This is a genomic window from Symbiobacterium terraclitae (assembly GCF_017874315.1).
GTDB lineage: Bacteria > Bacillota > Sulfobacillia > Symbiobacteriales > Symbiobacteriaceae > Symbiobacterium > Symbiobacterium terraclitae.
The window spans coordinates 1-57,671 of sequence record NZ_JAGGLG010000022.1 but is presented as its reverse complement, the minus strand read 5'-3'; the positions used below and the strand labels follow the sequence as shown (position 1 = coordinate 57,671).

Genomic DNA, 57,671 nt, shown 5'->3' with positions numbered 1-57,671 from the left:
CGTGGGCTACTACGACCACTCCGTCAACCAGAGCCGGGAGCCCTGGGCCCTGACGAACATCCAGCGGTTCTACGCCGCCATGCCCCGGATCTACCCGCGGGTGAAGGCCCTGGTCTGGTTCAGCAGCGACACCAAGAACTCGGTCCAGGACAAGGGCATCATGAAGCAGAACTACCTGCTCTCGGGCAACGAGCGGGTGCTGAAGACCTACCAGGCGGCCATCGCCGACACGTACTACCTCTCCGAGCTGGGGGCCGCCGCGGACCGGGTCTACCTGGACGCCGTGGAGTCGGGGGTGCCGGCGGCGAAGGTGGAGCTGAGCAGCTACGTGCGGGCGTATGATCCCTTCATCAGCCGGGTCGAGTACGCGATCAACGGACAGCCCGCCGGCAGCAGCACCACGGGCGATCCCTGGGCCGTGACCGCAGACTTCAGCCCCTACGCCGGCGAGACCGTGCAGGTCACCGTGCGGGCCTACGACAGCCTGGGGCGGAAGTCGGTGGAGCGGACCCTGCCGGTGCGGGTGGCCGCCGCCACGGTCACCGTGGACGGCATGCCCGTGGCCTTCGACTACCAGCCCGCCCTGTTGGAAGGGACGCTGACCGTCCCCCTCGAGCAGGTGGCCGCGGCGACCGGCACCGAGGTCGTCCAGGCCGGCGACCGGGTCGCCCTCAGGCGGGGGGACCGCCAGGTCTCCCTCACCATCGGGTCGCGCACCGCCACGGCCGGCTGGCAGAGCGTGGAGCTGCCTGCTGCGCCGACGAAGGTCGACGACCGGGTGCTGGTGCCCCTTCGGGTCTTCGAGAGCCTGGGCCTGAGGGTGGAGTGGAACGGTGCGACCCGCACGGCCAGTGTGAAGTAGGGACGAGCACATGCGAAAGGGGCTGACCCCAGGTCATCTGGGACGTCAGCCCCTCTTGTTGACGTGGACGTCGGGAAGGAGCAGTCCCTGCTCATGGCCCGCAGTGGCCTCCCTCAGGCCCAAGGGTGGCACCTCAGCCCCTCCCCTGCCACCGTCCAGGTGGCCGGAAGATGCCCAGAGAAGTGCTCGGCATGCTCCTCGGGGTAGTCGCTGCCGTCGATGCTCACGTCCACGAGGTCATCGACATACCCCCCGGAGTAGCCGTCACTGCCAGCACCCGCCCCCAACGGTAAGGAAATGAGCCACCCGCTTCGGCTGCGTGGCTCATTTCCTTGCCGTTCATGTTTGAACGACTGTCCGCCAGGCACCTCGGCCCCTCCCCTGCCACCGTCCAGGTGGTCAGAAGGTGCCCAGAGAAGTGCTCGGCATGCCCCTCGGGGTAGTCGCTGCCGGCGATGCTCACGTCCACAGGGTGATCGACATACCCCCCGGAGTAGCCGTCACTGCCGTCACCCGCCCCCAACGGTAAGGAAATGAGCCACCCCCTTCGGCTGCGTGGCTCATTTCCTTGCCGTTTGCGTTTGAAGGACTGTGCGCCTGGCTGCATCAGCCCCGCTCCGGCCACCGTCCGGTGGCCGGAGCGAACCACCACGTTCTCGCCTCGATCATCCACGTCCGATGCACATAGTCTAGATTCCTGCCGAGAATGAATAGAATTCCCTCCAGGCACAGGGTGCCCACACACAGGAGGGAGGGGTGGGTCATGCGTCAGCAACAGCGGCCGCCGCGGATCGCCAGGCGCACGCTCCTGAAGGCGGTCGGCACGGCGGCGGCGGCGTCCGGCCTGCTGGGCGGGGTGCGGATCCGGCGCCGGGGCCGGCTGTCGGGGCAGGCGCTGGCGGCGGAGCTGCCGCCTGCGGCCCGAGGGTACCGCCCGGCGGTGATGCAGGCCGTCACGCTCACCGTCAACGGGCAGCAGTACACGGTGGAGGTCGACACCCGCGATACCCTCGCCAACCTGCTCCGGGAGCGGCTTCACCTCACCGGCACGCACGTGACGTGCGACCGGGGCGAGTGCGGCGCCTGCACCGTGGTGGTGGACGGCCGGGCCGTCTACAGCTGCTCCGTGCTGGCGGTGCAGATGCAGGGCAAGGAGGTCCTCACCGTCGAGGGGCTGGCGAAGGGGGATCAGCTGGACCCGATCCAGCAGGCGTTCATCGAGTGCGACGGCTTCCAGTGCGGCTACTGCACGGCCGGCCAGATCATGTCCATCAAGGCGTGTCTGATGCGGCAGCCCGACCCCACGGAGGCGGACATCCGGAACGCGGTGGCGGGCAACATCTGCCGCTGCGGCGCCTACCCGGGCATCATCGCGGCCGGACTGCAGGCGGCGAAGGCGCAGCGCCAGGGGGGGTGAGCCGATGCCGTTCGTCAAGACCCGCGTGGAGATCGAGGGGCACGTCAGCGAGATCATCGTCGAGGTGCCCGAGAACGAAGTAGAGCCATGGCGGCCTGACGAGAAGCTGCGCATCGTCGGCCAGCGCATCCCCCGCATCGAGGGAGTCGCCAGGGTGACGGGCAAGGCCGTCTACACCACCGACGTGCAGCTGCCCGGCATGCTCTGGTGCAAGATCCTCCGCTCCCCCTACCCCCACGCCGAGATCGTGGAGATCGACACCACGGAGGCCGAGAAGATCCCCGGCGTGGTGGCCGTCATCCACCACGGCAACACCGACCCGATCACCGTGTCCGGCCAGGGGCTGGTCTTCAACCCGGTCCTGCGGTACGTGGGTGCCGAGGTGGCGGCCGTGGCGGCGGTCAGCGAGCACGTGGCCCGCGACGCCGTCGCTGCGATCCGGGTGACCTACAAGCCGCTCCCCTTCGTCCTGGACCCCGAGAAGGCCCTGGAGCCCGACGCCCCGCAGGTCCACCCCGACGGCAAGGTGCTGGGCGGCGGGCCGCGCATCATCGAGCGGGGCGACGTCGCCCAGGGGGAGCGGGAGGCCGACGTCGTCGTCGAGGAGACCTTCCGCATGCCGGCCGTCCACCACTGCTGCATGGAGCCCCACGGCTGCGTGGCCGTGTGGGATACCGACGACACGCTCACGATGTACGACTCCACCCAGTCGGTGACCAACGTCCAGTCCGGCCTCGCCGGCGCCTTCGGCCTGCCCCGCTCCAAGGTGCGGGTGCTCCGGGAGTACATGGGCGGCGGCTTCGGCTCCAAGACCGGTCTGGAGAAGTACCACGTGATCACCGCGCTGCTGGCCCGCAAGACCCGCCAGCCGGTGAAGCTCACCCTCGAGCGGTGGGAGGAGATCGTCACCACCGGGCACCGGCCTTACACCGTGCAGAAGATCCGGGCGGGCTGCAAGCGGGACGGCACGCTGACCTTCATCGACCTGAAGGCCTACGTCAGCGCCGGCGCAGAGGGCGGCCGCTTCGCCCTGAACTCGGGCATCCCCGCCCGCGAGATGTACCTCTGCCCCAACGTGCGCACCGAGGAGTACGCCGTCTACACCAACCACATGACCAACACCGCCATGCGCGGCCCGGGCAACAAGGAGGGCATGGCGCCGCTGGAGGCGGTGATGGACCGGCTGGCCTACGCCATCGGCATGGACCCCATCGAGTTCCGCAAGAAGAACGACACGCCCTGGGGCGACCAGGTGGCGAAGGTCCCGTACTCCAGCAAGGGGCTGAGCCAGGCCTACGACCTGGGCGCCAAGGCCATCGGCTGGGCCGAGAAGCGGCGGAAGGTCCCCGGTTCGGACCCCGGACCCGTCAAGCGGGGCATCGGCGTGGGCTCGCTCATCTGGGGCGCCGGCGGCGGGCCGCCCTCGGCGGCCAACGTGATCATCAACACCGACGGCTCCATCATCCTGCAGTCGGCCTTCAACGACATCGGCGAGGGCGCCACCACCGCCATGGCGATGGTCTGCGCCGAGGAGCTGCACGTACCGCTCTCGCTCATCCAGGTACGCAACGGCGACACCGCCCTGGGCGTGTTCGACAACGGCACCTTCGGCAGCCGGCTCACCCCCTCCCTCACCCCCGCCATCCGCAACGCCGCGGCCGACGCCCGCCGGCAGGTACTCCAGGCGGTCAGCGAGCTGATGGACCGCGACGTGAACGACCTCTACATGGAGGAGGGCGTGATCCGGTCCCGCACCGACCCCAGCTTCGCCGAGCCGCTGGCCAACGTCGCCAGACGGTTCACCCACGCCGTGGTCGGCGGGGGCTTCCGCGGCCCCAACCCCAGCGACTACCGGGTGACGGCCTTCGGGGCCCAGTTCGCCGAGGTGGAGGTGGACACCCGCACCGGGCAGGTTCGCGTACTGAAGCTGGTGGCGGCCCACGACTGCGGCCGGGCGATCAACCCGTTCCTGGTGGAGGGGCAGATCCACGGCGGCCTGGCCCTGGGCCGGGGCTACGCCATGAGCGAGGAGCGGGTGATCGACCCCAACACCGGTGTGGTGGTCACCTGCAACTACACCGATTACAAGCTGCCCACGGCCATTGACATGCCCGAGCAGGTGCCCATCATCGTGCCGCAGATCGACGAGCACTCCAACAACACCAACACCAAGGGCATGGCGGAGCCGCCGGGCATCCCCACCGCCGCCGCGATCGTCAACGCCATCTACAACGCCACGGGCGTGGTGGTGACCGAGCTGCCGCTCACCGCAGCGCGCGTGCTTCGTGCCCTGCGGGCGGCCGGAAAGTGAGGTGGCGCAGGTGAAGAGCTTCAGCTATGTGGCCGCCGGGTCGGTCGGCCAGGCCGTGGGGGCGCTCCAGCGGGCAGGCGACCAGGGGGTACCCGTCGGCGGCGGCACCGACCTGGTCGGGCTGATGAAGAACCGGGTGGTCACGCCGGAGCTGGTCGTGGACCTGAAGACGGTGGACCGCCTGGCCTACATCGAGGAGACGCCCGAGGGCGGGCTGCGCATCGGCGCCGCCACCACCGTCGCAGACGTCCAGTACCACGCCGGGATCCGGGAGCGCTACCCGCTGCTCCACGAGGCGGCCAGCCGGGTGGCCTCCCAGCAGATCCGGAACCAGGGCACCGTGGGCGGCAACCTCTGCCAGCGCCCCCGCTGCTGGTACTACCGCAACACCCTCACCCCGTGCCTGCGCCGGGACGGCACCTACTGCTCGGCGGTGCTGGGCGACAACCGCTACCACGCCATCCTCGGCGGGGCGGGCTGCTTCATCGTCCACCCCTCCGACCTGGCGCCGGCGCTCATCGCCCTGGACGCCGAGGTCATCATCGAGGGCCCGGAGGGCACGAAGCGGATGCCGCTGGAGAAGTTCTTCGTGCTGCCCCGGCAGGATCTGCACCGCGAGAACGTGCTGAAGCCGGGCGAGATCCTGACCGAGGTCCGGGTCCCGCCGCCGATGGCCGGCGGACGGCAGGCCTGGCTGAAGTTCCGCACCCGCGAGGTCTGGGACTTCGCCATCCTGTCGGTGGCCTGCCAGCTGCAGGTGGTGGGCACGGCCATACGGGACATCCGGCTGGTGCTGGGGGCGGTCGCCCCCGCCCCGTGGCGCTGCCACACGGCGGAGGGCCTCCTGCGCGGCGCGCAGCTCACGCCGGACGCGGTGGACGCCGCCATCCGCGCCGAGCTGGCCAGGGCGCGGCCCATGACCCACAACGCCTACAAGGTCGATCTGGCGGCCGAGCTGATGCGCCGGGCGATCCTCGGCGACTGACGGAAAGGAGGAGCCGACATGACCGTGCAGCAGGAGGGCCGGCGCGCGTTCCTGACCGCGGCGGCGGCCACCGCCGGCTCCCTCTTCGCGCTCCTGGGCGCCGCGAAGGTGGCGGCGGTAGCCGAGACCGAACTGCCGCCCCTGTCCGAGGGGGTCATCTTCCCCGATCCCTCCCTGTGCGTGGGCTGCGGCGCCTGCGAGGTCGCCTGCGGCCAGGTGCACCGGGAGGCGGGCCTCTCGGGGGTTCCGCGCATCCACGTCTTCGCCCCGCCCGGGGCACCGGTGGGCATCGTCATCGCCACCGGCGCGCAGATGGGGAACGCCGGCTACCTGCCCTCGCCCTGCAAGCAGTGCCCCGACCCCGAGTGCTTCGTGGTCTGCCCGGCCGACGCCCTCCGCATCGACGGCAGGGTCGGGGCCCGGTTCATCGACGAGTCGGTCTGCGTCGCCTGCGGCAAGTGCGAAGCCTCCTGCCCCTTCCCGGCGGAGGGGGTGCTGGCCGTCTCCGGCGAGGCCCACGCCGGCACCCGGATCTTCTACGACCCCGACCTGCACGTCTACACCAAGTGCGACATGTGCCACTGGCGCCCCGAGGGCCCGGCCTGCGTCGGCGCCTGCCCGGTCAACCACGCCATCCAGCTGGGGATCATCGAGAGCGACCACCTCTGCCTGGACATCCGGCGCTCCGACGAGGTCACCTACCGGCAGATCCTCTAGGGGAGGTGTGCGGGATGAGAAGACTGACAGGCCGACTGCACGGGGCGGGCGGGACCAGCCGGGACGCCGTCCGGGCCATCGTGCCAGCCGCCACCCTGTTCCTGTTGCTGGTCGCCGGGCGATCGGGCGCCGCCGCGGCCGAGCCGTGGGCACCGCAGAGCACCCTGTTCCAGCTCAACTTCCGCTGGGCGTCCATCACGCTCCTGGTCACGGCGGCCGGCATCGCCCTGGGGCTCTTCGGCGGCGCCTTCTACCGCCGCCGGCAGCGCGGCATCCGGCCGGGCAGCGCAGAGGTGGAGCGCCACTCCCCGGGCCACCGGCTCAGCCACTGGCTGAACGCCCTGGGCTTCCTGCTGGCGATGGGCTCCGGCGCCCTGCTCATCGTCTCGTGGCTGCCCAACCCCTTCGCCCTTCCCCTCCTCTACACGCTGCACTACGTCGGCGCCGCCTTCATCCTGCTGGGCCTGGGCGGCACGGCCGTGCACGCCCTGACCACCGGCGTCTCCAGCCGCCACCGTCTGCTGCCCGACCGCGAGACCCTGCGCGACGCGGGCATCGAGCTGCTGGCCTACGCCGGGCTGGTGGGCGACCGCGGGATCCTCGGGTTCCCGGGCCTGCAGTGGCCTGCCGGATGGCGGCGGGGCATGGAGCGGGCGGTGGGCTTCCAGGGCTTCCCGGCCGAAGGCAAGTACCTGGCCACGCAGCGGCTCCTCTCCTACCCCCTCTGGGTCCTGGTGTCCCTGGCGGTGGTGGCCACCGGCCTGCTGAAGGCCGTGCGCTACGCCTACCCGCTCCCGGGGGGCGTGATCCTCTGGGCCACGCGCATCCACGACTGGGCCTTCGTGGGCACCATCGTCATGCTCTTCGTTCACGTGGCCGCGGTGGTGCTGGTGCGCACCAACTGGCCGCTGCTGCGCTCGATGTTCACGGGAAGGGTGAGCCTCGCCTACGTGCAGGCGGTCCACGGGCGGTGGTACCAGGAGCTCCTGCGGGAGTCGGCCGGCAGCTGGGCCGGCCCCACGGCCGAGCCCCACCCGTCGCCCGAGCCCAGCCCCGGCGGCGGGGGGACGCCGCAGTGAGCGAGCGCGACCGGCTCCGGGCCCTGTCGGAAGCCGGGCGGACGGCCGCCGCCGGGGTCCGGGCCCTCCTGACCGGGTTCGACGTGGTGATCGATCCGAACGGAGGGGACAGCGGCCCCGAGCGGGCCGCGGCGCGACCGCCGGCGACCGGGCCAGCCGCCGCCGGGCTCCCGGGCGTCGGCTCTGCCATCGGGCGGCGGGCCCTGGCGGCTGCGGCGCACCGCCCGGGGCTGGCCGAGCGACTGTCCCCGGGGGCAGCGCTACCCACACGCATGGCTCAGGAACGGCCGGAGACGGATCCGGCCCTGGCAGAGCGGGGCGCGGCCGCTGAGCTACCCGCCCGTCCGCCCCCCTCCGTCGCATGCTACCCCTGCGAGGGAACCGCCGCGCTGTGCCGGGCACTCGGGCTGACCGGCGAGATGCTGCCCGCCCACGGGGACCTGGAGGGCCCGGCCACCTCCCGCGATCTCGCCTGGCTCCCCATCCTGGCGGGCTGGTCGCACTACCGCAGCCTGCCCGGCGGGCGCCTGCTGGCGGTGGGCGGCTACCGCCGGGCGGCCCTGGTGCGCTTTGACCACAGCGATGGCGGGGACGGGCATGACGCTCACCCCGCCGACCTGCACCCGCAGCCCGTCTGGGCGGCGCTGGGCAACGACGCCCTCGCCGCGCTCGCGCCCGTCTGCGGCAGGTTCCCCCTGTACCTGGAGGAGCCGGAACGCCTGCGGGCAGCCATCGCGGCCGGGCAGGTGAGGCAGGCCCTGCTGGGCGGCGCGGACCTGGCCTGGGCGGAGGGGCTGCCGGCCGCCCGTGTCGTCCGCACGCTCTCCGGCTCGGACGCCGGGCTGGACTGGGTGCCCGTCTGGGGGCTCTTCAGCCGCGGGGCGACGGTGACCTGGCCGGAGGGGGATGTGGAGGCCGACCCGCGGGTCGTGCTCGTGCCCCTCGAGACTGCGCCGGGCCTCATGGCCTGGCTGAACCGGGCGGTGACCGTCTGATGCACGAGCTGCCGGTCATGCACGAGCTGTCTTCGATGCCCGTGGCCGGGGCCGCGCCCATGGCGACCGCCGTGGTGCTGGCGGCCGGGGAGTCGCGCCGGATGGGCCAACCCAAGATGCTCCTGCCCTGGGGTGGGGCGACGGTGCTGGAGGCGGTGATCCGCACGCTCCTGGCCGCCCCGGTGAGCAAGGTCGCCGTCGTGCTGGGGCACAGGGCGGACGCGCACCGGGCTGCCCTTGGTTCGCTGGCTGATGCACCCCGGGTGATCGTGGTCGACAACCCCCGCTACCGGGAGGGAATGCTCACCTCGGTGCAGGCCGGGGTGGCGGCCCTGCTGCAGGCCGAGCGGGGCGCGGCACACGTCGGGGCATCAACCCCGGAGCAGCCCGCGGCTGCCCTCGGGCAGCCGGGGGAAACCCTGCCGCAGGCCGGGACGTCGTCACCGAACGCCGGGAAGGCGCCGCCGGAGCAGACCGGGACAGCCCTGCAGCAGGCCGGGACTTCCTCGCCGCCCTCCGGCGGGGTGCTCATCGCCCTTGGCGACCAGCCGCTGATCACCCCCGGGACGGTGGCCGGAATCCTGGCGGGGCACGGCGGGGGCATCACGGTGCCGACCTTCGCCGGGCGCCGGGGCCACCCGATCTGCGTGGACCGCAGCCTCCTGGGGCCGCTGCTGGCACTCCCAGCCGACGAGGGGCTGCGGGGCCTCTTCACCCGGTACCCCGAGGCGGTGGCCGAGGTGCCCGTGCCCACCGACGAGGTCCTGCTGGATGTGGACACGCCCGACGCCTACCGGCGGGCGCTGGCCTTCCTGTCGCATCGGAAGAGGGGAGCGTGAGCGCCATGACCTACCTGGATCACCTGGCCCGAGAGGTAGCCGCCGGGCGGCCGGCCGCCGTCGCGAAGGTGGTGGGCTGGTCGCCGGCTCGCCAGCGGCGGCCGGACGCCGCGTCGCCGGCTCTCCTGGGCGCGGCCGTGCTGGTGGGAGACGGTGAGATCCTGCATGCTGACGCCGTGCTGCACTCCCCCCTCCCGGGCGGCGGGCCCGCCCTGGCGGCCCAGATGGCCCGACTGGCCGCCGAGATGCTCGAGCAGGGTGAGACGGGCTGCCGATGGCTCCGGCTGCCCGAGGGCGACGTGCGGGTGTACGTGGAGGCGCACCTGCCGCCGCCGGTGCTGCTGGTGGTGGGCGGCGGCCACGTGGGGCAGCAGGTGGCGGCGGCCGGCGCCCTGGCCGGCTTCGAGGTCTGGGTGCTGGACGACCGCCCGTCCTTCGCCTCCCCCTCCCGCTTCCCCATGGCCCGCAGGGTGATCTGCGGACCCCTCGTGGCCGAGCTGACCGCCCTGGCGCCGGGCCCCCGCCACCACGTGGTGCTCGTGACCCGCGGCCACGCCCACGACCGCGCCTGCCTCTCCGCCCTGGCCGGCGCCCCCGTGGCCTACATCGGGATGATCGGCAGCCGCACCCGGGTCCGGGCCGTGCGCGACGCCCTGCTGGCGGAAGGCGTGCCGGAGGCGTGGCTCGACAGGGTGCGGGCGCCCATCGGGCTGGACATCGGTGCGCGGACGCCCGGCGAGATCGCCATCGCCGTGATCGCGGAGGTGATCGCCTCCCGGAGGGGCGGCACGGGCGCCCCGCTCTCGACACTGGACAGGCCCCTGGTACACCTGAGCCGGAGGTGATGCCCGTGGAGGATCCGATCCTGCAGCTCCACGAGGCCCTGCAGGCGGGCGAGCGCGTGGCGCTGGCCACGGTGGTGCACACCCGCGGCCACTGCCCCCGGGAGGTGGGGGCGAAGATGCTCATCTGGCGGGACGGCCGCATCGCCGGCTCGGTCGGGGGAGGCTGCGGCGAGAACCGCATCCGCCTGGCGGCCCTCACCGCCCTGGACGAGGGGCGCCCCGTAGTCGAGCAGGTGGACCTGCTGGACGACCCCGCGCTGGACGAAGGGGCCGTCTGCGGCGGGGTGATGGAGGTGCTGATCGAGCCGTTCGGATCGTGACCGGCCACGCCGGGAGGCGGGTGAAGGATGGGAAAGTTCAGCAGCGAAGAATGTACCAGACGATACTTTCGGGAGGCTCGCCATGGTTCCAACCGTCCGGAAGCCCTGGTACCGTCGCCGCTGGGTGCTGGTCCTGCTCGCCGTCCCTGTCGTGTTCCTGGTCGTGCTGGGGGTTCTCGGCTTCTCCCTGTACCGGGTCGCCGTCAACTCCGCACAGCCCCAGCCCGTCTGGGAAGGCCCGCTCACGCCTGAGCAGCGCAGGGAGATCTTCGACGCGCTCTGGACGACTGTTCAGCGCAACTATTCCTACCTCGAGCTGAAGGGCATCGACTGGAGAGCCCGCCGGGCGACCTACTGGCCCGAGGCGAAGGCGGCGCCCGACGACGCCGCCTTCTACCGCGTGCTGGAGCGGATGGTGGCCTCGCTCGACGACGGCCACTCCCGCCTCGTCTCCTACCCCGGACAGCAGCCGGTGACCACCCCGCCCCTCACTCTTGGCTGGGTGGAGGAGCAGTACGTGGTGCTGGAGGTCGGCGAGGCCCTGGCGGACCGGGTCACGCCCGGCGACCGGCTGACCGCCATCGACGGCCGCCCCGTGGCCGAGGTGGCAGCGGAGCTGCGCCCGTACATCGGCGAGGCGACCGAGGCCCGGCGCCAGCGCCGCATCGCCCGGAGCCTGCTCACCGGTCCGCCCGGCAGCGCCGTGGCGGCGACCTTCCTCCGGCCTGACGGGGGCGAGTACACCGTGGTACTGGAGCGGCCCGAGCCCGAGCCGGACAGCCCCACGGTCGGACCGCAGCCCACGCAGGTCACCGCCCGGGAGATCGAGGGATTCGGGTACATCCGCATCCACATGTGGACAGGCGACGCCGCCTACGCCTTCGACGCCGCCCTGGAGCGGTTCAGGGGCGCGCCCGGACTCATCCTCGACGTGCGGGGGAACGGCGGCGGGGACGACAGGCTGGCCAGCCAGGTCGCCGGCCGCCTGTTCGCCGAGAGGCAGCTCTTCAGCCGCTTCCGGTTCCGCATGTACCCGTTCTGGACCCCCCTGATGCCCCACTACGTGGAGCCCCGGGGACCCTGGACCTACACCGGCCCGGTGGTGCTGCTGATCGACGAGGGCGTCTACAGCTCCAACGACTTCTTCGTCGGCGGGCTGGCCCGCACCGGCCGGGTGACGACCGTCGGCCGCCCCACGGGTGCGGGTTCTGCCAACCCGGAGATCTTCACGCTGCCCGGCGGGGCGAGGGTGCGGCTCTCCCGCTGGATCGAGTACTTCCCCGACGGGACCCCGGTGGAGGGGAACGGCACCCGGCCGGACATCGAGGTCCAGCTGACCATCGCCGACATCGCGGCCGGCCGTGACCCGGACGTGGAAGCGGCTCTCGCCATCCTGCGGGGACAACGGTAGGTGGAAGGCGGGTCACTGCCTGCAGCGGGCGGCTCAACACCGAACTATGGCGAACTCCTGACGGATGACGTATTATCACATCGTAAAACATTACGAAAGAAGGCCCGCCCAGTGACCCGCATCCAGCAAGGTACCCCGGAGTACAGACGGGTGACCCTGGCCCTGTTCCTCGGTGCGCTGGCGGTGTACGCCAGCCTGTACGTCACCCAGCCGATCCTGCCCCTCCTGTCCGACCACTTCGGCATCTCGCCCGCACACGCCAGCCTCTCCGTGTCGGTGGCGACGATGAGCCTCGCCCTCTCCCAGGTGCTGGTCGGACCCCTGGCCGACTCCCTGGGGCGCAAGCCGATCATGACCTTCGCCATGCTGGGCGCCGGCGTCATCGGCGTGGCGGCGGCGTTCGCGCCGACCTTCGGCCCGTTCCTGGCCCTGCGCTTCCTGCACGGCCTGGTGATGGCCGGACTTCCCGCCACCGCCATGGCCTACCTGGCCGAGGAGATCGACGTCCGCCACCTGGGGGCGGCGATGGGGCTCTACATCGCGGGCAACTCCGTGGGCGGCCTGAGCGGGCGCATCATCGCCGGCACCGTCGCCGACTTCTGGGGCTGGCGGGCCGCGGTGGGCAGCATCGGCGTGCTGAGCCTCGCCTGCGCCCTCTGGTTCACCCGCACCCTCCCCCCGTCCCGCCACTTCAGGGCCCAGCCGCTGCAGCCGCGGCGCCTGGTCGGGTCGCTCCTGCACGCACTCTCCGACCCCTTGCTGCGCAGCCTCTACCTGATCGCCTTCCTGACGATGGGCTCCTTCGTCGCCCTGTACAACTACGTCAGCTACCACCTGATGGCGCCGCCCTACGGGCTCAGCGCCGCCCTGGTGGGCTGGATCTTCGTCCTCTACCTGGCCGGCACGTTTAGCTCGGCCTGGATGGGCCGCCTCTCGGACCGGTACGGCCGGGCGCCGATGCTCGCCCTGAGCCTCGCGATCCAGCTGGCCGGCGCCGCCGTGTCGCTCGCCGGCGGGCTTCTGGTGAAGATCGCCGGCATCGCCGTCTTCACCTTCGGCTTCTTCGGGGCGCACTCCATCGCCAGCGGCTGGGTGGGGCAGCGGGCCGTGCAGGACAAGGGCGCCGCCTCCGCCCTCTACCTCTTCACCTACTACCTGGGCTCCAGCATCGCGGGGACCACCGCCGGCCTCTGCTGGATGCGCTTCGGCTGGCCCGGCGTGGTGGGCTTCATCGGCTGCCTGCTCACCGCCGCCCTGGGCATGGCCGCCCTGGCCCGGCGGCAGGGCAGCCGGTGAGACGCGAGATCCGGGCGCCCCTCGTGGGCGCCCGGATTGGTCTGTTCCGTACCGGCCCTGCAAGCTGGCGGCACCTGGATGCGGCGCCGCGCCCGGGGTCGCGACGCCCATCCGTGCACGGGTATCGTGGATCCGGGGGCCTGATGCCCGACTGCCCGGCGCCCGGATGTAACGCGTCCAGGCGACGGCGCGACCGCCGGTGGCGGGTCACGCCCCGTCAGCCGCCTTCCCCGGCGCGGCCACGTTGGACGCGTCTCGCCTGCGGTACCAGTCTAAGGTCTCCCGGATCGCCACCGGGTGCGGCGTCGAGTGGTCGCCGAACGCCCGGGCGTACCGGCTGTGGTCCACCACGTAGGGGCGCTCGAAGGTGTACAGCATCTCCTTCAGCTCCCGAATGGTCGGGTTGAAGAGCCCCATGAGCGCCACGAACGCCCTGGGTGCCACCCGGAAGCGCGGCTTCTCCCCGGCCTCGGCAAAGACCATCTCGAGGAACTGCCGGGTGGTGATGGTCGGGGCGCTGGGCGCATGCCACACCTGGCCCAGCGCCTCGTCCCGCTCGCCGAGGGTCACCAGGGCCCTGGCGAAGTCGCGGATGTACGTGTAGGTGTGCGGGACGTCCAGGGAGCCCAGCAGCTCCGCCGGCCTGCCGGCCAGCGCGGCGCCGAAGACCCTCTCCCCCATCGCCGAGTGGAGCACGCCGGGGCCGAAGAAGTCGGAGGCGCGGCAGATGGCGGCGCGCACCCGGCCGGCGCGGTGCGCTTCCATCAGCGCGTCGGCCATCTGCGCCCGGGTCCGTCCCTTGCGCCCCGTGGCCCGGTAGGGCAGCGCTTCGGTGATGGGCCCGTCCACCGGCCCGTACATGTACAGGTTGTCCGCGTAGATCAGCCTGGCCCCCGCGTCCGCGGCTGCCCTGATGATGCCGTCCATGATCGGCGGGAACTTCTCGGGCCACTCGGTGTAGGGGGCCTTGGCGCAGTGGTAGATCACCTCGGCGCCGCGGCAGGCCAGACCCGCAGTCACCGGATCGGTCGCGTCCGCCCGGACCACCTCAACCGGCGGGGGCACGTCGGCGCGGCCGGAGCGGTTCACCATCCGCACGCGCTTTCCCCGGGCGAGCAGCTCCTGCATCACGGCCATGCCGACCGGCCCCGAGCCAAACACCACGTGGATTCCGGTCTCCGTTCCCAGGTTCATCCCCCCCGTTCTGCCTTGCCCCGGACATTTACTGTACTATATGCAATCTTCGTGCATCAAGAGCGGGCGGGCACATGGGGCTGGCCCGCCTGGGCCGGCGGGGCAAAAGGGCGCCCGGGGTTCCCGCAGCAGCGGAAACCCCGGGCGCACCGGCACGTTCCCCTCACTCGGCGGCCATCACGCACGGATCTCCCGCCGCATGAAGAGGATGTAGGAAATGGCGAAGCAGACCGCGGTCAGGGCCACGAGCCCCACCGTCTGCGGCCAGACCAGCACCAGCGACTGGCCCACCGGCAGCACGCCCTCCAGGGCGCCGAGCACCTGCTCCAGCGTCACCGGGCCCAGCGTCCGTACCAGCGGGTTGAGCAGGGTGACAATCGCCTCGCTGTAGAGGTAGCTGGGGGAGATGCGGCTGAGCCAGAGCCCCAGGCCCACCGGGTCGTCGCCTGCGGCGAGGTTCACGAGCATGTCCCAGAAGGCGCTGAAGAACAGCCAGACCGAGATCGAGGCCAGAGCCGAGGTGGCCGCCTGGCGGAAGACCACGGAGAAGAGGATGGCCAAGGCGAGCCAGAAGGCCACGTAGATCGTGGTCAGCACGCCGTAGGCCACGAGGCGCAGCGCCTCGTCGCCCGTGGGCGGGACGCCCAGCATCAGGAGCCCCAGGGCGCCCACCCCGGCCAGCAGGGCCGTCAAGGTGATCACGATGGCCAGCACGCCGGCCAGGAACTTGCCGTTGATCACGGCGTCCCGGTGGATGGGCTGCGCCAGGATCCGGCTCAGGGTGCGCCGGTTCTGCTCCCCGCAGACGGCGTCGAACCCGAGGGCGATGCCCAGCAGCGGCGCCAGGAAGGTGACGAAGGCGGTCAGCGGCGGGAGCTGGGGCGAGCCGCCCGTGAAGAGCCGCAGGAAGACGAACTCGGGGATGGCGGCGGTCAGCCCCACCGCGTCCCGGATGGTCTGGGCGGCGGTGTAGAGCGAACCCAGCCCTGTCACGACCAGGAGCGCCACCAGGATCAGCATGCGCCAGCCGGAGACGTGGTCGGCGAACTCCTTGCGCACCACGGCGGCGAGCCCGCTCCCGCCGGTCCCCCGGCCACTGCCCGCCTCGGCCCGGGAGCGCAGCCGCTCCAGCCAGGCCCTAGGCTGCACCCTTGGAAGAACCGCCATCGCCCTCACCTCCCTCGGCGAAGTAGCGCCGGTAGATGTCGTCGAGGCTGCGGCCCACCTGGCTCAGGTGCATCACCGCTGCGCCGTGGGCGGCCGCGAGCCGGCTCACCTCGGGCCGCAGCTCCTTCCGGCAGACGAGCTCCAGCCGCACGACCCCTCCGGCTGGCGCAGGGCCGCCTGGGTGCTCGCCCTCCTCGAGCCGCCGGACCGACTCCACACCGTCCAGCCGCTCCAGTTCGGCGAGCAGCTCCGGCGGACAGGGCGAGAACTCCACCTCCAGCCGCAGGGGCTCACCGGACAGGGCCTGCTCGGCCAGCTCCTCCACGGGGCCGCAGGCGATCATCTGCCCCTTCACGAAGATGGCCACCCGGTCGCAGACCGCCTGCACCTGGTGGAGCAGGTGCGAGGAGAGCAGGACGGTCATGCCCTCGTCGGCCAGCTCCCGGATCAGCTGCAGGAACGCCCGGGCACCCTCGGGGTCCAGCCCCAGGGTCGGTTCGTCCATGATCACGACGCGGGGCTTCTTCAGGAGCACGTCGGCCACGCCCAGCCGCTGCCGCATGCCCCGGGAGTAGGCCCCCACCCGGGTGTCGGCGGCGTGGGCCAGCCCCACCCGCCCGAGCAGCCGGTCGATCTCCGGCGCGGCCTCGCGCCGGGCGATCCCGTTCAGCTCGGCGGTGTAGAAGAGGTTCTGCCGGCCGGTCAGCTCGTCGTAGAAGCCGACGTTGTCGGGCAGGTAGCCCGTGATGCGCTTGACGGCGATGGGCTCGCGCACGGGGTCGTGGCCCAGCACCCGGATCGAGCCCTCGGTGGGCTCGGTCAGCCCCAGCAGCATCAGGATCGTCGTGGTCTTGCCGGCCCCGTTGGGACCCAGCAGGCCGAAGACCTCCCCGGCCCGGACCTCCAGGTCCAGGCCGTCCACGGCGGTGAAGTCGCCGTAGCGCTTCACCAGGCCGCGGGTCTGGATCACGGTCTCAGCCACCGGCCTCACCTCCGGCCGAAGGTCCGGAAGACCCAGTAGAGCCCGCCGCCCACCGCGGCCAGCACGCCGATGCCCGCCAGGCCCCAGAGGGTGGGCGTCTGCACGGCCACCCGGAAGTCCGCGCTGTCCACAGCCCGGGAGTCGCCGCTGCGGGCGCGCAGGGTCAGCAGGTAGTCGCCCGCCAGCGCCTTGCTGTTGGGGGTGACCTCCACCGTCACCTGCCGGCTCTCGCCGGGCGCCAGGCTGTCAATGGACTCCGGCGAGAAGGTGGCCGACCAGTTGGGCGGCAGCGTGGAGGAGAAGTTGATGTTGGTCACGGGCGAGGTGCCGGTGTTCTTGACCTCGAGGGTGACGCCGTTCTTGCGCCCGGCCACCGCATCGAAGGAGAGCCGTCCGTCGGGGGTGGTCACCTGCAGGCCGTACTTGCCCAGCACCTCCAGTTCGAGGTCGAGGCTGGCCTCAGCCGAGCCCGACCGGGCGTAGACGGGCACGGTGTAGGTGCCGGCTTCCAGCTCCTCCGGGACCTTCACCGACACGGAGATGGACTGGCTGCTGTTGGCCTCCACCGGGATGGTGCCCACCTGCTTGCCGGACACGTTGAATGTGACCTCCCACCCCTGGGGCGGCGTGGCCGTGAGGGCGAACATCTCGTCCATATCGCCCTCGTTGCGGAGATTCACCGTGAAGGTGTAGGTCGTGCCGGCCTGGGCCTGGATGGACGGGAAGTCGGTCTTCATGCTGGCCCGCCCGGTCGCGGTGGCCGCGACGGTGATGGACAGCGGCAGCCGTGCGACCTCGCCGCCGCTGGACGCAGCCAGGACCACCCGGTATGTGCCCTCCGCTGCCCGCTCGGGCACCGGCAGGTTCAGCGTCACGGTCTCGCTGCTGTCCGGGGCGACGTAGACCTGGTTCACGGGGTAGCCCGAGCCCCGGAAGGTGGGCTGCTCCCAGCCCTCGGGCAGCTCGACCACCGCCAGGTCGGCCACGCCCGCGCCGCCGGACAGGTTGAGGGTCAGGGTGAGCTGCTCGCCCGGCTTGACGACGATGCCGGGATAGCGGGTCGAGAGCGTCAGGGCAGCTGCTGCGGCGGGCGGGGCAACGTAAAGGAGGACCAATGCGGCCGTGGCCAGCATGATCCCCCAGCGTGGAATGCGGAACGACATCGAGTCCTCACCTCACAACGATGTGGGGCATCGCTGCGGGGAGCGTCGGGCGGGCGATCGGGCGCTCCCGCGCGACGATGCCGGCAGTGTTGGAAATCCCGACAGAAATGGTGGCAAAGGAAGATGAAAATAGGCTTACAGGAACCTTAGAACTGCCTAAGAAACGTCTCCGAACGCCGCCCAGGCCGCGTCCCACTGCCCCAGGAGCCCGACCGATGGCACGATTGGGAGGTCGGTGGTCTAGTTGGTCCCCCGGGGTGCAGCTCCCAGGGGGGCTTGGTTTGGCCTGGGCAGGGGCAGAGGAGCGCGCTGCCGGTAGGAACGGCAGAGCGATTCCACGTAGGCGACCAGCATCTCCTGGCCATCCAGGCAACGGCGGGGGAGGCGGTCCGGTATCAGCCTCAGGATGCCGCTCAGCGAAAGGTCCTCGCTGTGAACCAGGACCAGCTGGATTCCCCGTTGCTGGCAGATGGCCTGCTTCATCAGATCCCTGGCCCGCTGGTACCGCACCTGCTCCAAACTGGGGAAAAGCTCCGTGGGGACGTAGTGCTGGGGACCGTTGAACTCAAACCCCGCGTCCGGCCAGTAGATTCGGTCGATCCGCATTCGTTCCATGGTATAGGGGTTTATGAGGAAACCCGGCGAGGCGTCGTCCTCGTAATCGTCGCGATCCACCGCAATCGTGAGCAGTTCTCGCATCAAGGCCTCTCCCCGGTACTTGGCCCTGTCCAGTCGACGGGTTACCTGAGCAACGGCTCTCGCCTGTGACTCCGCGTGGGGATTGATCACGGTGATGAAGAAGGAGCCGTACCGTCCGGGACGCGTTATCCCGATCCAGCCGTGCGAGCGCAACACGTCCAGCGCGCGCTTGACCGTATTGAGGCAGCAACCCGTGACAGTGCAGAGCTGATCGTAGGTGACTGCCACCGTGGACTCCTGGAAACCGGGCAGTAGTTGGACGGTCGCGTACATGACCTTCGCCTGTGCGGGGAGGTGACTCCTGAGCAGGTCCACGGGGATGGCTGCCCAGCTACCCGGTCGCTGAGGCACCGGCAGAGTCCGACAGAGATTGAGCCTCCGCAGCACGGCCAGACCGCTCTGCGCACCTGTCCGGGAAAGCCCCGATAGCTCTGCCAGTTCCCGGACTCCGCGGGGCCGCAACTGGTATCCCGCCCACGTCACCTTGGCGGTGGGGGTGAGGCCGGGGTTAAGGATAATTGTCCTGGGAACTTTGACCTGTCCCGGCCGGATCTGGATTTCCATGAGGCATCACCAGAATATATGTTCGGCAAGGGGAAGGCATCTCCTGCTAGGGATATCAGATTTTTCCTGTGGCAGTGTCGACATTGCCAGTGGGGGCCCAGGCATAGGAGGGTAAGTGTCAAGGAAAAGTCGCAGGCGCGGCGGGAGTGTGCTGTTTCGTGACAGTCCCGACCGGCTCGGCAGGCTACCGCTACACCGGGAGGTATTTCCCAGCACAGTTGCGCCCCGGCGGGCGTCGGAATGCGCCCAGGCGGGGCGGGTACAGGCGGCGGTCGGCGATGTGGTTGGGCGACCGAGCCGGGGCGCGAGGCTGCGAGTGTCAGGAAAAGACTCAGGCGCAGCCGGGGTGTGCTTTTTCTTGACAGTCCCGACTGAGTCGACAGGCGCCCACCACCCCGGGAGGATTCCCCAGCACAGTTGCGCCCGGCTCGGCGCCGGAATGCGCCCGGGCGGGGCGGTGCACTCGGAGGTCGGCGATGTGGTTCGTCGACCGATACGGAGGCGCAAAGCTGCGAGTGTCAGGAAAAAGCCGCAGGCGGGGCGTGGGGTGCTTTTTCTTGACAGTCCGACTGAGTCGGCAGGCGCCCGCTACCCCGGGAGGTATTCCTCAGCACAGTTGCGCCCCGCCCGGCGCTGGCATGCGCCCGGGCGGGGCGGGTACAGGCGGCGGTCGGCGATGTGGTTGGGCGACCGAGCCGGGGCGCGAGGCTGCGAGTGGGCGATGTGGTTGGGGACCGATCCGGGGCGCGGGAGGGCGAGTGTCAGGAAAAAGCCGCAGGCGGGGCGTGGGGTGCTGTTTCCTGACAGTCCCGACTGAGTCGGCAGGCATCAACTACCCCGGGAGGTATTCCTCAGCACAGTTGCGCCCCGCCCGGCGCTGGCATGCGCCCGGGCGGGGCGAAATAGTCGGAGGTCGGCGATGTGGTTCGTCGATCGATACGGTGAGTGTCAGGAACAAGTCGCCGGCGCGGCGGGAGTGTGCTTTTTCCTGACAGTCTCGACTGAGTCGCCAGGCGTCCGCTACCTCGGGAGGTATTCCTCAGCACAGTTGCGCCCCGCCAAGCCCATCCGCACAGAGCAACCGCCCCGGTGACAGCGAGCGGTCACCGGGGCGGACGTCTATTCAGAAGTACTCGGCGACCCGCACGATCTCGGCCGAGGGCACCAGCGTCGCCTCCGCCGCCGATTTGCCGGTCCGGCGCAGGTAGGCCTGCACCAGGTGGTAGCCGACGGCGTACCCGGCGTGGGTGGGCACGCCCTTGGGCTTGCCGCCGAACGCAGCCGCCACCTCGTCGCCGAAGATGTAGCTGCTCACCTCGCCGAACCCCCGGACATCCAGGGCCCGGGCGATCAGCTGCCGGCCGGTCTCCAGGTTGCCGCCCCGGACCTCCGTCACCCACGGGCCGATGGCGTCGGGTCCGTAGAGCTCGGCCGCGAATGACTCGGCCAGGCCCTCCATCACGATGTACTCGGCCACCGAGATGTCCATGCGCCAGGGCTCCACCAAGAGGCGCACCTGGTGGTTGAACTCGTGGGCGACGCAGGCGCCGAGCCGGGGCAGGTTCCGGTCATCGGGCCAGATGTTGACCATCACGTAGCCGGGAATGCCCCCGAAGCCTGTGTAACCCTGGTTCAGGGCCGCCTTGGCCGGGTCGGCGTCCCAGAGGAAGAGGCCGAAGTGCAGCGTGTCGATGGGGATCTGATAGCCCGTTGCGGCGATGGCCGCCGCCGCCCGCTCCAGGGCCAACCGGCAGACCTCCTCCGCGCCCGCGGCCTCGAGGCGGTCCAGCGCCTGCCGGTAGGCCTGCTCGGGCCCGTCCGGGCGCATGAGGCCGAACATGTGGATGGGGTCGACGCCGGGGGGCAACATGATCCGGACCATGGGCTCGAAGGGCTCCAGCAGACGGAGGATGGCCTCCCGGCGCTCGGCCTGCGGCAGGTCGAGCACCGCACGCTGGGCGGCGATCATGGGATGGACCGTAATGTGCATCGTCTGTACTCCTTTCACTCGGCTGGACCTAGTCTACACCCTGCCGCGACGTGAGGGTCAACGGGTACCGCGTCGCAATTCTGCAGGCGCGGCGCCGTCTGACCCGCGCGGCCGCCGGGCCGCCACGTCCAATCCGCCGCTGTCCAATAAGCTACCCCGCAACCACCGCGGGGCGCTTTGCCGGACCCGGCCGAGCGAGTACAGAAGGGGTTGGTCCTGCGACCAACCCCCCGTTGCTAGTACCGCTGCTCTGCCGACACCGCATAGAGGATCTGCGCTGCGGCGCCCCGTGTGATCTCCGCCTGCGGGTGATACCGGTTCTCCGCATCGCCGGAGATGATCCCGAAGCCGGCCAGCAGGGCGACGGCGTTGTGGTACTTCGCGCCCACCTGCTCGGCGTCGGCGAAGGGCAGCGCGATGCGTGCCTCCATCTCGGCGACCCGCGTGTACGCCATGGCCCGGACAGCCCAGAGGGCGAAGAGCTCACGGGAGACCGGCCCGTTCAGGTCAACCCCCTCGGTGAAGTCCTCCGGCCGCATGATGCCGGCCCGGAAGGCGGCGCCGAAGTAGGGCGAATCCTTCGAGGCCTCCAGCTGCAGGGCGAGCGCCGAACCTGCGCCCATGCCCCGGAAGTCGGCGGCCGGATAGGGCTGGATGCCCTTCGCCAGCACGATCCAGCGGGCCAGCTCCGCGGCGGTGGCCAGCTCGTCCGGGCGGAACCTGCCGTCCTCCAGCTCGAGGACCCCGCGGCTCCAGAGCAGCTCGATCTCCCGCTCGGCGAAGTGGCCGGCGATGTCGGTGGGCCGGCGGGCCGCCGCGATCAGGTCGCGCCCCTCCCAGTCCAGCGGAGCGCCGGTGCGGGCGTCGATGGCGGAGAGCGGGAGCACGTCGTCCGAGGCCCAGAGAAGCTGCGGCTGCCGCCGCTCCTCCCTGTCGGGATCCCAGAGGGTCACCCAGGCCAGGCGGATCCCCTTAGCCTCCAGGTAGGCATCCAGGGCCTTGTCCGCGCGGATCGCGCCTTCGGCGGCGGGGAAGTCATCCTTCCCCGGAACCTCGGTGTAGGCGGAGTACCAGCGCACGGCGCCGGTGCGGGCGTCGATCTCCACCGACAGATCCCGGCCGTCCACCGGCAGCCCGTTCTGCAGCTGCACGAAGTGGAAGTCGTAGCTGACGGGCTTCCGGTACATGTCACCCCGTTCGGGCTGCGGCAGGTAGAGGATACGGCCGGCGAGGTCGGGCCGGTTGTTCTGCACGAACGCGATGGCCCTCGCCTCGGCCTCCGCCCGGCTGACCGGCGGCTCCTCACCCTCCCGCAGCGACTCGTCGTCGCGGGACCAGGTGTACAGGGACGTCAGGACGCCGGCCCGGGCGTCGACGGTCGCATAGGTCTCGACGCCGTCCGTCCGCCACGAGAAGGACCATTCGTGCCGCTTGACGTCCGTCCCGGTCTCGTCGTAGGAGCTGGAGGCCGGGGGCGCGGTGATGCCGGTCGCCGCTGCGGCGATGGCCAGGGCCGCCTCCCGGTCCAGCGGGCTGGTGGGCGTCCGGTAGGGCTTCTGGGGCGAATCCAGCAGCCTGGGCTCGGGGTTGGGCTGAGCGACGCGACCGTTGTAGTCCAGCAGCCGGCCCTCCTGGTCGACGTAGGGCAGGCCGGTGCGCGGCGCGTAGACCAGGCGCCACTCGCCCTCATCGGTACCTCGCTTGGTGTAGTAGCGGTACTGGAGGGTCATGCCCAAGTGCGGCCGCAGTGCGGCCTCGGCCTTCTCCCGGGAGAGGACCGACCCGGGCGCGGCGAAGGAGCGGCCCTCGCTCCAGGTCAGGCTGTAGTCGGTCAGGCTGCCGTTGCGGGCGTCGACGGCGATGGAGACGCCCTCGTCCATCACCGGGTAGCCCTGCTCCACCCGCTCCCAGTGGAACTGGTACGTGGCGCCGCCGTAGTACCGGGCAGCCATCCCCGTGTCGACGAAGCGCAGGGCGGGCCGCAGCTCCTCCGGCACCAGCTTCTGGAACCAGTCCCGGGCGATGGCCAGGGCCTCGTCCCGGGTGTAGCTGAGGGCCTGGGACTCAGGGCCGGTCGACCAGGTGCTGTACCCGACCACCCGGCCGTTTACGGCGTCGATGTAGACATTGATGTAGATCTGGTCGGGTTTCTTCTCGTCGCTCTGCCAGCGGAGCGACCACACGGCTCTGTCCGCGTCCTGGCTGATCCCGGCGTTGGGCTCACCCAGCTCGGCAGGGATGGCGAAGGTCCGGTGGGCGATGGCGACGGCCTGCTCCCGGCTCACCTTCACCTCGGCCAGCTGGGGCTGCGCAGCGGGCAGGGCCGGGTCCTCGGGTACCGTCCCGTCGGCCGCCCAGGCCCCGGTGGGCAGGGCCAGCAGTGCGGCGGCCAGCAGGGCAGCCAGGAGACGGTTCTGCTTCCGGATCATGGTGATACCCCCTTCCAGTCGTTGGACGGGGGTATCGTCGTGATGGGTTTCCGTTGTGTGAAGAACGGTACGACCGGGCGGCGTGCGACTCGGCACGGGCACCGCCGCCATGTGCCCCGGCGGGGGTTTTCGTCTCCGGCCTGGTCAGGGGCATCAACCCGCGGTCTCGTCGGTGCCGCCCTCCGGGACTCCGGCGTCTTGATCTATGTTGTCATCGGGCTCACCATCGTCGCCGTCATCGCCGTCGTCTTCGTCTTCGTCTTCGTCTTCGTCTTCGTCTTCGTCCTCGTCCTCGTCTTCGTTTGCGTCCTCGTCTTCGTCTTCGTCTTCGTCTTCGTCTTCGTCCTCGTCTTCGTCCTCGTCTTCGTCTTCGTCCTCGTCTTCGTCTACGTCCTCGTCCTCGTCTTCGTTTACGTCCTCGTCCTCGTCCTCGTCTTCGTCTTCGTACCCCTCTACGTCCTCGTCATCGTCGTCATCGTCGTCATCGTCGTCATCGTCGTCATCATCGTCATCATCATCGTCATCATCGTCATCATCGTCATCATCGTCATCATCGTCGTCATCATCGTCATCGTCTTCGTCTTCATCTTCGTCATCTTCTTCTTCGTCGTCCAGATCCTCGTCCGACCACTCCGAGTCGACGGCGGCCATGGCCCAGGGCCAGGGCTCCCACTCCAGCTCCTCGTCCAGGCTCGCCTCGGCCCGCTGCAGCTCCCACCAGCCGTCCTCGTTCCGGGTGATCCGCCAGTGGTACGCCGGGTCGTTCTCGTCCAGGAGGTTGGCCATGTAGCGCGCCTGGACGAGGTACTTCCCGTCCTCGCCGTCGATGGGGTCCAGGTTCGCGATCCGGAGCGACTGCGTGGTCCTGAGCGCCAGGGTGGTCAGAAGGGCCTCCTCCAGCGCCTCCTGTTCGTCCAGCTCTTCCGCATAGGCCAGGAACCTGAGCACCGCCCTGCTGGGGCCTGTCAACTTCGGGCCTCTAAAGGGCTTCACGGCGTACCCCTCCTCGGATGGTCTCATCGTCAGAATTCGGCAGGATAACACGGGTTCCTCTCGCATGGCCACCCGTGTGCCGGCTGCCCGTGTCGCAGACCGGCAGACCAGGTCCGGTGGCACGCACTGGCAGCCCGTGGCGGGACAAGGTATAATGGGCACGGCGTCTCGGATGCCCGCGGTAGCAGACACACCCGCGTCACCAAAACTGCGTTCACCCTGGTGTGCGTAGTTCTGAGGCCGGGCGCAGCGCCCGGCCTTCCCTGTTTGCGAGCCTTCCGGGAAAGACTGTGAAGGGGTGCATGCCATGACTGCGACCTGGTCCGACCCTCTGGCTGCCCAACTGCTATCCATCTTCAGCGGCGCCCCGTTCGCCTTCAGCGAGCTCGCGCTCACCCTCTTCACCCGGCAGTACGAGCGGTGCGCCCCGTACCGGCGCTACTGCGACGCCCGGGGAAAGACGCCGGAGACCGTGACGGACTGGCGGGAGATCCCCCACCTGCCCGTCACCGCTTTCAAGCACGCCCGCATCTACAGCGGCGAGGGCGAGCCGGCGCATTACTTCGAGACCAGCGGCACCACCCAGGGGGCCGAGCGGCGGGGCCGGCACTACTTCGAGCGCCTGGACCTCTACCGGGCGTGCTCCCGCCCCGTCTTCCGGCGCTTCGTCCTGCCCGACCTGCCCGACGGCGCCCGCATGCCCATGCTGATGCTGGCCCAGTCGCCCGCGGAGAACCCCCGCTCCTCCCTCTCCTGGTACCTGTCGCAGCAGGCCGAAGCGTTTGCGGCAGAGTTCGACTGGTACATCGACAGCCACGGGCTGCGCCTGTCGGCGCTGGAAGCCGCCCTGCGGCAGGCGGAGGGCCCCGTCGCCCTGCTGGGGACCGCCTTCGCCTTCGTCCACCTGGTGGACAGCGGCCTGCGCGTCCAGCTGCCCCCCGGCTCCCGGGTGATGGAGACCGGCGGGTTCAAGGGGAAGTCGCGGGAGGTCTCCCGCGACGAACTCTACCGCCTCATCCGGCAGGCGCTGGGCCCCGACGTGATCTGCATCAACCAGTACGGCATGTGCGAGATGTCCTCCAACGGCTACGACCAGACCCTGGTGAGCGGCTCGCCCCGCAAGGCGGTTCCCGAGTGGGTCCGAATCCGCATGCTCGACCCCGAGGCCCTCGCGGAGGTGCCGCCCGGCCAGCCGGGCATGGTGGCCGTGACCGACCTGGCCAACCTCTACTCCTGCGCCTTCCTGCTGACCCAGGACATTGGCGTACAGTACCCCGACGGATTCGAGATCCTCGGCCGGGCGCCGGGGGCGGAGGCCCGGGGCTGCTCCATCGCGATGGACGAGTTCCTGCGGGCCAACCAGCAGTCTTCCGGAGGGGACGGGGCGTGACGACGGAGGCGGTGTACGAGAGGCTGGCCGCCGCCCAGCGGGCCCTGGCGCAGCGGCCGGTGGATGCGATCCTCGCCGCCCTGGACCGGGTCTGCCGCCGCTGGCTGGACCGGTCGGACCCGGTCCGCCGCGAGGCGGAGGCGCGCATCGCGGCGGGGACGGGCCTCGCCCCGGCGATGGTCGCGGAGGGGCTGGACCAGATGATCCGGCGGGCCCGGGGGCTGCCGGAGCTGCTGGACGCCGACCTGGGCAGCCGCTGCGCCCTCGACCGGTTCGTCGAGCGGCCGGGCGGCGTCCGCTCGATGGCCTTCGGCCCCGGCCTGCTGGTCTGCGTCTTCTCGGGCAACGTGCCGGGCATCCCCGCCTTCGACATCGCGCTTGGGCTGGCGCTCAAGTCCGCCTGCCTCGTGCGGCCGGCCGCCGGGGAGCCCGACTTCCCCCCCCTGTTCGCCCGCTCGGTCGCGGAGGTCGACCCCAGCCTCGGGGAGTGCCTCCACGTCGCCCGCTGGGCGCACGACGAAGCAGGCCCCTACCGGAGGGCAGGGGCCGTGCTCGCCTATGGGTCGGACCCGTCCATCGCCGCCATCCGGCGCCTGGTGCCTGACGGGGTCCGGTTCGTCGGCCACGGGCACCGGCTCTCGTTCGCCTGCATCGCCGCCCCGGCGGCCACGGCGGAGACGGCCTCCCGCCTGGCCCTGGACGTGGCGATGTACGACCAGCAGGGCTGCGTCTCGCCGCACATCGCGTTCGTGGAGCGGGGCGGACCGCTCTCGCCGGCGGCGTTCGCCCGGGCGGTGGCCGATGCCCTGGCGGATCTGCAGGAGCGCATGCCGCGGGGGCGCCTCACGCTGGAGGAGGCCGCCGCCCTGCGCGGCGCCCGCGACGAGGCCGAGTTCACGGCCGACGCCTGCTTCCTGAGCCCGGGCGACCTGTCCTGGGCGGTCGTCCACCATGAGCAGCCGGACTTCCGGCCCAGCCCCCTGGGCCGGTTCCTCTACACGTACGCCGTGGACCGGCTGGACGAGGTGGTGGCACTGGCCGCCCCCCACGCCCCGCTGTTGCAGACGGTGGCCTTCGCCGGCCCCGACGCCGACCGCCTCGCCCTGGCCGGGGCGCTGGGGCGGCTCGGCGTGAGCCGCGTGGCGCCGGTGGGGCGGGTCCAGGAACCGCACCCGCTGTGGCGGCACGACGGCCGCCCCACCGCCGGCGACCTGGTGCGGTGGGTGGACATTGAGCCCTAGTCCCGGAGGCGCCGGGACATCTCGCGCAGCATGCTGTGGAGCGCCAGCCGGGTCTCGGGGGGGACGCTGGACAGGTCGCTGCCGCCGTACACGAGGGAACCGATCGAGCCGAGGCAGTGCAGTTCCCACAGGATTCGCACTTCCGGGGCGAGGAGGTCCACGTAGCGGAGGTCGTACTCCGCCGCGCCCAACGCTTTCACGATCTGGCGGGCGCGGCTGCCCACGGTGGCGACGGAGACGCCGCACTCACCTGCCACCTCGGCCTGCGTGACAAGGCTGTCGCCCAGGATGTAGCGGCGGAAGACGTAGAGCACCCCGGCCACCCATCCGTCGGGGCGGGACCGGCGCGGGTTCAGGGCCAGGGCGGCGTCCCACCAGAGGCGCTCCGCCCCGTAGGGCGGGTTCTCGGAGATGCGGGCGACCGCGTCCACGTGGAGCCGCACCGCTGTGGCCACCTCCCGCCACCAGTCCGGCGCGCCCTCGACGGGGAGGCCGTCCCAGCGCGCGGACGGGCCGGGCGGCGCCTTGATACAGGTCACGTCCGCCCCGTTGCCCAGGAGGAACAGGTACCAGATGATCCGCGGCCACAGGCCGCGATAGAGGTCATCCCAAGAAGCGCGGGGGCGCTGCCGCCGGAGCAGCGCCATCTCCACGTCGAGGACGTGGCGGAGCCCATCCGTCAGCCGCTCATCCAGCAGCGCCGTGTGAAGGCCGAAGTGGAGCGCCGGCCCGGTCGGCAGCAGCCAGGTCATCACCACGTTGCCCGGCGCCACTGTTGCACCGAGGGTCCGGGCGACAAAGGGCACCTCATCGGGAATCCGGCTCAGCGTGGCCTCCCGCTCGGAGGCCTCCATCACGCGGAAGAAGCCCGGGACGGCCCCCTCCGCCCAGGCGAGCAGGACCGCCCGCTCGTCCGCGGTGAGCGTCGGGTCGTCCTCGGCCATCTCCTGAGCCAGGGAGCCACCGTAAAGGGCGAGGAACTCGAAGGCCAGCCAGTCCGCCGCCAGCGTGCACGTCTCGGGCTCCAGTTCCTCGAAGATCTCCTCGGGGAAGAAGCGGGCCAGACCCCAGTCCACGGTCGCGGCCGCCTGCTCGCCCTGGAGGCGCTCCCTCAGCCTGTCCCGCAGCGTCCACGCCAGATGGTCCGTCCGGGCGGAGGCCAGGGAGCGCACCTTTCCGTGGGTCGCGTTGCGTAGCTTCGTACTCATGCGCTGGAACCCCCTGGTGTGTGTCTCTTGCTAACACTTCAACGCATGTGCGGACTGACCTTCTGGCAATGAACAAGTGTGCCAGGCAGCATGTTCAGTCAGGGCCGGCCTTGCCAGGCGCAGCGCTCCCGGCCAGCAATCGGGAAAGGCGAACCTGCGAACAGGACTCACCCCCCTTCCCCTCGAAACCCTCCCTAACACCTGCGTGACGGGAGGGTGCTCATGGAACTCTTCGCCGTGCTGCCCGAGCGGCTCTTCAGCGTGCTGGCCTCACCCGCCCGGGCGGTTTACGCGCACGTCCTCTTCCTCATCTACGACCTCCACAAGCAGGAGCTGTACGGCACCCCGCGCGAGGCGATCATCGACGCCACCGCAGCCTACCTGGAAGCAGAAGCCATCACCGAGGCGGACCTGGAGGCGGAGGACGGGGCGGCACTCAGCCCCCGGGACCGGGCGGGCGCCATCCTCAGGCGGCTACAGGAAACCGGCTGGCTGGAGATCGAGCAGCGCACCGACTACCAGCAATACGTCAACCTGGCCGACTACGCCATCGCCATCCTCGACACGCTGGACAGGCTCCGGCGGGGCGAGCGCACCGAGTACTCCGGCTACGTGCTGGCCACCTATGTGGCGCTCACCGCCGACGAGGCGGAGCAGAACCCCGGCCTCGCCATCGGCAAGGCGTACGAACAGACCACCCTGCTGGTGCGCGACCTGAAGTCGCTGCACCAGAACATCAAGCGCTATACCGAGCAGCTACTTCAGCAGAAGACGCCCCGGGAGATCCTGGCGATGCACTTCGGCGACTACAAGCTGGAGGTGCTGGACCGGGCCTATCACCGGCTCAAGACCACCGACAACGTCTCCCGGTTCCGGCCGCGCATCCTGGCGCGCATCGACGCCTGGACGGCGGAACCGGGCTGGGTCGCGCGCGCCGCAGCCGAGGAGGTGCGACGGGGGCGGCAGCCCAGCCAGGAGGCGGCGGAGGAGGCCATTCGGGCGCAGCTCGCCTTCATCCGCAACAGCTACGAGCAGATGGACGACCTCCTGGACGAGATCGACCGGCGAAACGCCCAGTACGCCAAGGCCTCGTTCGAGTACGTGCGCTACCTGCTCAGCGAGGGCGAGGACACCGAGGGCCGGCTGGTAAACCTGCTGCAGCACCTGGGTGCGCAGCTCAACGCCGGGACCGTCGCCGCCGACGATCCCTGCGGCCTGGACGGCCTCTTCGCACTCGGCGCGGTCCAGACCCTGGAGGCGACCTCCCTCTTCACCCCCCGGACCCAGCGGCGCACCCACAAACCGCAGCCGCTGGTTGCGCCCGCCCTGGACGCGGCAGAGCGGGAGGCGGCCCGAAAGCGGGCACGCCAGCGCCTGTCCGCGGCGATCACCTACCGCCGGATCGACGAGTACGTGCAGGCGCGGCTGGGCGACCGGCGGGAGATGCGGGCAGCCGACCTCGGGGTGGAGACGGTGGACGACTTCGTAAGGCTCATCTACATCGCGGCCTACGGACGCAGCCGTCGGGTCGGCTACCGCGTGGACCTCACCGGCGAACGGATCACGGGCGGCGGAGGCCGCTTCTCGTTCAGGAACATCAAGATACGGCGAAAGTAGGGAGCGCCCGATGGATTGGGTCCAGCAATACCAACTGCTCAGTCAGCGTGAGCGGGAGGAGTTCGCCCGCATCGTCAACCGCCTGCTCACCACCACGTTCCTGGTGAAGGGCCAGGAGGCCAGCCGGCGCGACTTCTACTTCGTGGAGCGCAACGAGCCGGTGATCGCCGGCTACCTGGGCCTCATGGGCTGGAGCCTGGTGGTGGACCGCACCTACGGCGTGGTGCAGGCCATCAACCGGCAGGGCGGCAGCCGGCTCTCCCTGCGGATGATGGAGTCGGTCCTCCTCCTGCTCCTCAGGCTGCTCTACGAGGAGCGGCGCAAGCAGCTCACCATCACCGACGAGGTGGTCTGCCGGGTGCAGGACCTGCACGACAAGGCCCTGACCCTCCGCATCCGCGAGCGGGGCGTCATCGAGAAAAAGCACCTGCGCGATGCATTCGCCCTCTTCCGGCGGTACTCGCTGGTCGAGCTGATCGACGAGGACATCACAGACCCGGCCTGCCGGTTCAAGCTCTTCCCCTCCATCCTCTTCGCCGTGCGGGCGGAGGGGCTGCAGGAGATCCAGGACCGGCTGGAGGCCTACGGCGGAGGAGGTGAGGAGCTTGAAGTGGCTGACGGCGATCAAGCTGGTTAACTGGCATTACTTCGTCAACGAGACGATCCGGCTGCACGGCTCCACCCTCCTCACCGGCGACAACGGCTCCGGCAAGTCCACCATCCTCGACGCGCTCCAGTTCGCCCTCATCGCCGACCAGCGGCGGGTCCGCTTCAACATCTCCGCCCACGACGAGACCAACCGCGACCTGAAGGGATACCTGCGCTGCCGCACCGGGCGCGACGACCCCGACGGAGGCGACGGCGAGGGCTACCTGAGGGGCGGGGACTTCACCAGCTACGTCGCGCTGGAATTCCACGACACCGCGCGCGACGACCACTTCCAGCTCGGCTTCGTGGTGGACGTCTTCGCGGGCGAGCCGGACACGCCGCAGTTCTTCCGCATCAACGGGCCGCTGGACGAGAGCCTCTTCCTGGAGGGCGACCGGCCGCTCAGCGCCGCAGCCTTCAAGGCCTCCTTGCGGGCGCGCAGGGCCGGCGAGGTCTTCCCCTCGGCGTCGGCCTACCGCACGGCGCTGAAGGCGCAGCTAGGCCACCTGGACGACCGGTTCTTCACCCTGCTGGTGAAGGCGCTGGCCTTCCACCCGATCACCGACATCCGGCGGTTCGTCTACGACTACGTGCTTGACGAGCGCGAGGTCAAGATCGACGCCATGCTGGAGAACTTCCGGCAGTACCGGCACTATGACCATCTGGCCGCCCAGACCAAGGAGAAGATCGCCCGGCTGGAGCAGATCGCAGCCCGGTTCAAGGAGAAGAGCGATCTGGAGGCCACCGCGACCATTCAGCAATACGTCATTCTCCGGGCCCAGCGTGAGCAGGTGCAGGAGGAGCTCGACCGGCTGCGGCGGCAGGAGGCGCACGAGCGGCAGATCCTGTCCGCCGCCCGGGCCGAGAAGGAAAAGGCGGCCGCGGCGCTGGAACGGCTGGAGGCCGAGCTGCGGGAGCTCTACGACGCCCGGGCCCGGGACGACGCCTACCAGGCCCTGCAGGCCATCGACCGGGCGCTGGCCGACCTCAGCCGCGAGGCTGCCGACCTGCAGCGTGAGGGGCAGGCGCTGGCCCGGGATGCCCGTGCGGTGGCTGCGTGCCTGGAGAAGGCCCTGAGGCTCGCAGAAACCCAGTCTGCCGCCCTGGCCCTGGAGGACGAGGCCCCGCTGGCGGCGCTGGCCGACAGCGCCCGCCGGCTCGATCCGCTCATCCGGGGAGACCTCACCGCCCCTCCGGCCGACCTGTCCCGGCTGGAACCCGCCCTCGATGCGCTGCGGAGCCAGATATCCCTCCGGGAGTACCGCCTGAGGGACCAGCAGCGCGCGCTGCAGGCGGAGAAGCGGGAGCTGGAGGAGGCCCTCTCCGCCCTGCGGCAGAAGCGGCGCCAGTACCCCGCGGCGGTGGAAGCGCTGCGCGCCGCCATTTCCGAGGAGCTGGACGGCCTGGAGGCCCGGGTGCTCTGCGAGCTGCTGGAGATTCCCGACGAGCGCTGGCAGAACGCCGTGGAAGGCTACCTGAACACGCAGCGGTTCGACCTCTTCGTACCGCCCGAGGCGTTCGACGCCGCCCTGGCGGTCTACGAGCGCACCAAGGTGGAGCGGAAGATCCAGAGCGTCGGGCTCGTCAACAGCGAGGCCCTGCTCCGGTCCGGGCCCACCAGGCTGCCCGGCTCCCTGGCGGAGGAGGTGGAGACGGCAGACCCGGCCGCCCGGGCCTACGTCGACCGGCTGCTGGGGCGGGTGATGAAGTGTGAGAACGAGCAGGAGCTGAAGCGGCACGCGGTGGCCATCACCCCCACCTGCATGACCTACCGGAACCACACCGCCCGGCAGATCGAGTTCCACGTCTACGCCGTGCCCTACATCGGCTCCCGCGCCATCGCCCGGCAGATCGAGCTGAAGCAGCAGCGGCTGGGCGAGGTGCTGCAGCAGCTGGAGCAGGTGGACCGGGACCTGAAGGTCTGCGCGGAGTTCCACCGGCTGCTGGATTCGCGCATGGCCGCCTCGTTCCCCGAGCGCTGGCAGCGGGTCACCCGCCTGCCGGCGCTGCGGGAAGCCATCGCCGCCAAGGAGGAGGAGCGGCGGCAGATCGACGTGGGGGCGCTGAACGCGCTCCAGCGGCAGATCGCAAGCAAGGAGGAAAGCCGGGCGCTGCTCCGGGACAAGGAGAAGAAAGCAATTCAGGACGAGACGGCTGCTCGCGAGCGCCTGCAGCGGGTGTCCGACGACCTGCGCCAGGCGGAGGCGCGCTGGCGCGAGCGGCACGAGGAGCTGGAGCGCTTCGTGGCCGTCCACCCGGCCGCCGCGGAGCAGGGTGCGGCCCGGTACATGGAGGCGACCCGCAACCGCGCCAACGCGGCCATCGTCCAGAACTACACCTACAACCGGCAGGGCCTCCTCACCCAGGCCGAAAGGCTCGGTCAGGAGCTCTACCGGCTGCGCCTGGACTACAACAACCGCTACCAGTTCGGCGGCGCCCCCGACGCCGCCGACAATGCGGCGTACGACCGGGAGCTGCGCAAGCTGGCGGAGAGCGAGCTCGTCCTGTACGAGGAGAAGATCGCCGAGGCCCGCGCGGCGGCGGAGCAGGAGTTCAAGGAGCACTTCGTCTTCCGGCTCCAGGAGAACATCCGCCTGGCCAGGCAGGAGTTCGACAACCTGAACCGGGTGCTCAGGGAGATCCCCTTCGGCCAGGACCGCTACCAGTTCACGTGCACGCCCGACCACACGCACCGCGCCTTCTACGACATGATCATGGACGACTTCGCGGTGGAGGGGCCCGGCCTCTTCTCCCTCTACTTCCAGGAGAAGTACGGCGACACGCTGAACGAGCTGTTCCGCCTCATCCTTGACGTGCCCGAGGAGAAGCAACTGGAGAATATCCGCCGCTACACCGACTACCGCACCTACCTGGAATACGACATCAAGATCCATCACGAGAACGGCGAGACCTCGTCTTTCAGCAAGGTGGCCCGGGCCAAGTCCGGCGGCGAGACGCAGACGCCGTACTACGTGGCCATCGTCGCCTCCTTCCTGCAGCTTTACCGCCCGCGCCAGAACCCCCACACGGTGCGCCTGATGCTCTTTGACGAGGCCTTCAACCGCATGGACCCCGACCGGGCGGAGCAGACGCTGGAGTTCATCCGCCGCCTGGGCCTGCAGGTGCTGGCGGCCGCGCCCACCGACAAGTGCGAGATCATCACCCCGCACGTGGAGACCACCCTCCTGGTGATGCGGGACGGCCACCGGGCCTGGATCGAAGACTACCACCAGGTGCTGGCCGCCTCCGGCGAAGAGGGGGGTGACGGCCGGTGAGCCGGGATGAGCGGATGATCCTCGACCTCCTGCTGGACCGGTACGAGCGGAGCCGGCACTACCGGGAGCCGGGTGCGTCCCGGCGGGCGGTCTTCCTCCGGTTCGACCGCGCGACCCTGCCCGACTACTGGGATGAGCGGCGCGGCGAACGGCGGCTGGAGCTGAACCAGGCGGTGCGGAATCTGGCCCGGGAAGGGTTGATCGAGCTGCGGCTCTCGCGCTACAGCCGGGAAGAGGTCGAGCGGGTGGACCTGGTCCTGGAGCGGCTGGACGAGGCCTATCGCCGGGCCGGCCGCACCCCGCGGCGCGCCCGCGAGGCGCAGCTCGCCGCGGTGGCGGAGGCGTGGGCGGAGCGCTGGGCCGAGAGCGGCGACTGGCGGCACACCTTCGCCGCCCGGGTGGCAGGCGCGGTGCACGCCGGTGAGCCCCTTCCGGCCCGCCTCACCCCGGACGACGGTCCACTGCTGGGAGAGCTCTGCCGCGTGCTGAACAAGCTGGGCCCCGCGGGGCTCGCGGACGAAGAGCCCCGCCGGCTCTTCAGCCAGCGGGTGCTGGGCAACAGCAAACGGCTGGAGGCTATCCAGGGTCGCCTGCTGCGGGTCCTGCGGGAGTTCTGCCCGGAGCCCTTGCCTGAGGACGATCGGGAGGCTCTGGCGGAGCTGGGCATCGTGGAGAACCCGCAGCACGTGCTGGTGGCCGGCCCGCTGGTGATCGGGGGGCTGGACATCGGCTCCACGGGCAGCGACGTCGGGCTCTCGGCGCCCTTTGTAAAGCGCTGCACCGTGACGGCGGTGGAGGCCGACCGGGTGATCACGGTGGAGAACCTGACCTCCTTCCACCAGCTGGTCTCGGTCCTCCCCCCTCGCACGGTGGCCGTCTATCTGGGGGGCTACCCCGGGCCCCTGCGCCGCCGTTTCCTGGAGAAGCTTTCCGCCGTCCGGCCCCTGGCGTTCAGCCACTGGGGCGACATCGACCTGGGAGGCTTCCGCATCTTCGTCCACCTGCGGGGGCACACCGGCCTGCCCATTGCGCCTCTGCTGATGGACGTGGAGACATACCGGCAGTACAGGAGCGCCGGGATGCCCTTCGACGAGAGGTACGGCCGCCGCTTGGCGGCGCTGCTGGATCAGCCGGCGTATGCGCCGTTCTGGCCGGTGATCCGCGCGATGCTGGCCGACGGGCTGCGCGTGGAGCAGGAAGCGATCCCCGCGGAGATGGTCGGCGGACCCTGACCGGACGCGACCAGTTGCGCACCCGGAGCCCCGGAGGCAGGCCGCCGGGTGCGCATTTTGCTCACACACGTTCGAAGAACCTATAACGGAACGAATGTTCGGTATGGTAGACTGGAGACAAGCTCCACGATGGTGGGTGAACCCCAAGGACAGAATCGGTGGGGAGGGTCGCATTCATGGATGGGGAGACGGCTGCCGTGATCCTGGAGGAAATCCGCTCGCTGCGCACAGAGATGAACAACCGCTTCGAAAGGGTGGACGAGCGGTTTGCGCAGATCGATCAGCAGTTCGATCAAGTCCACCAACGGTTCGCCGAGGTCGACCGGCGGTTCGATCAGGTAGACCAGCGGTTCGCCGCGCTGGACAGGCGAATCGATCAACTCGAGGAGCGCACCGACCGGCGGTTCGATCAGGTAGACCAGCGGTTCGCTGAGGTCGACCGGCGGTTCGATCAGGTAGACCAGCGGTTCGCCGAGATCGACCGGCAGTTCGATCAGGTAGACCTGCGGTTCGCCGAGATCGACCGGCGGTTCGATCAGGTAGACCAGCGGTTCGCCGAGATCGACCGGCGGTTCGATCAGGTAGACCTGCGGTTCGCCGAGATCGACCGGCGGTTCGATCAGGTAGACCTGCGGTTCGCCGAGATCGACCGGCAGCTGGATCAGGTAAACCAGCGCTTCGACGCACTAGACCAGAGCCGGGCGGAGAACCGCCACGCCATCATCGAGTCCCTGGCCGCGCTGGACAGGCGCATCGACCAACTCCAGGAGTGCACCGACCGACGGTTCGATGAGATCTATCAGCGCTTCGACGCACTAGACCAGAGCCGGGCCGAGGACCGTCACGCCATTCTCGAGTCCCTGGCCGCTCTGGACAGGCGCTTGGACCACCTCGACGAGCGGATGGAGCACTGGATCATGCACCACAAGGACCTGCGCGAGCGGCACCGGAGCCTCGCACATCGGGTGAACGACTTGGAGGAGGACCTGGCCAGCCTCGCCCGGGCCACCGGCCACGCCGCCCCCGACCAATAGCCACCGGCCCGGGGGAACCCCTGGCCCGTCAGTCGCGCAGCCGCTCCCGCAGCGCGCGGTGGATGGGTCCGAGTAGCGGGCGGGCTGACCTGCATCGCTGGCAGCTCAAAAGCGGACCGCGCCGTACGGGTTCTCCCGCCTCCCGTCCTGGTACATGGCCTCCCAGAGGTCCCGGAGGTCCTGGATCAGCCCCTCCCTCTGCGGAACCTGGTAAACCCCGCCATCCACGTAGCGGTAGAGCGGCACGGCCCCCTCGTAGAGGGGGAAGGTGTCCTCCGCCCGGATGAAGCCGTCCAGCTCCCGGAGCCGGGCGTAGAGCGGATCCCGCTCCGTGCGGCCGCGGGTGCGCCCCCAGAACGACGGGGTGAGGATGAGCATCACCCCGTGTATGAACCGGTTGGCCCCGTCCACCAGCGGCCGCCGGACCATCCAGAGGGTGAACGGACCCTGCCGGATCAGCTTGCTGCGGTCCGTGGCCAGGGCCTGCAGCGCGTCCAGGATCTCCGGGGGCAGCCCCTCCCCCGCCTCCACGGCAAGAGGCTCGAACTGGTAGGCGGTTCCCCGGCAGAGGATCTCCTCTACCGGCACCTCCTCGGGCGGCGGCGGTTCCTGCGGCAGCCCGAGGGCCGTCCGGCAGTAGTTCCGGAAGGTGCGCCTGGCGCTCTCCGGGTGGCGGATCCGGCGGCAGAGGGCGACCGTCGCCTCCCCGCCGTCCGCTGTAATGGCGAAGACCCGCAGCTCCCGCTGCTCGCAAAAGGCGGCAGCCTCGTAGCGGCCCCGGGCGGAGGCCATGTCGAACCGGTAGGTGTAGAAGAGCGGGTGACCCGGCCTCACGTAGACGGCCAGGTCCACCGCGAACACGTCCGGCTCGTGCTGGGGGAGGCAGCCGAAATCCCACGCCACGTCCCGGATCTGCTCCGGGGAGTCGGTGAGGAAGTAGAGCTCCAGCTCACCCCGGTTGTTGAGCGCCTTGAAGGCGACCCCGCCCCGTGCGATGGCCCGCTCGAGCTCGGCCGCCAGCGGGAACCGGCTCAGGGGGGCGGGCCACTGGTCGGGCGCCGGTTCGGGCAGGCCGTTCACGTCCACCGCCACGGCCCGGAACTCGAGGAAGGTCTCCCAGCGGACCCAGCGGGACAGGTAGCGGCCGCTCTCGTCCAGGCGGAGGGACACCAGCCGCCGAGCCTCGGCGAGGACGGCCTGCTTCGCCGCACCCAGGTGGGCCATGCCCTGGCAGCGGCCACCGATGAACCACTGCACGAGGGCCCGGATCTCGTCCTGCGTGAGCACCGGCCCGCCGGCCGCGCGGCTGCGGGCGCTGAGGCCCTGCAGGACCCCGGCCCAGACGAAGTCCACCTCGCCGAGCCTGGCAGACCGGAGGCGGGTCACCTGCTCCTCCACGGCGGGGTCGGGGCTTGCCATCGCCCAGGCGATCAGCCGGGCAGCCTGCAGGGCGTACGGGGGCAGAATCATGCGGATCACTCCTCTCATGCTGCTCTCCGGGTCGGCGGTCTCGGCGCCGGCGGCGCGCCCCAGATAGAGTTCGGCCCCGGCCCTGGCCGCGACCGCCGATCCTTAGGGTGAAATACACCAGCCAACAGAAAGCGTGTCAGCGACCCGGGACGCGGGGCGACATCCATGCTCCTTGTGCCCCGGACCGCCTCCATTCCTAATAGCACACCAGCGAGCAGGAAGTGTGACAGCGACCGGGGCGGTCGGCACCGGATGAGCCGCCTGCCGGAACAGGAGACGGGGCAGTGGACCGGGTGAAAGACCCCCGCCGCGGCGAGCCGCCGGGCGGGGGTGATTTCACTCACGCCGTGTTACAAGGGCTCCGTGCCCTCCGCTTGGGTGGAGTACACCGTCTTCATCAAGCGCGTGGCCGGAACGCTGGGGCAGCACGTGCTGGTGCTCCGGCTGCACGACCGCTGGCCCGGGAAGTCCCTGGACTTCGGCCTCCACTACGCAGGGGTCGCCGCTTTCAACGTGGGCTGGTACGCGCAGGCGGCCCGTTATTGGCGGCAGGTGCCAGATCCTGACTGGGCTTCGGTAACCGACCTCTACGCGTTCATGGCCGAGCTTGTGGAGCGGGGCATCGTACCGCCCTTCCCGCTGGAGTACCAGATCGTGCCGCCCTGGCCAAGCAGAGCGGCCTCAGTCTGTGATCGCCCCGCCCTCCGGCCCGGTTCCGCCGCCCGGCTGCAGGCGGAGCACCTCCACCCGGCGGACCGCCCGGTTGTTCTCTGGACGGGTGTCGCCCGGGTAGTCGATCTCGGCGATGATCTCCCACACCCCGGGGCTCAGCCCCGCGATGATCCCCGGCTTGAAGGTGCAGCAGGGCACCTGGTCGATGGTCACCTGCTGCCACCCTCCAGCAGGCGCCGGACCGCCCGCCGCCGGCCGGGCCCAGAGCCGGAGCGGGACCCGGATCTCAGTACGGCCCAGGTTGTTCTGGTAGCCCAGGTAGATGCCCACCTGGAATGGCTGGTCAGCTTCGGTCTCCTCCGGGACGGCAAGCTGAACCACCGCCGGGTCGTCGACATGCGGTTCAGGCTCTTCCTCTTTGCTGCTGTAAGGCACGATCAGCACGTTGTTGGCCAGGCTGCCCTCCGGCCCGGGCTGTCCCTCCCGCTCCACCACCTCGGCCACCGCCCCCGCGCAGCTCTTCTCCCCCGGAAGCCCCTGCGCCGTCGCGAGGGAACGGGCCTGCGCCAGTGCGCTGTTCTCCGTGTGGGCGGCGCTGAGGGCGTAGACCGAGGGCAGGTCGATCACGCCGACGATCTGCCCCCCGGCTGGATCGCCCTTGGCCAGGCTCACCGTCAGCGGGACCGGGTAGGGCTGCTGCGGCGCGAGGTCGCCTGGCAGCGGCACCTCCCCCAGGGAGCGGACCAGCCCTCCGCCGGCGTCGGTGAGGAACCACTGCACGCTGACCGGGCCCGGGCACAGCGCCCCGAGGGTCCGGGTGGTCATCTCCAGCTGCAGGCGCGGCTGAATGGTCACCGGCTCACCCTGCGCAAGCACGAGGGGTTCCGGCTTGTCGATCCAGCGCAGGTCGTAGGCCTCGCCGGCCCGGTACGCGACCAGCCGGCCGGAAGGCTGCCCGTCCCGCTCGAAGTTGACGCCGACCAGGAGGAGCCCCTGGGCGAAGGCGGGGTCGACGCCGACGCCGGAGACCTGGGAGAAGTTGTAGGGGCCGGTGTTCGGCACCTCGCCCTCCTTCAGGAGGAACAGCCGGCCCGCGGGCGCCCGCCCGCCCGGCTGGATCAGGGCGCCGCGGGCGTCTCCGCCCGTGGGTTTTCCGGTGTCCAAAGCGTAAGTGTAGAAATATCCATTCACGTCGCCGAAGAGGAGCGCCCCGCGGCCCACGAGCGCCAGCGGCGCCGTGTTCATGGAGGCCTTCCGCCCGCCGAGCCGGTCCGGGGGACCGAACTTGTGGAACCACTTCAGGCTCCCGCCGGGGCCCAGCGCCACCACGGCGCCGTCGCTGCCGGTGGGACCGTCCCGAAGCCCTGCGCCCGTGTCGGTGTAGTTGCGCAGGGTGACGTAGAGGTGGGTCTCCGGGCCTGCGGGGGTCTGGCGGACCTCGACCGCCGGCTCGGTGTTGGTGAACGCGGCCTTGGCGCCGATGAGGGCGGGGAGGTCGATGGAGTACGCAGACCAGCCTTCGGGTTCCCGGCCTTGGGCCAGTCCGGCTCCCCACAGATGGCCGCGGGTATCTAGCCAGTAGGCGTTAATGCCGTCAGACGTGAAGTTGCCCGCGAATCCGCCCGGGCCGTCTACCGTCCAGACCTGATATGGGCGGTAGTCGTTGTTGCGATCGAGGGCAAGGCGGATGGCCCGTCCGCCCTCGAAGCCGTCGGTGCCGATCACGAAGCTCGGATTCTCCCCATGGGGCGGAGCAATCACTGCGGACGGAGTGATAAACCCGCCGAAGCCGCTCTCATCTTGCTTCGTGTTAGGGGCCTCGTAGACATGCCAGCGTGGTAGCACATCCCGCTGCTCTAGTCCCTGTACCACCCAGACCTTGCCGTGACGGCGGGGGCAGAGCGGCCGACCTTCTGGCAGGTTTTCCTCCCCGGGGTAGTTGGGCCGGTCCGCTACCACCACGATGTCCCGCCCCTGATCGTGAATCACCAGGGGAGAGCCCACAATCGGACAGCCTGTCTCCAACCGAATTGGCCGAATCCACTCCTCCTGAATATGGTGCGCCCACAGCCACCCGTAGCCCGTGCCAAAGTAAAGGATGCCCGTCTCACGACTATAAGTGGGACTGGACTGCGGGGCTATTACCGGGCCGCCGGGCGCCCGGTTAACTTCAACACTCAGTCCATTTACAGTATCGCGGATGGGCTCGGCCTCTCCGACTGGTTGGCGAAACTCATCCAAATACAACCTCCAAAGGTAGGCACCAGCCAGGTGGTAGACTACCCGGTCGACCATCACTGGCTGCGCCGCGCTCTCCCCCAGCGCCTTCGTCTCCCAGTACTCCGTTAGTTCGATCAGACCTACGGGCTGGACGACTGATGATCTCCGTTGTTGCGAGCCTCCCTTGGTAATCCAGTCGCCTGCCGCCACCACCGGATGCGTTATCAGAGTCAGCAGAACCGCCGCGCCCACAACCCACCTTCGCCACCTCATGGGCTTCTTACCCCCTCCTAGTACCGCACAGCCCGGTTCTCCAGGTACCAGCTGGGGTACTCATACAGGGGGAAGAACGGTGTAAAGATGTGGACCTGATAGGTACCGGACAACCGGCCGTCGTCGAGGCGGAAGATCGGCTCGGAGCCCACCCAGTAGACCTTCGCACCCATCTGCTCGGCAATGAACCGGACCGGCACCATCGTCCGGTCGTTCCGAATTACAGGCGGGGCGTCCAGGGGCACCTCCTGGCCGTCCACCACCGCCACCGGCTGGTCAATGGTCAGCACGATCGTTCGCTCCGGGGTGCTCACCGTGCGCTCCTCCAGCAGGAACCGGTACCCGTTGGGGAAGTCCGTTTCCGGATCAAACAGATCGGGGTAGTCGTACCCTGCTGCCGGGATCACCTTCATCACGTTGCGGGTGACGGCCGGAAAGTGGATGGTCACCCGCCTGCCGGCCTCGTCCCACGAAACCGCGGCACCCATCATCTCGCTAATGAAGCGAATTGGTACTCGTACCCGGTTCACCGTGGTGTCCAGATAGGCGGGCGTGTCAAAGCGCTTCCCCGCGTCGCCCTGGTTGAGGTAGACGTAGATGTAGTCGGGGCTCCCGTTGCTCTCGCTGCCGTCGTCCCGCCCCAACCCAGGGTGGGACTTGTCCATCCAGTATTGGTACTCGATTACCCTCCCCTCAGCCAACTTCTCCGCTTCACTCAGCTCCCGGGCCTGGGTAATAAACTGCATGGGCTCATACCGACACGGTTTTAGGTGCAAGCGTCCTACGACGTACGTGCGGCCGAAGACTCGGCTAATGAGCAGTGTGTCGGGTACCGGATAGGCGTAGACGTGCATCGTCGTCCCACAGCCCATCCAGTCCTCCTCCCAGTACCACGGGTAATCCTGCGTCCAGGCGGGCAGCGGGTCCCAGACCCACCAATCGTACCGGTCGTACTTGTCTGGGTGCTCCCGGAGCACCCGCTCCACCTCGGCCTTCATCCGCTCCGACATCCCCTGCGGAGCGGGCGGCGGCGACCAGCCCTCCGGCCAGCCCGGGCCGGGTTCGTAGTTCTCGGCCGGGTACTCCGCGATTTCCAACTCCGTCTCTGCCGCCGCCCCCACAATCACCGGCGTCTGCAGCAGCAGTACCACCAGCATCAGCCAGACCAGCCGCGAGGCTGGCCGTGAGCGTCCCCAGTTCATCCAGTCCCCTCTCCCCCACGAATGCTTCTCACATAACCATTACGAAACCCCCTGAGCGCAGGTTCGCTCAGGGGGTCAGAGGCGTCATTGCTACTCGCCGGCGCCGGTGATCTCGGCCGGGAACGGGATCGGCTGGTCCCACGGCTCGAAGTACAGGGTACCCGTCATGGTCATGCCGAGCACACCCAAGTCATTCGTGGCCGCTTCCAGGAAGAAGTCGGCGTGGTGCAGGGTGTTGTCGGCGTGGAACCAGTAGTTGACCTCGAAGCGGCCTTCGGTGAGCATCATATCCTGCCCGCCCAAGAAGTCGTTCAACGCGGCCACGTCCACACTCAGGGTCACAACCTGCATCTCGGTTCCCTCATAGGCCTGCTGCGACAGCGTGACGCTGGCACCCATCAGATCCTCGGGGTTCAGGTTCGCGAGGCTCGTCGGGTTGCTGAGGGGATCGGCGACACCGATCTCCTCCAGTGACATGGCGGCCCATGTCCGCGTCTCGTCCTGTATCCAGAACTGACCCTGGTGGACGGCGGAACCCATGGTCTGCTCCTCACCTTCCACCCGGACCGTGTTGTAGAAGAGCGACTCCTCAGGCCCCGCCTCGTACGCCTCAGTGCTCATCTCCATGACCATGGGGCCCAGCACGGTTGCGACGGTAATATCGAGGTCGCCCGTGATCCGCCGGCTCCCGCCCTCCTTCACCTGCTGCAGCAGGGCGAGGGCTGCCGGATCGACGACCGGCTCGTTCGACGTGATCACGACCGTCCGGTTCGCCTCGTCCCAGGCGACTTCGAGACCAACCGTCTCGGCGACGAAGCGGACCGGAACCAGCATGCGGTCAGACCGAATCGTGGGGGCCACGTCCAGCTTGACCGGTTCGCCATTCACCAGCGCATCCGACTTGTCGACGATCAGCATGATCGTCGTTTTGCCCTTGGTCAGGGTGGCGGTCTGGCTGGGGCCGTCCCACGACACCTCAAAGCCCAGCGCCTCGGTCACCGCCCGCAGGGGAACCAGGGTCCTGCCCTCCTCGATCACGGGAGCCACATCGGTCTGGACCTCCGCACCGTCCACCACCAGGCGGATGGGAGTCTCCGCCATGGCGAGGGCGGGAACCAGCAGCACCGACAGCACGACCAACCAAGCCAGGAGACGACGCACTCGATCCACTGCTCCCTTCGGAAAAGATGGCAAATGAGTGGGTTATTCGCACCCCCATCAGAAAACTCCTTCGCTCCGAGACAGCCATCGTCCGCAAGATACGGCCGCCGCGGGAGCCGCGCAGCTCCCGGGGCCGACTGCAGACACGTTCTAGCTTCCGGAGCGGCGCGCCTCGCCCCGCAGCAACTCCAGCAACCGCGCCCCGACCCGTCGCCGCCCGGAGCGCTCCGCCGCCTGCTCGGCCGCGGGCTCGGCCGCGGTAGGCTGCTCGGCCAGGACCTCCTCCCGCCTCCGCTGCAGAGCCGCTGCGGCCGGTGCAGATGCCGGCTGCTCCTCGTCCACGGGGGCGGGAACACAGGAGAACGGGTAGAGCTCGCCCCCCGGAAGAGGCTTGAAATCGCGATCCGAAAGGCGGTCGAGTACAACCGACTGGCCCGGGCGGGGCAGTTCCACCTCGTACACCTCGATGTCGCAAGCCGCGGCGCGCACCTGCGGCAGCGCACCGCTCGGGTGGTGCAAGGCGAGGCGGAACCGAGTCATCTCACCCACTGCCAGGTCCCGCGGCCTCCCGTCTGCGATGCAGACGATCGTGTCGATGCACCCCGTGTCGCGGGACGGGTGGTTGCGGATCTGGTTGCGGCAGAACCGGATGATCTGCCCCTTCTCCAGCAGGGGCACGCCCTCGGGGCCGTACGGGTCGACAGTCCGGACGGGCAGGGGCAGCCCGGTGCCCGCCGAGACCGCCCGGACCGACGGCTGCCCCGACACGGGGTCAACGGTAACGAAGACCTGCACTTTGTCACCGGGGTCAATCCCCTCCACCACCGCCTGGAGCTGCAGCTGCTCCCGCTCGTTGATGACGCTGAAGAGCAGGACGGTGGCCCTCTCATGCTCCGCACGCAGGTAGAGACCCCGCCGACGCCCCTGCTGCCGTTCTGCGGTCGCCTCAGACAGCGGTGTGCCGATGGGCAGTACGGTACGGCTCCGCCACTCGTCTGGGACGAAGATGCGGTACTCGGTGTCGGTAAGCCGGCCGATGAACCCCCGGTACTGCACCGCCCGCGCGAAGCCGGCGGTCGTGGTGCGGGTGCCCGCGTAGCGATCGTCGATGGGCACGCCAGGGAACATCTCCTCCAGGAGGGTGCGGAAGAAGGGCAACCGGGCGGAACCCCCGGCCAGCAGGATCTCCTCCACACCGGCCTGACCGCGTCCCCGCACGAGCGCCGCGTTCACCTCTGCCTGCGCCACGAGCTGCTCCACCTTGGCGCGCACCGCCTCCAGTTCGCCCCGGAGCACTTCGGCCATTGTCTCCTCGGTCACCTCCTGCCGGAGGCTGACGTCGCCGAATACGTGCGCGTACTGCACGGGACGGCTCCGGGCGCGCGTACTGCCCGAGAACAGCGCCTCCTTCACCCGCTCCGCCTCATCCAGGTATCCGGGGACGGCGATGGCCATCGGGTCCTGCACCCCGAGGTAGCGCAGGGCCTCTTTTCCCTTGCTGCCCGCCATGTCGATCACCCGCGCGAGCAGCAACCGGTCGTAGTAGCGGCCGGCCCGGTCGTGGCCCACCTGCGCCAGCACCTGGTAGTGGAAGTCGCCGCCGGCCGGGTCGCCCGAGATGTCGAGGATGGTCATGTCCAGCGTGCCGCCGCCGTGGTCGAAGACCAGCACCCGCTTCGGCGTGCGGAACTCGATGCCGTAGGCCAGACCCACGGCCACGGGCTCCGGGAAGAGCGTCACCCGCCCCCGGTCCCGTACCAGGCCCGCGTCCACCGCCGCCTCGATGACCTTCGCCTTCGCCAGGTCAGGGAAGCCCACTGGGATCCCGATCACCAGGTGGTCCAGCACCAGCCGGGGCTGCGCCTCCCGCACCTTCAGGTGGACGGCGTGCAGCATCTCCCGGGTGGCCTGGCGCACGTCGGCCAGCGTCATCCCGGGCGGGCAAAGCGACGACGTCAGGGACTCGGTGCGGAGCACGTACCGGGTGCCGCCACCCACGCGGATCGTCCCCTTCTCCTTGGGATCGTCCCGGAGCTCGCCCGCGACCACCTCGGCCTGCCAGCGGGTCTGTCCCCGCTCGGGCAGCATCAGGAGGGGCTTGAAGGCAGTGAGCAGGCGCTTCGCCATCTCGGGATGCCGGTTCACGTAGTCCCTGGCCGCATCGCCGGCCAGCCACCGGCCGTCGGGGAGCTTCAGCGCTGCAGACCGCATGATGTACGGGTCTCTCGTGCCCCCCAGGGGGATCGGCAAGGGCTCCCGACCTCCTGTCACCAGCGAGGCCGACGTGTTTGTGGTACCCAGGTCAACACCGAGGACGCTGCTCATGCTCTCCCTCCTCGCACGGGGTCACGAGGGCAGGGTGGATCACGGTGCCGTCGGCTGCCATCAGGCCGGGAGCAGCCACGGCGTAGCGTGTGCCCGCGCCCTCGCGCATCGGCTGGTGGCGGCTGCGGTCCAGATGTACCGCGCGGCCCAGTTGCGGCTCGACCGGACGGAGTCCCTGCTCGCCGAGCCACCCCAGCAGCGGAGCCAGCAGGGCATCCGCCTCTGCATGCCGCGCCGCGGCGAGGCAGATCTTCTCCAGGGGCAGCGCGATGCGCTTGCCCAGTTCGACCGCGAAGTGCAGGGTCCGATCGTGCAGCCGGCGCTCCACCGTCTGGTGGATCAGCACGGCCTGCTGGTAGTCGTCAAGGGGGTCGCCCGTTGCGACTGGCGGCAGGGGCAGGGGCGAGGGCGCCGCATCCACCGTCGCGTAGATGCCGTCCTCCAGGTCCTGCAGGTAGAGCGCAAGCTGCTCTTTGTCTTCCGGACCGGCGCCGGGCAGGTCGACGATACGCCCGGCCAACTCCTCGAGCACAGGCCCGGCGACCGCCTCCAGACGGCTCCGTGCCGCAGCCTCCTCCTCCTCCCACCGCCGGCGCATCTCGGTAATCGTACGGGTCATGCGCTCGCAGGCGTCTGCGATCATCTGCCGGTAGAGCGCGCCGTCCGCGCTCTGCTCGATGAAGGCCCGGCCCATCCCCGGAGACCGGCTGTCCAGGGCCAATACAGCGTCGAGCAGCAGCCAGGTCCGCCTCCGGGCGGCCTCAAGCCCGGCGGCCAGCAGCGCAAGGGGGTGCGGCACCTGCAGCGTGATCAGCCGCACCAGGTGTTCGAGCCGCTGCGACGGGAGCCCCAGCCCCACCGGCAGGAGGTGGGGAAGGACGGCGGCGCCCAGCTCAGGGACGGCCTCCAGCTGCCGACAGAGCAGCCCGATCTGTGCGTCCGTGCCGAAGAGCAACTGCGCAGCCAGCGCCCGCCCTAGAACGACGGCAAGGTCCGGCCGGGCCTCCTGCGAAACCCGCGTGAAATGCTGCAGCACCCAGAGGAGCCGCTGGGTATCGAGCGCCTGCTCCTGCCTGAGGCCGTCGGCCACCGCGAGGCAGATGGCGCTGACGTCCAGCCCGCGGGCCCCCTCCCCCACCAGCTCGCTCAGCAGTTGGTACAGCGAAGCGTCCACCCGCTCCGTGGTCAGCATCTGGCGCCCGGGTGCACTGCTCACCAGGGCCCGCAGCAAGTTCGGCTGCCACGGTCTGTTCTCAGGCAGCTGCAGCGCGGCGTAGATTCGCCGGGGCACGCCGAAGGCCTCCAGGGTCCGAGTCCGGAGCTGGCGCCCCAGGAGAATAAGGCCTTCGGCGCGCGCCTCCGGCTCTGCCCGCCCGATCGCATCCAGGAGCGGCTCGGCGAGAAACTCCACCAGGTCGGGGCGGTCGTGCTTCAGGTGCTCGATGGTCTGGCCCAGATTGCGCCGGGCACCCGACGTCAGTCCGTACCGCAGCACCGCCTGTGCACGTGCGGACGTGGCGGCGGCGAGGAAGGCCTTTCGGTCCCGCCGCCCCGCCCGATGGAAGGCCTGGAGCACCGCCCGCTCCTGTTCGGGGTAGAGTGCCCAGTCCTGGCTGCCCAGGAGGAGAAGGGCCCGCACGTTCCCCCGCTCGACCTCCGGGGCGTCGGGGTCGCCCTTGGCGCCCGGGGTAGACCGTGTCCCAGTCGCCCAGAGTGCGGCACGGACCTCGTGCTGCAGATCCGGGTGGCTCCTGCACAGCCGGCCCAGCGCCGCAAAGACCCGCTCCAGGGCGGTCAGCTCCAGCAGGGCCGAGACCAGGGGGCCCACCTGCCCGGGGGCGACGTGCACCGGCTCCTCCCTGAGCAGGCCGCCGACGGCCCCGAGAGTCGGATGGCGCGCCTCGATGGCGGCCACGGCCCGGGCCGCCGCCTCCCGCAGCGCCGGCTCCCTGGCCTCGCAGCCCTCCAGGGCGATCTGGTACCCCGCTGCCCCGCCGCTCGCGGCCACGACGCCGAGGATCGCCACCTGCCCCTCCAGGGCCGTGGACCGGTAGAGCCTGGCAAGCGGCGCCACCGCCGGCTCGAAGGCGGCCTCCTGCAGTGCCGCGCAGACCGGCAGCAGCAGGTCGAGGCCCGCGTGGGCCACGAGTCGGGCGATCAGGTCGGCCTCGCCCGTAGCAGCCAGCTCGCCGGCCAGCCGCCGGGCCTCTTCCTGGGCCGCGGCGAGGACGGACTGGTAGTCTGTCGCGGCGTCCGCCTCGTCCCGTCCGGTCGCCTTGGCCCACTCCCGGGCGCTGTCGTAGCGGAAGAACCGGCGCAGGCGCTCCAGGCGGTGGACCCGGGCGGCCGCGGGGTTAGGTGCGGGTTCTGCCGCGGCATCAGGCGCGGGTTCTGCAGGAGCGTTGGGTGTGGGTGCTGCCGGAGGATCAGGTGCGGACTCAGTCAGAACGCCAGGTGTGGGTACGGCCGATGCGTCAGGTGTGGGTTCGGCCGGGGCGTCAGGTGCGGACTCTGCCGCAGCGTCAGGTGCAGGTTCGGTCGGGGCCTCAGGTACGGGTTCTGCCGGAGCCTCGGGCTGGCGGGCCTGGCGATCAGTCGCCTTCTCCGTGTCTGCCACGGGTGTCACCCCTTACTGCGTGAATACGACGGCTGCGCTGTAGATCTCGAAGCTGGGCACGACCTCCCGCCGGGCGTCCAGCTCGGCCAGGACCCGCTGCTCCTCCTGCTGCAGCTCCTGCAGTTCACGGCGGAGGTCGCGGTCGCGATGGCGGTAGATGTACAGGATCCGCTGCTCCTCAGGCCCGCGCATGGAGATGCTCTCGATCTTGGCCTGGTTCTCAACGATGTCCTGCTCCAGCTTGATGCGCCGGTACCGGAAGAGGCGGGCCTGCTTCTCCCGCTCCTGGCGGTAGAGCGCCTCATACTCGGCCCGGATCTCGGTCCTGAACCGCTCTGCGTATTCGGCCGCCCAACCCTGGATGTCGTCCCAGGCCGCCTCCACCCGCACCCGCAGTTCGTCGTCGATCTGCGGCCCGAGCTGCGCCTCGCTAAGCCGGTGGGCCACCTCCACGGAGAAGGCCTCGTCAAACTCCGCACTGTCCAGGTCCACACAGATGGGCACCAGCCGGTGGAAGGTGCGAACCCCCTCCGCCCGTAGCAGCACCATGCACTGCAGGAGCCTGCGCCCCGGCTGCGAGGTGCCGCGGCAGATCCGGCTGGTCGCGCGGCCGGGGAAATCCTCCCGCAGGCAGTCACCGAGCGCCGCATCGAACACCGCGTTGCCGAATGCGAAGAACTCGAGATCCTCACGGCGAATGGCCAGGCGGGGGTCACAGGTACCGATGAAGAATTCACGGCTGTACAGATCCGGGTGGCGCTGCCGCCAGATGCCCGGCGGTTCGACCTCCATCGAGCCGTCCTTCTGCCGCTTCACAGGGGTGTAGCGGGAGAAGTACAGTTCCATAAAGCGCTCAATATCCACGTGCGAATAGGTCGGTTTGCGGTTTTCGATTTCGTTTAGGGTCTCACGCCGGAAGCTGGCCCGGTCCATCATGAAGTCGGCCATCCGCGCCTCCGCTTCCCGTGCGCGTCGGATTCTGTCCTCCAGTGACACGCCGATGCGCTCGATCTGCCGGTCGAAGTCCGGGGCCTGCTCCATGATGATGCGGGTCAGGTCGCGCTCCACGTCGCCGAGGATCGGGTCGAGCCCGCCGATGGTCTCCTCGAAGATGCGTACCCGGTCCCGCAGGATCTCGAGAATTCGCGATTCGACCGTTCCATGCAGCGCGAAGTTGTAGATGTACACATCCCGGGTCTGGCCGATGCGGTCGACGCGGCCGATGCGCTGCTCGATGCGCATCGGGTTCCAGGGCAGGTCGTAGTTGACGAGGATGTTGCAGAACTGGAAGTTGCGGCCCTCGCCGGCGGCCTCGGTGGCGATCATGATCTGCGCCTGGGTCCGGAACTCCTCCGTGGCCTGGTCCTTCTCCTGGGCGCTCATGTTGCCGTGGAATACGGTTACCCGGTAGCGCTGCTGCAGGCGCTCCCGCAGGTAGACCAGCGTCTCCCGGAACTGGGTGAAGATCATCACCTTGTGCTCGGGGTTGGCCAGCACTTGCGCCAGCATCGCCTCCAGCCGCTGCAGCTTGGTATCGACTTTCAGCGCCTGGACCATGTGCCGCAACTCCACCAGGGCGCTGATCTCGTCGGCCACCGTCTCGGGATCGCGGTGCCCGGCGAGAGCCTCGAAGCGGTCGCTGGCCTCCAGGTCGGATTCGACGTCGTCGTCGATGCCGTCTTCCAGCAGGTCGGGGACGGCCGCGCCCGCTTCCGCCTCCTCCCCCTGCAGCCTGGCGATACGGCGGTCAAGGGCCCGCACGAGGGCGTAGGGCGAGCTGGTGAGGATGCGCTGGAAGATGACCATGAGGAAACCCAGGGTCCGGTCGCCCTGCTCCTGGGCTCGATTGTAGCCCTGGGCCAGGTAGGCGCGCATTGAATCGTAGACGCGGCGCTCGTCGGGGGTCATCTCGACCTCGAGGGTGACGGGGCGGCGGGTGGTGAAGCCGCCGATCACCTTCTTGCGGTTGCGCACCATCAGGTCGGCCAGCTTGTTCTCGCCGGCCAGCCGCTCGATGATGTGGTCCCGTCCCCGCTCGGTGGCCAGGTGGCCGAGCACGTCCCCGGGGGTGAGGTCCGGCAAGTGGCGGGCGACGGTGTGAGCGATGTCGATCTGCTCGGCCGGCGAGACGAGGTGCGCCTCCTGGACCCGGCCGATGAGGCGGTTGGTCTCGGCCCGGGCGGCGCGGTGCTGTCGGAACGCCTCGTAGGTGGGAAAGACCGAGGGGTCGAGGATGCAGAGCAGGGAGTAGAACTCGAAGTCCTGCAGCTGCAACGGCGTGGCGGTGAGGAGGAGCATGGCCCTTGTGCGGTCGCGCAGCTTCTCGGCGAGGTGGTACGCCTTCGTGGACCGCGTCTCGTTGCCGCCCTCCTGCACCCGGCGGACGTGGTGGGCCTCGTCGAAGATCACGAGGTCCCAGCCTGCTGCGGCGATCTGGTCGGCACGCCGGTCGTCGCGGGCAAAGGGGATGGAGCAAATCACCTGGTCGACGGTCTCCCAGATGTTGCGGTCAGGCTGGTCGGCCTGGTAGATCCGCTCCCGGTTGCTGTCCATGATGGTGAACTTGTCGTTGAACTTCACCCTCAGCTCTCGCTCCCACTGGGTGACCAGGCTGGCGGGGGCGACGATGAGGGTGCGCTTCACCAGGCCGCGCGCCTTCAGCTCTTTCAGGATGAGGCCGGCCTCGATCGTCTTGCCAAGGCCAACGTCGTCGGCCAGGAGCATGCGGGGATAGAGGGCGGACTGGACGGCCTTGTGGGCGACGAAGATCTGGTGGGGCTGGGGCTCCAGGCGGGAGCAGGAGAGCGAGGCGTACGGGTCGTGGTAGTGGGCGATGCGGAGGCGCATGGCCATGTTGGCCAGGTCGAACTCCACCGGCCCGTCCAGGTCGTTGTTGAGGAGGCGGTCGAGCAGGGGGTCGATGTCGGGCAGGAGTTCGAGGTCGTGCTCTGGCAGGCGGTGGCGCTCCCGGGCGCTGAAGAAGACCTCGTACCAACCGGGCGAGACCTCCCGGAGGATCATGCCCTCCTGGCGCCGTGAGCGGGAGTAGACCCGGGCGTTGGCGGGGAACCTGTGCGGCATGCGCATACCCCCTGAACTTAGTCATTTAGGAGGTGATAATAGCCAGTGTATTCATTATTCCGGTTCGTTATGTCAGGCAGCTAGCCCTGCTTGCCAGCGATTACGATAAACCACCCCAGTGACAAGGGCGTGTCACTGGGGTGGGGTACACTTGAAATGCGCGGAGCCCAGGGATCGGCTGCCGCCCTGGGTGAGACCACAGGAAACGCCCCCACAGAGGGCCCGAAACTGGAGCCGGCCAGACAGCTACTCGTCTGGCTCCCCGTGAACAAAGACGTAGGTCGTGTCACCGCTGCCATCCTTCTTGGGCCGCCGCTCCGTACCCCAGTTGCCCTCGCCAAAGGTCTCATTGAGGAAACGCCGCACGTTCTGGTAGGCGAGGTTGTTCCGGTCAAGCCACTTGTCAGGTAAGTTGTGCTCGATCGCCCGCACGACCCGCATCCAGGGCACGCCACCGTGTGTGAGGTCGTGCATCAGCCACCGGTCGCCCCGGGCCGCCGCAAAGGCACGGCGCAGGGCTTCGTTAAGCACATCTGGACCCTGCTCTCCATCCGGCCCCCCGAGGTCCGTGGCGCCGGAGCCCGGAACCTCGCTGCCTGCTTCCCCAGCCTCCTCCCACTCCGATCCGTCTGCTGAGACACCCTGCGCAGCGTCCGCCCGCACCGTCTGCCTGCCCGCCGCAGGTTCGGCCCGCCTGGCCAGGATGGCCCCGAACTGCTCCCGCAGTTCCTGGGCATACGTCGGAACCGCCCCCCGGCTTCCGTCCGCGTCCAGCACCTGGTAGCGCTCCTCGAAGCTGAAGACCCGGATCGGCACCGGGTACGGCTTGCCGCCGCTGCTGCTCCAGAAGATGCAGTGGCCGGGGATGGGCTCGTTCAGCAGCGACGAGAGCAGGTCGTCGCTGAAGTGGCTGTTGGCCCGCTTCAGCGCTGCCAGGTCGGCAGCTGAGATCAGGTGGAAGACGAACCAGTTGTCGCCCTGGCTGAGGATCTCGGTGGCGATGGAGCCCGGTTGCTGCGTGATCATCACCGCGCCCAGGTCGTACTTGCGCCCCTCCTTCACCCAGGCGATGTAGGGCTCGGCGCCGGAACCGCCGCCTGGGCCCAGCACCGACTGCGCCTCCTCGATCACGGCGATGGTGGGGATCGTGTCCGGCTCCGCCCGGGTGAACTGCTCCTGGTTGTGCTGGAAGATGTGGTTGAGGATCAGCCCCGAGAGCACCAGGGCCGACGACCCCCGCAGCTGCGAGACGTCGACGACGCAGATGCAGCCCTGCTTCAGCGCGGCCAGGAGCATGTCCAGCATCTGGCTGGACCGGTCGTGCAGCATCTTGACGATGGTGGTCATGTTGGCCCGGGCCGCCAGCGCCTCGGCGTCCTGTCCCTCTTCCAGGCGGAGCAGCCGCTTCACCAGGTTGAGGTCGGTGGAGTTGCCCTCCTCGGCGATCGCATCCACCAGCTGCGCCCAGGCCTCGTCATTCAGCCCCTTGAGCTTGCGCACGTTCTGCTGGTCCTGCTTCTCGGGCGAGAGGGCGATGGAGATCACGTCCGCCGGCCGGAGCCGCCGGATGTCCAGCTTGATGCCCCCGGCGACGAAGGACCGGTAGAAGGGACTCGGCGCCTCCCGGTTGGTGAAGACCACGATCCGGTCCTTCAGGTAGGGCACGTCGCAGAGGCCGGGACGGTTCTTGTCGTCCGGCCAGAAGTACTCGCCGTCGGGGTCGAAGATGATCGTCCCCACCGGCACCTGGCGGCCGCCCCGCTTCGATACCGTGGGCGTCTCCTCGTAGAGGCCGGCGAAGAGCAGCTTGTTCAGGTTGGACTTACCGAAGCCCGCCCGGGCGAAGACGAAGGAGCGGCGGGAGACCAGCTGCCGGATGGGGAAGCGCGGCACCACGACCGGCTCCTTCACCTGCATCCAGTCCTCCTGCGTGAGGCGCGGGTCCCCCTTGGCGTAGATGAACTCGCCCAGGGCCAGGAAGCCCAGCTCGGCGCCTTCCAGGTTGTGGCCCGCCACCTCCCGGAGCAGGTCCGGCGAGAGGAAGGCGACCCGGCTGCCCACGTGGGGCAGGCGGCGCTGGGACGGGGCGAAGACGATCTTGCCTCCGGCCTCCCGGAGCACCCCCAGCACCCGGATGTTCACGCGGTACTTCAGGTACTGGTCCCGCAGGTCCTCGGGGATCTCCCGGTCCTCGGCGATGACGCGCAGGCCGTAGTCCTCCCCCTGGCCCTGGGCCAGACGCCCGTCGGCCGTGGTGGACGTGATGCGCCCCAGCACACCTTCGTTCTGGTGCTCCAGCTGCACGACGAGGAACTGGCCGTGCATGGGGATGGACTGAAACTCGCTCCGGTACGGGAGCACCAGGTCGGCGTGGAACTCCATGCCGCCCTGGCTGAAGCCGCGGAAGATGCCCACCACCTGCTCGCGCGGAAACAGCGTCATCCGTACCTCTCCCCCGTGACGTCGGCCCTGAGCCGATAGGCGTCCAGCAGGGCCTGCTTCCCGCTGGGGAGCAGACCCCGGATAGCGTCCAGGACCTGGTCCTGCAGTATCACCCAGTCGAAGTCGGCCAGTTGTGCGTGCTCGTGGGCCCGCTGGAGGCAGCGGGGGTAGAAGGGAATGGGGAAGCCGTCCCGGGCGTCGGAGAGCAGGTTGCCGAGGATCTCATCAGCCCGGTCCCGCTGAGCGGAGAAGATGTCCACCGCCCAGACCGGGTCGCCGAAGTTGGGGCCGAATCGGACGAAGAACATGTCCCCGGCCACCATCTTGGGCGCCTCTCCCTCCTCGGTCTCGGCGCCCCGGGCCCACTCCTGCCAAGTGTAGGCCTTCCGCTCCATCTCCCGGGGCACGGCCACGTAGCGGGCATCCCCGCTGGGGAAGGTCTCCTCGATGGCCATGGCGAGGCTGTACCGGGTGAGCACCTGGCTGTGCTTGGCGATGCCCACCAGGTAGACGCGGCGGCGGTCCTCCCGCCAGACCCGCTCGATGGCCTCCTCCATCCGTTCCCGCATGCGGATGAAGCCCTCGCCGCGGAAGATCTTGGAGCGGAGCAGGCCGTCCCGGACGATCAGGGTGTCGGTGGCAAACGTCTGGTAGCAGATGCGCTCGTAGAGCACCGCCCACTCGCAGAGGTCGCGGTAGACCTGCACCCAGGAGGGGCTCACCCGCTCCGGCGTCTCCCGCACCTTCTTGCCGTCGGGGATCATGTGGCTCAGGGCGGAGAGGCTCCGCACCCCCAGGTCGGCCATCAGCCGGCCCAGGGCGGAGCGGGGCTCGCCGGACGGGGTGAAGTGGTTCACCAGCAGGGAGTCGGGGTCGGTGGTGGGCGAGACCACGTCCACCAGCAGCTCCTTACCGTAGGAGTCCACCACCCGCACCACCTGCACGTAGAAGGGGTCGAAGACCAGCTTGTTGTTGCCGCCGTCACTGGCCACCAGCGAGATGGCCGTGGAGGCGCGCGACCGCACCACCCGCACGCTGCCGGCCAGCTGCCTGACCTCGCGGCGCAGGTCGTCCAGCAGGACGCGGTCGGCCTCGGCGCGGCGGATGATCTGCTCCTTGATGCCCGTCAGCGCGTCCGGGTGCAGCATGGATTCACTCTCCCAGTTCCGCCACGAGGTCGATCTCCTCTCGGGCGGGGCGGGTCTTCTCGAACTGTGCGGCCTGGCGCCGGTGACGGGGCGGGATGCCTGCGCCCGTTACTTCGACTATGCGCCAGGGCGCACCGGACATCACCAGGGTTTCCTCCAGCACCTGCCGGGGATCGCAGGGCAGGGTGGGCAGGCAGCCGAAGCGGACCACCAGGCGGGCCCCCGGCCGACATCGGGCGGCGACGTTCCGCCAGACGGCCGCCAGGTCCCGCTGGTACGCGCCCCGCAGGTGGCTCACCTGGCCCTCATGGATGTAGCGGACCGTGGGCTCGCCGCCCAGGAACCAGAGCCGCAGCCACTGGTCGGGCTGGTAGGAGCGCATGCCGAGGTAGGGTGGAGAGGTCACCACCCACCGGTACCCCCCATCCACGGCTGGGATGGCGTCGGGCTCACGGCTGTCTGCCTGGATGATGCGTCCCGGCACCGTCGGGGGCAGCGCGGCGAAGCTGTACCGGGCCCGGCGGACGATGACGTCCAGCACGTCCACTTCGGGAGGCGTCATCCCCCTGCGGGTCCAGAAGCGAACGGCGGGGTCGGGCTTGGTCGCGTATGTACGGGGCATCTGGTTGGAGAGGTAGGACGGCAGCCGCTTGGTGCGGGGGCCGTGGAGGATGCCCAGGACGAGCCCCCGCAGGGCAGTTCGGGCGGGGGAGTCGCAGTCGTGCAAAAGTGCTTCCCGCAACCGGCAGAGGTCCGCCAGGGTGCGGGGGTGGAAGGCTAGTTCCCAGAAGGGTCCCTCCGGCATATCCACCGGCTCGGGCCCGGCGAGAATGCGCTCCGCCTCGGCGACCAGTTCGTCAGGTGTAACGTCGACCAACTTCGCCTGGGCGATGGCCACGGCCACCGGGCCGGAGTCGATGCCGACGGTGGGGAGGCCATGGAGCCGCGCAGCGAAGTTGGTTGTGCCCCTGCCGCAGAAGGGGTCGAGCACCCACTCGCCCGGCCGGGCGTCGGCGAGGTGCCGGGCGGGGAAGTCTAGGGGAAACATGGTGAAGTAGGGGCACAGGGCGTTTAGGCGCATGTGCGGGGCGGTGGTCATGGCGGCTGCCTCCGGTGTGGTGTCTGCTGCCGAAGGGACAGGTTCTTGATAGTGTGATAATTCGGCGAATGGAAGAGGAATACCTGCAACAGAAAAGCCCCGCCGAGGGGCGGGGGAAGCACGACTTGGGTCTCCTCAGTTGTCTCGACGCACTTCCATCCGTGGCAAGGCCGCGTTGATGACGGAAAGTACCCACAGCTGTTCGCCCAGGTCGAGTACGACCTTTCCCAGGGGGCAGTTTTGCGTGGACAGGGACCTGATGGTTGCTGACTCCACCAGGATCTGAGCCAGTTTTGGATGGACAGCAGCGAGTTCGCTAGCGGCGACCAGCAGGCCCAACCGCTCCTTCTCGGCCTTGGCTTGCTCGACGCTCAGCGCGAACTCTTCCCAACCAAGATCGAAACCTGAAATCAGCAGCCTGTCCCCTTCACTCTTGGCAACCCACGTTTCTCCAAGGTCATTCTCGTAATACCAGACGTGGTGGCTGGTCTGATCACCCACCGCCCATGCAGGTGGGTTCTTCGTCTTGCTGGCAACTGGGAGGCGAACAGTCATCTCACGCTTCAACTGGATCCCCCTTTGCTCTTACGACGACTGTCAGAGTCAACGAATTGGAACTACACGCCCTTTCATTAGTCCAGGTACTACTCGACCCCCAAAGACTGACACAGAGGCGGCGAGGCCATAAGTGTCTTCCGATGGTTCGGGGATAGAAACCGCAAGGCATGATTTCGCTGGTGCATCTTGTTCATCGTCTCGAAAGACCCTACCAAGGACACTACCAAGCCTTGTGTGGAGACTTCAAGAGTTGCCGAACTACTCTTGGCTCAACCCGAATCCCCACGAGTTCCCAATAATACTGACACAGCCGCTCCACCAACTCTTCGAAGGCGTCCTTTCGTTGCGTTGCCGTGAGCACACCTCTCGCCGAAAGGATGGTCTTGCCCGAAGTACTATCCTTGTACTGCGTGATGCCCCTGGGCTTAATGACAATCCCCTTGCGGCCGCTCAACATCTGGACAACCCTCTGAAGGTCTACTTCGTGGGGCCGCGACATGATCAACTGCCTCGAGCCGTGCAGTGTTCGCTCCGGAGGAAAGCCTTGCTCCGCCAACCCTCTGTAGAAGGCGAGGAATCGACCGGCGCACTCGTCCACGCTCATGTTCCCGGTTCTCGACTGCAAGAGCACACCGAGGATTACCAACTTGTACGAACTCTGCAAGCGCGTTGAGTTGATGTACTGGAAGATCGGGTGCATCCGGCGCCGCTAAATCGACGCCTGTATCATCTGCTGCAGGGATTCCTCCGCTTCGGCTAGTTTGGGATCCACGCTGCCGCTCCTATTAGCTTCGTAGACGGAGTGAACTGCCTTTGTGTTTGATCAAGAGATTGGGGGTCTTCGCCAAGTTTGGTGCAGGCAACGGTGACACAGCGTCGTGGGATCAAGCGACGATAATGCCTGCGGCGCTGACATGTACGTGCCTAAGAAGCTCGGCCAGGTCTCGTGAGGGTTGGATCAGATCCCATGCAAACCAGCGTCGGTTAGGATCTGCCTTGTACAGCGTCCAGTTGCCCTGCTCTGGGTCGAATCGGAACTGCACCATGGGAATCCGTAGCCATCGTCCGATTGACGGTACCCAGGAGGGGCGGCTTTCGTAGAGCGTGATTGAACTGCCGCGAGTGCGAAACTCCAGTCGGTAGCGAGGTCGCATACCAGGAGGTACGGCAGTCTGACAGAACCAGTAGATCAGTTGCTCCGCGTGGAGCCTGACTCCATCGGGTAGGGGCACTTCGATCCCTCCGCACTGCACGACGATCGCGCTAGACTCCAAGGCTGCCGATAACCCTGGCCCGCAGAAGCGGCAGGCTTGCCCGGCCGTACCCGAGTCGCTTCATGAACTTGATCCTGGTGATTATCCCCTCTACGGGCCCCGTACTCCACGGTAGCTCGATGGCGGCCAAGACCGCAGCCTTGTCGGCCGTCAGGGTCCTGGCAAGTCGCTTGAACGGGGGTAAACCACTGGCCATTGCATCATCTAGCCAACGGTTCAACTCGCC

The 57,671-nt window shown here is 69.4% G+C and carries 41 protein-coding genes (1 of these 41 running past the window's edge); 19 read left to right on the top strand and 22 right to left on the bottom strand.

Annotated features, from left to right (window positions below; translation table 11 throughout):
• The 12 genes from J2Z79_RS12500 to J2Z79_RS12445 all read left to right on the top strand — a co-directional run.
• Window positions 1-862 carry the end of a stalk domain-containing protein gene (locus tag J2Z79_RS12500; protein ID WP_209467230.1) on the top strand. Its footprint begins 1,106 nt before the window's first position, so only the last 862 of its 1,968 coding nucleotides appear in the window; its start codon lies beyond the left edge, outside the window; the stop codon is at window positions 860-862.
• A 763-nt stretch (window positions 863-1,625) separates the two neighbouring features.
• Window positions 1,626-2,279 (top strand): (2Fe-2S)-binding protein, encoded by a 654-nt coding sequence (locus J2Z79_RS12495; RefSeq protein ID WP_245302704.1) that lies wholly within the window; start codon window positions 1,626-1,628, stop codon window positions 2,277-2,279.
• A 4-nt stretch (window positions 2,280-2,283) separates the two neighbouring features.
• Window positions 2,284-4,590: a xanthine dehydrogenase family protein molybdopterin-binding subunit gene (locus J2Z79_RS12490; RefSeq protein WP_209467229.1), complete on the top strand. Its 2,307-nt coding sequence runs from the start codon at window positions 2,284-2,286 to the stop codon at window positions 4,588-4,590.
• Between the two features lie 10 nt (window positions 4,591-4,600).
• The gene (locus J2Z79_RS19185; RefSeq protein ID WP_209467228.1) at window positions 4,601-5,575 is read left to right on the top strand and encodes an FAD binding domain-containing protein; all 975 of its coding nucleotides are present in this window, start codon (window positions 4,601-4,603) and stop codon (window positions 5,573-5,575) included.
• Window positions 5,576-5,593: 18 nt separating this feature from the next.
• Window positions 5,594-6,292: a 4Fe-4S dicluster domain-containing protein gene (locus J2Z79_RS12480; RefSeq protein WP_209467227.1), complete on the top strand. Its 699-nt coding sequence runs from the start codon at window positions 5,594-5,596 to the stop codon at window positions 6,290-6,292.
• Window positions 6,293-6,306: 14 nt separating this feature from the next.
• The gene (locus J2Z79_RS12475) at window positions 6,307-7,371 is read left to right on the top strand and encodes a cytochrome b/b6 domain-containing protein (RefSeq protein ID WP_209467226.1); all 1,065 of its coding nucleotides are present in this window, start codon (window positions 6,307-6,309) and stop codon (window positions 7,369-7,371) included.
• Window positions 7,368-8,366, top strand: coding sequence for a hypothetical protein (locus J2Z79_RS12470; protein WP_209467225.1), 999 nt, complete (start codon window positions 7,368-7,370; stop codon window positions 8,364-8,366). Before J2Z79_RS12475 ends, J2Z79_RS12470 begins: the two co-directional genes overlap by 4 nt.
• Window positions 8,366-9,205, top strand: a complete 840-nt coding sequence (locus J2Z79_RS12465; protein ID WP_209467224.1) for a nucleotidyltransferase family protein — start codon at window positions 8,366-8,368, stop codon at window positions 9,203-9,205. Before J2Z79_RS12470 ends, J2Z79_RS12465 begins: the two co-directional genes overlap by 1 nt.
• A gap of 5 nt (window positions 9,206-9,210) precedes the next feature.
• Window positions 9,211-10,050 carry an XdhC family protein gene (locus J2Z79_RS12460; protein WP_245302709.1) on the top strand — a complete coding sequence of 280 codons (840 nt, stop codon included), beginning with the start codon at window positions 9,211-9,213 and terminating at the stop codon, window positions 10,048-10,050.
• Window positions 10,050-10,370: an XdhC family protein gene (locus J2Z79_RS12455; protein WP_245302703.1), complete on the top strand. Its 321-nt coding sequence runs from the start codon at window positions 10,050-10,052 to the stop codon at window positions 10,368-10,370. The genes J2Z79_RS12460 and J2Z79_RS12455 overlap by 1 nt, the downstream gene beginning before the upstream one ends.
• An 82-nt stretch (window positions 10,371-10,452) precedes the next feature.
• Window positions 10,453-11,781 (top strand): S41 family peptidase, encoded by a 1,329-nt coding sequence (locus J2Z79_RS12450; protein ID WP_209467221.1) that lies wholly within the window; start codon window positions 10,453-10,455, stop codon window positions 11,779-11,781.
• Window positions 11,782-11,892: 111 nt separating this feature from the next.
• Window positions 11,893-13,077, top strand: a complete 1,185-nt coding sequence (locus tag J2Z79_RS12445) for an MFS transporter (protein ID WP_209467220.1) — start codon at window positions 11,893-11,895, stop codon at window positions 13,075-13,077.
• Window positions 13,078-13,284: 207 nt separating this feature from the next.
• Here the strand turns inward: J2Z79_RS12445 and J2Z79_RS12440 are convergent, their stop codons facing one another.
• The 8 genes from J2Z79_RS12440 to J2Z79_RS12405 form a co-directional block, all read right to left on the bottom strand.
• Complete coding sequence (locus J2Z79_RS12440; protein ID WP_209467219.1) at window positions 13,285-14,271, bottom strand: SDR family oxidoreductase; 987 nt, start codon at window positions 14,269-14,271, stop codon at window positions 13,285-13,287.
• Window positions 14,272-14,448: 177 nt separating this feature from the next.
• Window positions 14,449-15,438: an ABC transporter permease subunit gene (locus J2Z79_RS12435; RefSeq protein ID WP_245302702.1), complete on the bottom strand. Its 990-nt coding sequence runs from the start codon at window positions 15,436-15,438 to the stop codon at window positions 14,449-14,451.
• Complete coding sequence (locus J2Z79_RS12430; protein ID WP_342589482.1) at window positions 15,410-16,420, bottom strand: ABC transporter ATP-binding protein; 1,011 nt, start codon at window positions 16,418-16,420, stop codon at window positions 15,410-15,412. Before J2Z79_RS12430 ends, J2Z79_RS12435 begins: the two co-directional genes overlap by 29 nt.
• Before the next feature lie 5 nt (window positions 16,421-16,425).
• On the bottom strand, window positions 16,426-17,583 hold the full coding sequence (locus tag J2Z79_RS12425) for a COG1470 family protein (protein ID WP_209467218.1): 1,158 nt from the start codon (window positions 17,581-17,583) through the stop codon (window positions 16,426-16,428).
• Window positions 17,584-17,823: 240 nt separating this feature from the next.
• Window positions 17,824-18,846, bottom strand: a complete 1,023-nt coding sequence (locus J2Z79_RS12420) for a helix-turn-helix domain-containing protein (RefSeq protein WP_209467217.1) — start codon at window positions 18,844-18,846, stop codon at window positions 17,824-17,826.
• Window positions 18,847-19,969: 1,123 nt separating this feature from the next.
• Window positions 19,970-20,836, bottom strand: a complete 867-nt coding sequence (locus J2Z79_RS12415; RefSeq protein WP_209467216.1) for a DUF2268 domain-containing putative Zn-dependent protease — start codon at window positions 20,834-20,836, stop codon at window positions 19,970-19,972.
• A gap of 236 nt (window positions 20,837-21,072) precedes the next feature.
• Entirely contained in the window at window positions 21,073-23,265 is a 2,193-nt protein-coding gene (locus J2Z79_RS12410) for a YcdB/YcdC domain-containing protein (RefSeq protein WP_209467215.1), read from the bottom strand.
• Between the two features lie 153 nt (window positions 23,266-23,418).
• On the bottom strand, window positions 23,419-24,258 hold the full coding sequence (locus tag J2Z79_RS12405) for a hypothetical protein (RefSeq protein ID WP_209467214.1): 840 nt from the start codon (window positions 24,256-24,258) through the stop codon (window positions 23,419-23,421).
• Window positions 24,259-24,565: 307 nt separating this feature from the next.
• Here J2Z79_RS12405 and J2Z79_RS12400 point away from each other — a divergent pair, with 307 nt between their 5' ends.
• Window positions 24,566-25,648: a LuxE/PaaK family acyltransferase gene (locus J2Z79_RS12400; protein ID WP_209467213.1), complete on the top strand. Its 1,083-nt coding sequence runs from the start codon at window positions 24,566-24,568 to the stop codon at window positions 25,646-25,648.
• Window positions 25,645-26,889: an acyl-CoA reductase gene (locus J2Z79_RS12395; protein ID WP_209467212.1), complete on the top strand. Its 1,245-nt coding sequence runs from the start codon at window positions 25,645-25,647 to the stop codon at window positions 26,887-26,889. The genes J2Z79_RS12400 and J2Z79_RS12395 overlap by 4 nt, the downstream gene beginning before the upstream one ends.
• On the opposite strand, the gene J2Z79_RS12390 is transcribed toward J2Z79_RS12395, so the two are convergent.
• A complete protein-coding gene (locus tag J2Z79_RS12390; RefSeq protein ID WP_209467211.1) occupies window positions 26,886-28,097 on the bottom strand; it encodes a hypothetical protein in 1,212 nt (403 codons plus the stop codon). The genes J2Z79_RS12395 and J2Z79_RS12390 overlap by 4 nt on opposite strands.
• A 222-nt stretch (window positions 28,098-28,319) precedes the next feature.
• Between J2Z79_RS12390 and J2Z79_RS12385 the strand changes: the two genes are divergently transcribed.
• The 5 genes from J2Z79_RS12385 to J2Z79_RS12365 all read left to right on the top strand — a co-directional run bounded on the left by J2Z79_RS12385 (window position 28,320) and on the right by J2Z79_RS12365 (window position 35,903).
• Window positions 28,320-29,714, top strand: a complete 1,395-nt coding sequence (locus J2Z79_RS12385) for a Wadjet anti-phage system protein JetA family protein (RefSeq protein WP_209467210.1) — start codon at window positions 28,320-28,322, stop codon at window positions 29,712-29,714.
• A gap of 10 nt (window positions 29,715-29,724) precedes the next feature.
• Window positions 29,725-30,351, top strand: coding sequence for a DUF4194 domain-containing protein (locus tag J2Z79_RS12380; RefSeq protein WP_209467209.1), 627 nt, complete (start codon window positions 29,725-29,727; stop codon window positions 30,349-30,351).
• On the top strand, window positions 30,320-33,637 hold the full coding sequence (locus J2Z79_RS12375; RefSeq protein ID WP_209467208.1) for an ATP-binding protein: 3,318 nt from the start codon (window positions 30,320-30,322) through the stop codon (window positions 33,635-33,637). Before J2Z79_RS12380 ends, J2Z79_RS12375 begins: the two co-directional genes overlap by 32 nt.
• Window positions 33,634-34,869: a Wadjet anti-phage system protein JetD domain-containing protein gene (locus J2Z79_RS12370; RefSeq protein ID WP_209467207.1), complete on the top strand. Its 1,236-nt coding sequence runs from the start codon at window positions 33,634-33,636 to the stop codon at window positions 34,867-34,869. The genes J2Z79_RS12375 and J2Z79_RS12370 overlap by 4 nt, the downstream gene beginning before the upstream one ends.
• A gap of 176 nt (window positions 34,870-35,045) precedes the next feature.
• Window positions 35,046-35,903, top strand: a complete 858-nt coding sequence (locus J2Z79_RS12365) for a coiled-coil domain-containing protein (protein ID WP_209467206.1) — start codon at window positions 35,046-35,048, stop codon at window positions 35,901-35,903.
• A 105-nt stretch (window positions 35,904-36,008) separates the two neighbouring features.
• Here the strand turns inward: J2Z79_RS12365 and J2Z79_RS12360 are convergent, their stop codons facing one another.
• From J2Z79_RS12360 to J2Z79_RS12300, 13 genes are all read right to left on the bottom strand, one after another.
• Window positions 36,009-37,373 carry a hypothetical protein gene (locus J2Z79_RS12360; RefSeq protein WP_209467205.1) on the bottom strand — a complete coding sequence of 455 codons (1,365 nt, stop codon included), beginning with the start codon at window positions 37,371-37,373 and terminating at the stop codon, window positions 36,009-36,011.
• Window positions 37,374-38,054: 681 nt separating this feature from the next.
• Window positions 38,055-39,770, bottom strand: a complete 1,716-nt coding sequence (locus J2Z79_RS12355) for a hypothetical protein (protein ID WP_209467204.1) — start codon at window positions 39,768-39,770, stop codon at window positions 38,055-38,057.
• Window positions 39,771-40,555: 785 nt separating this feature from the next.
• Complete coding sequence (locus J2Z79_RS12350; protein ID WP_209467203.1) at window positions 40,556-41,740, bottom strand: copper amine oxidase N-terminal domain-containing protein; 1,185 nt, start codon at window positions 41,738-41,740, stop codon at window positions 40,556-40,558.
• A gap of 90 nt (window positions 41,741-41,830) precedes the next feature.
• Entirely contained in the window at window positions 41,831-42,901 is a 1,071-nt protein-coding gene (locus J2Z79_RS12345; protein WP_342589481.1) for a copper amine oxidase N-terminal domain-containing protein, read from the bottom strand.
• A 150-nt stretch (window positions 42,902-43,051) separates the two neighbouring features.
• Complete coding sequence (locus tag J2Z79_RS12340; RefSeq protein WP_209467202.1) at window positions 43,052-45,226, bottom strand: Hsp70 family protein; 2,175 nt, start codon at window positions 45,224-45,226, stop codon at window positions 43,052-43,054.
• Window positions 45,204-47,843, bottom strand: a complete 2,640-nt coding sequence (locus J2Z79_RS12335; RefSeq protein ID WP_209467201.1) for a hypothetical protein — start codon at window positions 47,841-47,843, stop codon at window positions 45,204-45,206. The genes J2Z79_RS12340 and J2Z79_RS12335 overlap by 23 nt, the downstream gene beginning before the upstream one ends.
• A 12-nt stretch (window positions 47,844-47,855) precedes the next feature.
• On the bottom strand, window positions 47,856-50,924 hold the full coding sequence (locus J2Z79_RS12330; protein ID WP_209467200.1) for an SNF2-related protein: 3,069 nt from the start codon (window positions 50,922-50,924) through the stop codon (window positions 47,856-47,858).
• Between the two features lie 246 nt (window positions 50,925-51,170).
• Window positions 51,171-53,366: an ATP-binding protein gene (locus J2Z79_RS12325; protein WP_209467199.1), complete on the bottom strand. Its 2,196-nt coding sequence runs from the start codon at window positions 53,364-53,366 to the stop codon at window positions 51,171-51,173.
• Window positions 53,363-54,514 (bottom strand): hypothetical protein, encoded by a 1,152-nt coding sequence (locus tag J2Z79_RS12320; RefSeq protein ID WP_209467198.1) that lies wholly within the window; start codon window positions 54,512-54,514, stop codon window positions 53,363-53,365. The genes J2Z79_RS12325 and J2Z79_RS12320 overlap by 4 nt, the downstream gene beginning before the upstream one ends.
• 4 nt (window positions 54,515-54,518) lie before the next feature.
• Window positions 54,519-55,613 carry a DNA methyltransferase gene (locus J2Z79_RS12315; protein WP_245302700.1) on the bottom strand — a complete coding sequence of 365 codons (1,095 nt, stop codon included), beginning with the start codon at window positions 55,611-55,613 and terminating at the stop codon, window positions 54,519-54,521.
• Window positions 55,614-55,748: 135 nt separating this feature from the next.
• Window positions 55,749-56,180, bottom strand: coding sequence for a hypothetical protein (locus tag J2Z79_RS12310; protein WP_209467197.1), 432 nt, complete (start codon window positions 56,178-56,180; stop codon window positions 55,749-55,751).
• A gap of 875 nt (window positions 56,181-57,055) precedes the next feature.
• A complete protein-coding gene (locus J2Z79_RS19350; protein ID WP_483439825.1) occupies window positions 57,056-57,403 on the bottom strand; it encodes a DUF3024 domain-containing protein in 348 nt (115 codons plus the stop codon).
• Window positions 57,404-57,434: 31 nt separating this feature from the next.
• Window positions 57,435-57,671: transposase (locus J2Z79_RS12300; RefSeq protein ID WP_209467195.1), on the bottom strand; the 237-nt coding region annotated here is incomplete at its 5' end.

Excerpts from the sequence above, each read along its gene's own strand:
- J2Z79_RS12495 (WP_245302704.1), top strand. The coding sequence starts at position 1,626 with ATGCGTCAGCAACAGCGGCCGCCGCGGATCGCCAGGCGCACGCTCCTG.
- J2Z79_RS12490 (WP_209467229.1), top strand. The coding sequence starts at position 2,284 with ATGCCGTTCGTCAAGACCCGCGTGGAGATCGAGGGGCACGTCAGCGAG.
- J2Z79_RS12480 (WP_209467227.1), top strand. The coding sequence starts at position 5,594 with ATGACCGTGCAGCAGGAGGGCCGGCGCGCGTTCCTGACCGCGGCGGCG.
- J2Z79_RS12475 (WP_209467226.1), top strand. The coding sequence starts at position 6,307 with ATGAGAAGACTGACAGGCCGACTGCACGGGGCGGGCGGGACCAGCCGG.
- J2Z79_RS12465 (WP_209467224.1), top strand. The coding sequence starts at position 8,366 with ATGCACGAGCTGCCGGTCATGCACGAGCTGTCTTCGATGCCCGTGGCC.
- J2Z79_RS12460 (WP_245302709.1), top strand. The coding sequence starts at position 9,211 with ATGACCTACCTGGATCACCTGGCCCGAGAGGTAGCCGCCGGGCGGCCG.
- J2Z79_RS12455 (WP_245302703.1), top strand. The coding sequence starts at position 10,050 with ATGCCCGTGGAGGATCCGATCCTGCAGCTCCACGAGGCCCTGCAGGCG.
- J2Z79_RS12450 (WP_209467221.1), top strand. The coding sequence starts at position 10,453 with ATGGTTCCAACCGTCCGGAAGCCCTGGTACCGTCGCCGCTGGGTGCTG.
- J2Z79_RS12440 (WP_209467219.1), bottom strand. The coding sequence starts at position 14,271 with ATGAACCTGGGAACGGAGACCGGAATCCACGTGGTGTTTGGCTCGGGG.
- J2Z79_RS12435 (WP_245302702.1), bottom strand. The coding sequence starts at position 15,438 with ATGGCGGTTCTTCCAAGGGTGCAGCCTAGGGCCTGGCTGGAGCGGCTG.
- J2Z79_RS12425 (WP_209467218.1), bottom strand. The coding sequence starts at position 17,583 with ATGTCGTTCCGCATTCCACGCTGGGGGATCATGCTGGCCACGGCCGCA.
- J2Z79_RS12420 (WP_209467217.1), bottom strand. The coding sequence starts at position 18,846 with ATGGAAATCCAGATCCGGCCGGGACAGGTCAAAGTTCCCAGGACAATT.
- J2Z79_RS12415 (WP_209467216.1), bottom strand. The coding sequence starts at position 20,836 with ATGCACATTACGGTCCATCCCATGATCGCCGCCCAGCGTGCGGTGCTC.
- J2Z79_RS12410 (WP_209467215.1), bottom strand. The coding sequence starts at position 23,265 with ATGATCCGGAAGCAGAACCGTCTCCTGGCTGCCCTGCTGGCCGCCGCA.
- J2Z79_RS12400 (WP_209467213.1), top strand. The coding sequence starts at position 24,566 with ATGACTGCGACCTGGTCCGACCCTCTGGCTGCCCAACTGCTATCCATC.
- J2Z79_RS12390 (WP_209467211.1), bottom strand. The coding sequence starts at position 28,097 with ATGAGTACGAAGCTACGCAACGCGACCCACGGAAAGGTGCGCTCCCTG.
- J2Z79_RS12385 (WP_209467210.1), top strand. The coding sequence starts at position 28,320 with ATGGAACTCTTCGCCGTGCTGCCCGAGCGGCTCTTCAGCGTGCTGGCC.
- J2Z79_RS12380 (WP_209467209.1), top strand. The coding sequence starts at position 29,725 with ATGGATTGGGTCCAGCAATACCAACTGCTCAGTCAGCGTGAGCGGGAG.
- J2Z79_RS12365 (WP_209467206.1), top strand. The coding sequence starts at position 35,046 with ATGGATGGGGAGACGGCTGCCGTGATCCTGGAGGAAATCCGCTCGCTG.
- J2Z79_RS12360 (WP_209467205.1), bottom strand. The coding sequence starts at position 37,373 with ATGATTCTGCCCCCGTACGCCCTGCAGGCTGCCCGGCTGATCGCCTGG.
- J2Z79_RS12350 (WP_209467203.1), bottom strand. The coding sequence starts at position 41,740 with ATGAACTGGGGACGCTCACGGCCAGCCTCGCGGCTGGTCTGGCTGATG.
- J2Z79_RS12340 (WP_209467202.1), bottom strand. The coding sequence starts at position 45,226 with ATGAGCAGCGTCCTCGGTGTTGACCTGGGTACCACAAACACGTCGGCC.
- J2Z79_RS12330 (WP_209467200.1), bottom strand. The coding sequence starts at position 50,924 with ATGCCGCACAGGTTCCCCGCCAACGCCCGGGTCTACTCCCGCTCACGG.
- J2Z79_RS12325 (WP_209467199.1), bottom strand. The coding sequence starts at position 53,366 with ATGACGCTGTTTCCGCGCGAGCAGGTGGTGGGCATCTTCCGCGGCTTC.
- J2Z79_RS12320 (WP_209467198.1), bottom strand. The coding sequence starts at position 54,514 with ATGCTGCACCCGGACGCGCTGACGGGCATCAAGGAGCAGATCATCCGC.
- J2Z79_RS12315 (WP_245302700.1), bottom strand. The coding sequence starts at position 55,613 with ATGACCACCGCCCCGCACATGCGCCTAAACGCCCTGTGCCCCTACTTC.